At 71.4% G+C, this 56168-nt stretch carries 51 protein-coding genes and 1 tRNA gene (1 of these 52 cut by a window edge); 27 read left to right on the top strand and 25 right to left on the bottom strand.

The window, feature by feature from the left end:
• Window positions 1-2 precede the first annotated feature (2 nt).
• Together BMX97_RS07805 and BMX97_RS07810 are read right to left on the bottom strand one after the other, a co-directional pair.
• A tRNA-Ala gene (locus BMX97_RS07805) sits at window positions 3-78 on the bottom strand.
• Between the two features lie 224 nt (window positions 79-302).
• Window positions 303-689, bottom strand: coding sequence for a TIGR02300 family protein (locus tag BMX97_RS07810; protein ID WP_060849478.1), 387 nt, complete (start codon window positions 687-689; stop codon window positions 303-305).
• Between the two features lie 171 nt (window positions 690-860).
• Between BMX97_RS07810 and aroA the strand changes: the two genes are divergently transcribed.
• The 3 genes from aroA (at window position 861) to BMX97_RS07825 (ending at window position 4884) form a co-directional block, all read left to right on the top strand.
• Window positions 861-2210, top strand: coding sequence for a 3-phosphoshikimate 1-carboxyvinyltransferase (gene aroA / locus BMX97_RS07815; RefSeq protein ID WP_091747646.1), 1350 nt, complete (start codon window positions 861-863; stop codon window positions 2208-2210).
• 8 nt (window positions 2211-2218) lie between these two features.
• On the top strand, window positions 2219-2845 hold the full coding sequence (gene cmk, locus BMX97_RS07820) for a (d)CMP kinase (protein ID WP_091747650.1): 627 nt from the start codon (window positions 2219-2221) through the stop codon (window positions 2843-2845).
• A gap of 416 nt (window positions 2846-3261) precedes the next feature.
• Window positions 3262-4884, top strand: coding sequence for an ABC-F family ATP-binding cassette domain-containing protein (locus tag BMX97_RS07825; RefSeq protein ID WP_091747653.1), 1623 nt, complete (start codon window positions 3262-3264; stop codon window positions 4882-4884).
• An 84-nt stretch (window positions 4885-4968) separates the two neighbouring features.
• Here BMX97_RS07825 and BMX97_RS07830 read toward each other — a convergent pair whose 3' ends face one another.
• Together BMX97_RS07830 and hrpB are read right to left on the bottom strand one after the other, a co-directional pair.
• The gene (locus tag BMX97_RS07830) at window positions 4969-7413 is read right to left on the bottom strand and encodes a sensor domain-containing protein (RefSeq protein WP_177202144.1); all 2445 of its coding nucleotides are present in this window, start codon (window positions 7411-7413) and stop codon (window positions 4969-4971) included.
• A 94-nt stretch (window positions 7414-7507) separates the two neighbouring features.
• Window positions 7508-10003, bottom strand: coding sequence for an ATP-dependent helicase HrpB (gene hrpB, locus BMX97_RS07835; RefSeq protein ID WP_091747977.1), 2496 nt, complete (start codon window positions 10001-10003; stop codon window positions 7508-7510).
• Between the two features lie 221 nt (window positions 10004-10224).
• On the opposite strand from hrpB, the gene BMX97_RS07840 reads away from it, so the two are divergent.
• The 4 genes from BMX97_RS07840 to BMX97_RS07855 all read left to right on the top strand — a co-directional run bounded on the left by BMX97_RS07840 (window position 10225) and on the right by BMX97_RS07855 (window position 13124).
• A complete protein-coding gene (locus BMX97_RS07840) occupies window positions 10225-10521 on the top strand; it encodes a hypothetical protein (RefSeq protein WP_091747661.1) in 297 nt (98 codons plus the stop codon).
• Between the two features lie 220 nt (window positions 10522-10741).
• Entirely contained in the window at window positions 10742-11236 is a 495-nt protein-coding gene (locus tag BMX97_RS07845) for a YbaK/EbsC family protein (protein ID WP_091747664.1), read from the top strand.
• A 155-nt stretch (window positions 11237-11391) separates the two neighbouring features.
• Complete coding sequence (locus BMX97_RS07850; RefSeq protein ID WP_060847944.1) at window positions 11392-12387, top strand: magnesium transporter CorA family protein; 996 nt, start codon at window positions 11392-11394, stop codon at window positions 12385-12387.
• Window positions 12388-12398: 11 nt separating this feature from the next.
• Window positions 12399-13124, top strand: coding sequence for an SOS response-associated peptidase (locus tag BMX97_RS07855; protein ID WP_091747666.1), 726 nt, complete (start codon window positions 12399-12401; stop codon window positions 13122-13124).
• 251 nt (window positions 13125-13375) lie between these two features.
• On the opposite strand, the gene BMX97_RS07860 is transcribed toward BMX97_RS07855, so the two are convergent.
• The 3 genes from BMX97_RS07860 to BMX97_RS07870 all read right to left on the bottom strand — a co-directional run bounded on the left by BMX97_RS07860 (window position 13376) and on the right by BMX97_RS07870 (window position 16864).
• Window positions 13376-14758 (bottom strand): MFS transporter, encoded by a 1383-nt coding sequence (locus tag BMX97_RS07860; RefSeq protein WP_091747669.1) that lies wholly within the window; start codon window positions 14756-14758, stop codon window positions 13376-13378.
• A 199-nt stretch (window positions 14759-14957) separates the two neighbouring features.
• Window positions 14958-15815 carry a shikimate dehydrogenase gene (locus BMX97_RS07865; protein WP_091747672.1) on the bottom strand — a complete coding sequence of 286 codons (858 nt, stop codon included), beginning with the start codon at window positions 15813-15815 and terminating at the stop codon, window positions 14958-14960.
• A 110-nt stretch (window positions 15816-15925) separates the two neighbouring features.
• Entirely contained in the window at window positions 15926-16864 is a 939-nt protein-coding gene (locus BMX97_RS07870) for a LysR family transcriptional regulator (RefSeq protein WP_091747676.1), read from the bottom strand.
• Between the two features lie 147 nt (window positions 16865-17011).
• Between BMX97_RS07870 and BMX97_RS07875 the strand changes: the two genes are divergently transcribed.
• From BMX97_RS07875 to BMX97_RS07895, 5 genes are all read left to right on the top strand, one after another.
• The gene (locus BMX97_RS07875) at window positions 17012-18232 is read left to right on the top strand and encodes a glycosyltransferase family 4 protein (RefSeq protein WP_091747679.1); all 1221 of its coding nucleotides are present in this window, start codon (window positions 17012-17014) and stop codon (window positions 18230-18232) included.
• A gap of 121 nt (window positions 18233-18353) precedes the next feature.
• Window positions 18354-18854, top strand: a complete 501-nt coding sequence (locus BMX97_RS07880; protein ID WP_244538324.1) for a DUF1203 domain-containing protein — start codon at window positions 18354-18356, stop codon at window positions 18852-18854.
• A 97-nt stretch (window positions 18855-18951) separates the two neighbouring features.
• Window positions 18952-20340 carry an HD-GYP domain-containing protein gene (locus BMX97_RS07885; RefSeq protein WP_091747686.1) on the top strand — a complete coding sequence of 463 codons (1389 nt, stop codon included), beginning with the start codon at window positions 18952-18954 and terminating at the stop codon, window positions 20338-20340.
• 146 nt (window positions 20341-20486) lie between these two features.
• Window positions 20487-21650, top strand: coding sequence for a dimethylmenaquinone methyltransferase (locus BMX97_RS07890; RefSeq protein ID WP_091747689.1), 1164 nt, complete (start codon window positions 20487-20489; stop codon window positions 21648-21650).
• 58 nt (window positions 21651-21708) lie between these two features.
• The gene (locus tag BMX97_RS07895) at window positions 21709-22083 is read left to right on the top strand and encodes a VOC family protein (protein ID WP_091747692.1); all 375 of its coding nucleotides are present in this window, start codon (window positions 21709-21711) and stop codon (window positions 22081-22083) included.
• 8 nt (window positions 22084-22091) lie between these two features.
• Here the strand turns inward: BMX97_RS07895 and BMX97_RS07900 are convergent, their stop codons facing one another.
• From BMX97_RS07900 to BMX97_RS07915, 5 genes are all read right to left on the bottom strand, one after another.
• The gene (locus tag BMX97_RS07900) at window positions 22092-23018 is read right to left on the bottom strand and encodes an MBL fold metallo-hydrolase (protein ID WP_091747696.1); all 927 of its coding nucleotides are present in this window, start codon (window positions 23016-23018) and stop codon (window positions 22092-22094) included.
• Window positions 23019-23116: 98 nt separating this feature from the next.
• Window positions 23117-23281: a hypothetical protein gene (locus BMX97_RS32710; RefSeq protein WP_177202145.1), complete on the bottom strand. Its 165-nt coding sequence runs from the start codon at window positions 23279-23281 to the stop codon at window positions 23117-23119.
• Between the two features lie 105 nt (window positions 23282-23386).
• Window positions 23387-24430, bottom strand: a complete 1044-nt coding sequence (locus BMX97_RS07905; RefSeq protein ID WP_244538325.1) for a DUF2865 domain-containing protein — start codon at window positions 24428-24430, stop codon at window positions 23387-23389.
• A 145-nt stretch (window positions 24431-24575) separates the two neighbouring features.
• Complete coding sequence (locus BMX97_RS07910) at window positions 24576-25301, bottom strand: sigma-70 family RNA polymerase sigma factor (protein ID WP_091747699.1); 726 nt, start codon at window positions 25299-25301, stop codon at window positions 24576-24578.
• A gap of 373 nt (window positions 25302-25674) precedes the next feature.
• Window positions 25675-25956: a hypothetical protein gene (locus tag BMX97_RS07915; RefSeq protein WP_348273117.1), complete on the bottom strand. Its 282-nt coding sequence runs from the start codon at window positions 25954-25956 to the stop codon at window positions 25675-25677.
• Between the two features lie 323 nt (window positions 25957-26279).
• Here BMX97_RS07915 and pstS point away from each other — a divergent pair, with 323 nt between their 5' ends.
• The 6 genes from pstS to phoB all read left to right on the top strand — a co-directional run bounded on the left by pstS (window position 26280) and on the right by phoB (window position 31883).
• Window positions 26280-27317: a phosphate ABC transporter substrate-binding protein PstS gene (gene pstS, locus BMX97_RS07920; protein ID WP_091747703.1), complete on the top strand. Its 1038-nt coding sequence runs from the start codon at window positions 26280-26282 to the stop codon at window positions 27315-27317.
• A gap of 222 nt (window positions 27318-27539) precedes the next feature.
• The gene (gene pstC, locus BMX97_RS07925) at window positions 27540-28514 is read left to right on the top strand and encodes a phosphate ABC transporter permease subunit PstC (protein ID WP_060847931.1); all 975 of its coding nucleotides are present in this window, start codon (window positions 27540-27542) and stop codon (window positions 28512-28514) included.
• A 26-nt stretch (window positions 28515-28540) separates the two neighbouring features.
• Window positions 28541-29455, top strand: a complete 915-nt coding sequence (pstA, locus tag BMX97_RS07930; RefSeq protein WP_091747706.1) for a phosphate ABC transporter permease PstA — start codon at window positions 28541-28543, stop codon at window positions 29453-29455.
• A gap of 22 nt (window positions 29456-29477) precedes the next feature.
• Window positions 29478-30290 (top strand): phosphate ABC transporter ATP-binding protein PstB, encoded by an 813-nt coding sequence (pstB, locus tag BMX97_RS07935; RefSeq protein ID WP_091747710.1) that lies wholly within the window; start codon window positions 29478-29480, stop codon window positions 30288-30290.
• A gap of 86 nt (window positions 30291-30376) precedes the next feature.
• Window positions 30377-31114 carry a phosphate signaling complex protein PhoU gene (gene phoU, locus BMX97_RS07940; RefSeq protein ID WP_091747713.1) on the top strand — a complete coding sequence of 246 codons (738 nt, stop codon included), beginning with the start codon at window positions 30377-30379 and terminating at the stop codon, window positions 31112-31114.
• Window positions 31115-31181: 67 nt separating this feature from the next.
• Window positions 31182-31883, top strand: a complete 702-nt coding sequence (gene phoB, locus BMX97_RS07945; protein ID WP_091747716.1) for a phosphate regulon transcriptional regulator PhoB — start codon at window positions 31182-31184, stop codon at window positions 31881-31883.
• A 27-nt stretch (window positions 31884-31910) separates the two neighbouring features.
• Here phoB and BMX97_RS07950 read toward each other — a convergent pair whose 3' ends face one another.
• The gene (locus tag BMX97_RS07950) at window positions 31911-32822 is read right to left on the bottom strand and encodes a hypothetical protein (protein WP_244538326.1); all 912 of its coding nucleotides are present in this window, start codon (window positions 32820-32822) and stop codon (window positions 31911-31913) included.
• A gap of 547 nt (window positions 32823-33369) precedes the next feature.
• On the opposite strand from BMX97_RS07950, the gene BMX97_RS07955 reads away from it, so the two are divergent.
• Window positions 33370-33642 carry a hypothetical protein gene (locus BMX97_RS07955; RefSeq protein WP_091747723.1) on the top strand — a complete coding sequence of 91 codons (273 nt, stop codon included), beginning with the start codon at window positions 33370-33372 and terminating at the stop codon, window positions 33640-33642.
• Window positions 33643-34096: 454 nt separating this feature from the next.
• On the opposite strand, the gene lpdA is transcribed toward BMX97_RS07955, so the two are convergent.
• From lpdA to BMX97_RS07980, 5 genes are read right to left on the bottom strand one after another with little or no spacing between them, the layout of a single operon-like run.
• Entirely contained in the window at window positions 34097-35485 is a 1389-nt protein-coding gene (lpdA, locus tag BMX97_RS07960) for a dihydrolipoyl dehydrogenase (RefSeq protein WP_091747725.1), read from the bottom strand.
• A 3-nt stretch (window positions 35486-35488) separates the two neighbouring features.
• The gene (locus BMX97_RS07965) at window positions 35489-36877 is read right to left on the bottom strand and encodes a dihydrolipoamide acetyltransferase family protein (RefSeq protein ID WP_091747728.1); all 1389 of its coding nucleotides are present in this window, start codon (window positions 36875-36877) and stop codon (window positions 35489-35491) included.
• 3 nt (window positions 36878-36880) lie between these two features.
• Window positions 36881-37894 (bottom strand): alpha-ketoacid dehydrogenase subunit beta, encoded by a 1014-nt coding sequence (locus BMX97_RS07970; RefSeq protein ID WP_091747731.1) that lies wholly within the window; start codon window positions 37892-37894, stop codon window positions 36881-36883.
• Window position 37895: 1 nt separating this feature from the next.
• The gene (locus BMX97_RS07975) at window positions 37896-39158 is read right to left on the bottom strand and encodes a 3-methyl-2-oxobutanoate dehydrogenase (2-methylpropanoyl-transferring) subunit alpha (protein ID WP_091747734.1); all 1263 of its coding nucleotides are present in this window, start codon (window positions 39156-39158) and stop codon (window positions 37896-37898) included.
• A 48-nt stretch (window positions 39159-39206) separates the two neighbouring features.
• Window positions 39207-39455 (bottom strand): hypothetical protein, encoded by a 249-nt coding sequence (locus BMX97_RS07980; RefSeq protein ID WP_143074575.1) that lies wholly within the window; start codon window positions 39453-39455, stop codon window positions 39207-39209.
• A 138-nt stretch (window positions 39456-39593) separates the two neighbouring features.
• On the opposite strand from BMX97_RS07980, the gene BMX97_RS07985 reads away from it, so the two are divergent.
• A complete protein-coding gene (locus BMX97_RS07985) occupies window positions 39594-40112 on the top strand; it encodes an Lrp/AsnC family transcriptional regulator (protein ID WP_244538327.1) in 519 nt (172 codons plus the stop codon).
• Between the two features lie 272 nt (window positions 40113-40384).
• On the opposite strand, the gene BMX97_RS07990 is transcribed toward BMX97_RS07985, so the two are convergent.
• Both BMX97_RS07990 and BMX97_RS07995 read right to left on the bottom strand, forming a co-directional pair.
• Window positions 40385-41239, bottom strand: a complete 855-nt coding sequence (locus BMX97_RS07990; protein ID WP_060847919.1) for a prephenate dehydratase — start codon at window positions 41237-41239, stop codon at window positions 40385-40387.
• A 19-nt stretch (window positions 41240-41258) separates the two neighbouring features.
• Window positions 41259-42002: a 3-deoxy-manno-octulosonate cytidylyltransferase gene (locus BMX97_RS07995; RefSeq protein WP_091747743.1), complete on the bottom strand. Its 744-nt coding sequence runs from the start codon at window positions 42000-42002 to the stop codon at window positions 41259-41261.
• A 286-nt stretch (window positions 42003-42288) separates the two neighbouring features.
• Here BMX97_RS07995 and BMX97_RS08000 point away from each other — a divergent pair, with 286 nt between their 5' ends.
• The 4 genes from BMX97_RS08000 (at window position 42289) to BMX97_RS08015 (ending at window position 47881) form a co-directional block, all read left to right on the top strand.
• Window positions 42289-42825 (top strand): c-type cytochrome, encoded by a 537-nt coding sequence (locus tag BMX97_RS08000; protein WP_091747746.1) that lies wholly within the window; start codon window positions 42289-42291, stop codon window positions 42823-42825.
• A gap of 169 nt (window positions 42826-42994) precedes the next feature.
• Window positions 42995-44917 carry an extracellular solute-binding protein gene (locus tag BMX97_RS08005; protein ID WP_244538328.1) on the top strand — a complete coding sequence of 641 codons (1923 nt, stop codon included), beginning with the start codon at window positions 42995-42997 and terminating at the stop codon, window positions 44915-44917.
• On the top strand, window positions 44917-46770 hold the full coding sequence (locus BMX97_RS08010; protein ID WP_091747748.1) for an extracellular solute-binding protein: 1854 nt from the start codon (window positions 44917-44919) through the stop codon (window positions 46768-46770). Before BMX97_RS08005 ends, BMX97_RS08010 begins: the two co-directional genes overlap by 1 nt.
• 4 nt (window positions 46771-46774) lie before the next feature.
• Window positions 46775-47881, top strand: a complete 1107-nt coding sequence (locus BMX97_RS08015) for a microcin C ABC transporter permease YejB (protein ID WP_091747751.1) — start codon at window positions 46775-46777, stop codon at window positions 47879-47881.
• 455 nt (window positions 47882-48336) lie between these two features.
• Here the strand turns inward: BMX97_RS08015 and BMX97_RS08020 are convergent, their stop codons facing one another.
• Window positions 48337-48972 carry a TetR/AcrR family transcriptional regulator gene (locus BMX97_RS08020; RefSeq protein WP_091747754.1) on the bottom strand — a complete coding sequence of 212 codons (636 nt, stop codon included), beginning with the start codon at window positions 48970-48972 and terminating at the stop codon, window positions 48337-48339.
• 106 nt (window positions 48973-49078) lie between these two features.
• Window positions 49079-49276 (bottom strand): hypothetical protein, encoded by a 198-nt coding sequence (locus tag BMX97_RS08025; protein ID WP_060847913.1) that lies wholly within the window; start codon window positions 49274-49276, stop codon window positions 49079-49081.
• A 184-nt stretch (window positions 49277-49460) separates the two neighbouring features.
• On the opposite strand from BMX97_RS08025, the gene BMX97_RS08030 reads away from it, so the two are divergent.
• On the top strand, window positions 49461-50027 hold the full coding sequence (locus tag BMX97_RS08030; protein ID WP_091747757.1) for a glutathione peroxidase: 567 nt from the start codon (window positions 49461-49463) through the stop codon (window positions 50025-50027).
• Between the two features lie 247 nt (window positions 50028-50274).
• Here BMX97_RS08030 and BMX97_RS08035 read toward each other — a convergent pair whose 3' ends face one another.
• The 3 genes from BMX97_RS08035 to BMX97_RS08045 all read right to left on the bottom strand — a co-directional run bounded on the left by BMX97_RS08035 (window position 50275) and on the right by BMX97_RS08045 (window position 54581).
• Window positions 50275-52089, bottom strand: coding sequence for an NADPH-dependent assimilatory sulfite reductase hemoprotein subunit (locus tag BMX97_RS08035; RefSeq protein ID WP_091747761.1), 1815 nt, complete (start codon window positions 52087-52089; stop codon window positions 50275-50277).
• 116 nt (window positions 52090-52205) lie between these two features.
• Window positions 52206-53981, bottom strand: coding sequence for a diflavin oxidoreductase (locus BMX97_RS08040; protein ID WP_091747765.1), 1776 nt, complete (start codon window positions 53979-53981; stop codon window positions 52206-52208).
• A gap of 108 nt (window positions 53982-54089) precedes the next feature.
• Window positions 54090-54581, bottom strand: coding sequence for an Lrp/AsnC family transcriptional regulator (locus BMX97_RS08045; RefSeq protein ID WP_091747768.1), 492 nt, complete (start codon window positions 54579-54581; stop codon window positions 54090-54092).
• Window positions 54582-54804: 223 nt separating this feature from the next.
• On the opposite strand from BMX97_RS08045, the gene BMX97_RS08050 reads away from it, so the two are divergent.
• Both BMX97_RS08050 and cysD read left to right on the top strand, forming a co-directional pair.
• Window positions 54805-55638 carry a phosphoadenylyl-sulfate reductase gene (locus tag BMX97_RS08050; RefSeq protein WP_091747771.1) on the top strand — a complete coding sequence of 278 codons (834 nt, stop codon included), beginning with the start codon at window positions 54805-54807 and terminating at the stop codon, window positions 55636-55638.
• Window positions 55635-56168, top strand: partial view of a sulfate adenylyltransferase subunit CysD gene (gene cysD, locus BMX97_RS08055; protein ID WP_091747775.1) — the 5' portion only. It continues 402 nt past the right edge of the window; 534 of the gene's 936 nt are visible here — the first part of the coding sequence; the start codon lies at window positions 55635-55637; its stop codon lies beyond the right edge, outside the window. Before BMX97_RS08050 ends, cysD begins: the two co-directional genes overlap by 4 nt.

The following is a 56168-nucleotide window of genomic DNA, read 5'->3' on the forward strand; positions in this document are numbered from 1 at the left end:
TTTGGTGGAGCTTAGCGGGATCGAACCGCTGACCTCCTGCATGCCATGCAGGCGCTCTCCCAGCTGAGCTAAAGCCCCACGCTTCACAGGACGTTTGGGTCCGTCCAGGAACCGGCCCGCCGCCCCCAGGGAGGGCGCCGCCGCCGGTGAGCGGCTGTATATGAGGGTGCGGCGTTCGACACAAGCCCTCGGGGCGGGTCTTCGCGAAGTTTTCGTGACTGTCGCGAATTCCTGAGCACCACCAGGGAGTTGCGGGCAACGACCGCGGATCCCGCGCCCGTCGCCCGACCCTCCCGCGACGATCAGGATTCCTCGTCGCTCTCGATGTCGCTGTCGATGAGGTCGGAGACGTCGTCGCCGCTCTCCTCGTCCTCCTCCAGGAAGGTGTCGTCGTCGCCGCCGGCATCGGAGACGTCGGCATCGTCGTCGACCGAGACGTCGTCGCCGCCCTCGGCAGCCTCGACCTCGTCGAGGGAGACCATCTCGGGGGCGCCGGCCTCCTCCTCGGTCTCCTCCTCGCGCGGGGCGCGGTTGGCGATGGCCGGGGCGGGGACGCGGCTGGAGGTGAGGGCGGCGACCTGATAGACGGTGCCGCATTTCGGGCACACGGCAGGATCCCTGCTCAGGTCGTAGAATTTGGCGCCGCAGCTCATGCACTGGCGCTTCAAGCCGAGTTCCGGTCTGGCCACGGTGGTCACGTTCCTGTCGATGTCGGTAAGAGTGGGTTCGGTTAGTCGCGCCCGCCAGCGCTGTCAAATAGCCGTGTGTCCGGCGGATGACGGGGCGGCGCCCGCGTGGTAACGACCCCGCCGTTTTCCCCGCGCGTCCCTCGCGATTCTCGAGAACCAGGCCGTCTGCCCGTGTCGCACGATTCCCCTCCGTCCCCGATCACCGCCCAGGCCGGGACGGCCCTCAAGGGCCGGCTGCGGCCGCCCGGCGACAAGTCGATCTCGCACCGCGCGATCATCCTCGGCCTGCTCAGCCTCGGCGAGACCCGGATCGAGGGCCTGCTGGAGGGCGACGACGTGCTGCGCACCGCCGCCGCCGCCAGGGCGCTCGGCGCGGGCATCGACCGCGACGGGGACGGGCGCTGGCGGGTGCGCGGCGTCGGCGTCGGCGGCCTGTCCGATCCGGCCGGCGTGCTCGATTTCGGCAATGCCGGCACCGGCTCGCGGCTGATGATGGGCGTGGTCGGCGGCCACCCGGTCACCGCGACCTTCGACGGCGACGCCTCGCTGCGCAAGCGGCCGATGCGCCGGATCCTCGACCCCCTGGTCGAGATGGGCGTGAGCGTGGTGGAGCAGGCCGAGGGCGGCCGGGTGCCGCTCACCCTGCGCGGCCCCCGCGAGGCGGTGCCGATCACCTACGAGAGCCCGGTCGCCTCGGCGCAGGTGAAGTCGGCGGTGCTGCTCGCCGGTCTCAACGCGCCCGGCGTCACCACGGTGGTGGAGGCCGCCGCGACCCGCGACCACACCGAGCGGATGCTGCGTCTGTTCGGCGCCACCGTCGAGGTCGAGGCGATCGGCCCCGGCGGGCACGGCCGGCGTATCGCGCTCACCGGCCAGCCGACCCTCACCGCCACCGACGTGGTGGTGCCGGCCGATCCGTCCTCGGCCGCCTTCGCCATGGTGGCCGGCCTGATCGTCCCGGGCTCCGAGGTGGTGATCGAGGGGGTGATGATGAACCCGCTCCGCACCGGCCTCATGACCACGCTGATCGAGATGGGTGGCGACATCGAGCGCCTCAACGAGCGCGAGGAGGGCGGTGAGACCGTGGCCGACCTGCGGGTGCGCCACAGCCGCCTGAAGGGCGTCGCGGTGCCGCCCGAGCGGGCACCGGCGATGATCGACGAGTACCCGGTGCTCGCCGTGGCGGCGGCCTGTGCGGAGGGCACCACCCGGATGCAGGGCCTGCACGAGCTCAGGGTCAAGGAATCCGACCGCCTCGCCGCGGTGGCGGCGGGCTTGAAGGCCAACGGCGTCTCCCACGTGGTCGAGGGCGACGACCTGATCGTCCACGGCGACGGCGGCGCGCCGCAGGGCGGCGGCACGGTCGAGACCCATCTCGACCACCGCATCGCCATGGCGTTCCTGGTGCTGGGCATGGTCGCCCGCGCGCCGGTGACGGTCGACGACGGCGCGATGATCGCCACCAGCTACCCGGCCTTCCTCGCCGACATGCGGGCGCTCGGCGCCGGGCTCGCCGCGTGAGGCGCGCGATGGTGATCGCGATCGACGGCCCGGCGGCCTCCGGCAAGGGCACGCTGGCCAAGCGCCTGGCGGAGCATTACCGCCTGCCGCACCTCGATACCGGGCTGCTCTACCGGGCGGTGGCGCTGACGCTCCTCGACGCCGACCGCGACCTCGCCGACGCCGATGCGGCGGCCGCGGCCGCCCGGGGTCTCGACGCCGCCTTCCTGTCCGATCCGCGCCTGCGCGGCAGCGCCATGGGCGAGGCCGCCTCGATCGTCTCGGCGCAAGGGGCGGTGCGCGCCGCGCTCCTCGACTGGCAGCGTCGCTTCGCCGGCGCGGCCGAGGGCGCGGTGCTCGACGGGCGCGACATCGGCACCGTGGTCTGCCCGGACGCCACCGTGAAGCTGTTCGTCACCGCCTCGGCGGAGGAGCGCGCCCGGCGCCGCCACCGCGAGCTCGGCGGACGCGGCGAGACAGTGGCCTACGAGACGGTCCTCTCCGACATCCTGCGCCGCGACGCCCGCGACGCCGACCGGGCGGCCGCCCCCTTGCGGGTGGCCGAGGACGCGGTGGTGATCGACACCACGGCGCTCGACGCCGACGCCGCCTTCCGGGCCGCCACCGGCGTGGTCGACGGGCGGAGCCGGGCCTAGGGACTAAGCAGATTTCGCCGAAGTGGGTATCGGTTCGGCGCCGAAAATCTGCGACAAAACAAGACCCTAAGCGGGCGAAGCGTTGGCCTGCCAACGCAAGTCTGCTTAGGGGCCGAGCGCTCGGACGCGCCCATCCCGCCTGCGACCCCATCCCGAGGTGTCAGTCCATCATCGATGGACTGGCCTCGAAGGAGACCTCCGGAAAGCACCGCGATCCCCGGAGCCCTCCTTCGAGGTCAGCCGATCCTCGATCGGCTGACACCTCGGGATGGGGTCGGGGACGGGATGAAGCGTGACGACGGCATCGGCCGGTCGAGAATCCCGCCCGACACCACGCCGCCACGAATCCGTGGCATGCCTTTCCCACGACACCGCGCGCGATCCGTTGCGCCCTCCACTTCGGACCTCCGCTTCCCATGATCCGCCTCGACAAGATCGCCAAGCAGAACGGCAACCAGCTCCTCTTCATCGAGGCGTCCGCCGCGCTCCAGCGCGGCGAGAAGGTCGGGCTCGTCGGCCCCAACGGTGCCGGCAAGACCACCCTGTTCCGCATGATCACCGGCGAGGAGCAGCCCGACGAGGGCCAGGTCTCGTCCGATCGCGGCATCACCATCGGGTATTTCAGCCAGGATGTCGGCGAGATGGCGGGCCGCTCCGTCCTGTCCGAGGTGATGGACGGCGCAGGTCCCGTGAGCGCGATCGCCGCCGAGCTGCGCGAGATCGAGACCGCGCTCGCCGATCCCGACCGGGCCGACGAGATGGAGGCGCTCGTCGAGCGCTACGGCGAGGTGCAAGGGCGGTTCGAGGAGCTCGGCGGCTACGCGCTCGAGGGCCGCGCCCACGAGGTGCTGGCGGGCCTGAGCTTCTCGCCCGAGATGGTCGAGGGCGATGTCGGGGCCCTGTCGGGCGGCTGGAAGATGCGCGTCGCGCTCGCCCGCATCCTGCTCATGAACCCCGACGTGATGCTGCTCGACGAGCCGAGCAACCACCTCGACATCGAGAGCCTGATCTGGCTCGAGGAATTCCTCCGGGGCTTCGACGGCGCGCTGCTGATGACCTCGCACGACCGGGCCTTCATGAACCGGATCGTCGGCAAGATCATCGAGATCGACGCCGGCTCGCTCACCACGTATTCGGGCGACTACGCCTTCTACGAGCAGCAGCGGGCGCAGAACGAGGCGCAGCAGCAGGCGCAGTTCGAGCGCCAGCAGGCGATGCTGGCCAAGGAGATCAAGTTCATCGAGCGCTTCAAGGCGCGGGCCTCGCACGCCGCCCAGGTCCAGAGCCGGGTGAAGAAGCTCGACAAGATCGAGCGCGTCGAGCCGCCCCGGCGCCGCCAGAGCGTCGCCTTCGACTTCCCCGCCGCGCCCCGCTCCGGCGACGACGTGATCAGCCTGAAGGCGGTCTCCAAGAGCTACGGCAGCCGCACGATCTACGACGGGCTCGATTTCGGCATCCGCCGCAAGGAGCGCTGGTGCGTGATGGGCGTCAACGGCGTCGGCAAGTCGACGCTGCTCAAGCTCGCCACCGGCACCACGGAGCCGGATTCGGGCAGCGTGACCATCGGCGCCAGCGTCAAGCTCGGCTACTTCGCCCAGCACGCCATGGATACGCTGGTCGGCGAGCAGACGGTGTTCGAGTTCCTGGAGGAGGCGTTCCCGCAGGCGGGCCAGGGCTCGCTGCGCACGCTCGCCGGCTGCTTCGGCTTCTCGGGCGACGACGTCGAGAAGCGCTGCCGGGTGCTGTCGGGCGGCGAGAAGGCCCGGCTCGCCATGGCGAGGATGCTCTACGACCCGCCGAACTTCCTCGTCCTCGACGAGCCGACCAACCACCTCGACGTCGGCACCAAGGACATGCTGATCGCCGCGCTCGCCCAGTACGAGGGCACGATGCTGTTCGTCTCGCACGACCGGCACTTCCTCGCCGCCCTGTCGAACCGGGTGCTGGAGCTGACGCCCGAGGGCATCCACCTGTATGGCGGCGGGTACACGGAGTACGTGGAGAAGACCGGGCAGGAGGCGCCGGGCCTGCGGCACTGAGGCGAAGGCGCGTTCGCTTCCCATCCGCTCCGTCGGTCCCGGGCCGCGTCGCGGAGCCCGGGGCGACGGGCGAAAGGGCGCGGGTCAGGCGCGTCGCGGCCATCCGCAGACGACGTCGCTTCCCAACATCGGCGCCACCGCCTCCGCCGGCACCGGCCGGCTGATGAGGTAGCCCTGCACCTCGGTGCAGCCCGCCCCGCGCAGGTGGGCCAGCTGCTCCTCGGTCTCCACGCCCTCGGCGGTGGTGGTCATGCCCATGCTGTCGGCGAGCGTCGTCACCGCCCGCACGATGGCCAGCGCGTCGGGGCGCAGCGAGAGGTCGGCCACGAAGGCGCGGTCGATCTTGATCTTGTCGAACGGGAAGGCCCGCAGGTAGCCGAGCGACGAGTAGCCGGTGCCGAAATCGTCCATGGCGATGCGCACCCCGAGGCCCTTCAGCCGGTGCAGGATCGCCAGCGTCGAGGCGTTGTCCTGCAGGAGCACGCCCTCGGTGATCTCGAGCTCGAGCCGGTGCGGGTCGAGGCCGGCGTCGCGCAGGGCCGCGATCACGGTGGCGTCGATGTCGCCGCTGCGGAACTGCACCGGCGAGAGGTTGACCGAGACCCGGACTCCCGTCGGCCAGCGCGCCGCCTCGCGGCAGGCCTGGCGCAGGACCCACTCGCCGAGCGGCACGATCATGCCGGTCTCCTCGGCGATCGGCACGAAGGCGGCCGGGCTCACCACGCCGCGCACCGGATGGTGCCAGCGCACCAGCGCCTCGAACCCGGCGATCCGGTTGTCCGACAGGCCGAGGAAGGGCTGGAACGCCAGGGCGAATTGCCGCTCGGCCAGGGCGTTGCGCAGATCCAGCTCGACGGTACGGCGGGCCTGGATCTCCACGTCCATGGCGGGCTCGAAGAAGCGGTGCGTGCCCCGCCCCTCGGCCTTGGCGCGGTAGAGCGCCATGTCGGCGGCTCGCAGCAACCCTTCCGGGTCCCGTCCGTCCGCCGGCGCCAGGGCGATGCCGATGCTGAGCCCGACGCTGATCCGCGCGCCGTCGATGTCGTAGTCGCGCTCGACCGCCGCGATCAGCCGTCCGGCGAGGCGGCCGGCCCGGAAGCGCGAGGCCGGCCGCAGGACGAGGGCGAACTCGTCGCCGCCGAGCCGGGCCAGGATCGCGGGCCCGTCGCCCGCCTCGTCCCGGACCTCGGCGGCGAGCCGCGCGGTGACGAGGCGCAGGAGCTTGTCGCCGACGGCGTGGCCGAGGGTGTCGTTCACCGTCTTGAAGCGGTCGAGGTCGAGGCACAGGACCGCCAAGCCCCTGCCCTCGGCGACCCCGCCGCCGGCCGCCAGCGCCTCCGCCAGTCCCTCGTGCAGCAGGGCGCGGTTGGGCAGGCCGGTCAGCGCGTCGTGGCGCGCCATGTGGACGATCTGCGCCTCGGCGCGCTTGGCCGCCGTCACGTCCTCGTGCACCGTCACGAAGCCGCCCTCCGGGGTCGGCGCGTAGGTCACGGCGATGACCCGGCCGTCGAGCAGGGTCTGGTCGAGACGGTAGCGGGTGCGGGTGGCCAGCCGCTCTCGCACCTGCTCCCAGGCCTCCTCGGGCCGCAGGCCCGGGAAGTTGCCGGCCTCGGTGCGGCGGTGGATCAGCGCCTCGGCGGTGATGCCCGGATGCACCGTCTCGGGCGACAGGCCGTAGAGGTCGAGGAACTGCCGGTTGACGACGGTGATGCGGTGGTCGGCGTCGAACAGCACGAGCCCGTGCGACATGTGGGTCAGGGCGTGGTCGAGCCAGCGGTTCTGCTCGGCGAGCCGCCGGTCGGCCCGCGCCCGGTCGGTCGCGTCCTCGTGGATCACCATCGTGCCGCCGTCCGGCAGCGGGGTGATGGTGGTCTTCAGGAGAACGCCGTTCGGCAGGTGCCGCTCGCGCTGCAGCCGGACCCGCTGGGCGATGCGCTCGGAGACGAAGGCCCAGGCCTCGTCGGGACCGAGGCCCGGATAGTTGCCGGCGGCGGCGCTCGTGCGGATCATGCGCTTGAGCGGCGTGCCGAGGCGCAGCAACTCCTCGGGCAGCCCGAACAGGTCGCGCAGCCGGCCGTTGACGAGGATCAGCCGCAGGTCCGGATCGAAGACGCTGATCCCGACCGGCAGGCCCTCCAGCACGGTCTCGCAGCGGCGCACCCGGTCCTCCAGGCACGGCACCGTCCCGGGCGCCGCGGACGGGACCTCGGCACAGATCCCGCGCCAGCCCGCGACGCTCCCGTCCGGCACGGTCACCGGTGCCCCGCCGAACCGGAACCAGCGGGTCCGCCCGTCGGAGTGCCGATGCGGCAGGACCACGTCCCGGAACGGCCGCCGGTCGGACAGCAGCGCCGGATACCGCGATCCTTCGCCGACCCCGTCGCCGTCGAGGCCCGGCCAGGGCCGCCCCAGCGGGTCGTGAAGGCCCGTCAGCGCCGCGTAGCGCCCGCACACGGCCGTCAGCCGAAGCGCCGCATCGGTCTGCCACGACCAGTCCGCGGCGATGATGTCGAGGTCTTCAGGCGGCATGCAGCGGTCTTCTTCGCATGGTCGTTGGATCTCACAAAATAGCTGCGATTTCCTTTCCCACGTCGTCCGGACGACAACCGGAGCGCGCATTCTTTCACGTTCCCCGCGGCTTGGCCCGGCGGGTCGGGGGGGCGGTGGTCGGGTCCTCGGGCCAGGGGTGGCGGGGATACTGGCCGCGCATGTCGGCTCGCACGGCCGCCCAGGAGCCGCGCCAGAAGCCCGGCAGGTCGCGGGTGATCTGGATCGGGCGCTGGGCCGGGGAGAGCAGGTGGAGGACGAGCGGCACCCGGCCGCCGCCGATCGTCGGGTGGCGGGCGAGGCCGAACAGCTCCTGCACCCGCACGGCGAGCGCCGGGCCGCCCTCGGCGGCGTAGTCGACCGGGATGCGCGAACCGGTCGGCACCTCGAGATGCGTCGGTGCTTCGGCGTCGAGGCGCGCGCGCAGCGACCAGGGCACGAGGTCGTGCAGGGCCTCCGACAGGCGGTCGGCGCCGATCTCGTCGAGGCGGGTGAGGCCGGTCAGATGCGGCCCGAGCCAGTCGGGCAGGGTCTCGGCGAGATGGGCGTCCGAGAGGTCGGGCCAGGGCTCGCCCTCGGCACCACGGAGAAACATCACCCGCTCGCGCCATTGCTGGGCCGCCTTCGACCAGGGCAGGGCGGCGACGCCGAGGCCGGCGAGGCCGCGGGCGAGGATCGCGGCGCTGTCGGCGTCCGTCGGGACGGGCAGGATGCGCTCGGCGAGGGAGACCGCGCCGAGGCGCCGCTGCGCCCGGGCCCGCAGGGCGCGGGACTCGGGGTCGAACTCGACCCGGGTGCGGGCCTCGATCCGGTCGGAGAACAGCGCCTCGATGTCGGGGAGCGCGATCGGCGCGGCGGCCAGGATGCGGGCGGACGAGGCCTTGCCGACGATCTCGGCCACCGCCAGGAACGGCTCGCGGGCGAGCGCGGTGGCGGGGTCGAGGGCGCCGCCGCGGCCGTTCGCCAGGACGTACTCGCCGGCCTTGCCCCGGGCCCGGGCGATCCGGTCGGGATAGGCCAGCGCCAGGAGGGTGCCGGCCTCGGGCCGGTCGGCGGCACCGGGCGGGGCGGCATGCGCCGACGCGATCCTCGCCCAGCCGGCGGCGAGACGGCGCATGTCCTCGGCCCGGGCCGAGCGGTCGCGGCGGAAACGCTCGGCCCGCTCGGCGAGATCCACCGAATCGCCGCCGAGGCCGCGCTCGACCAGCACCGCCGCGAGGTCGGCGGCGTCCCGCGCCGCGTCCCGCCCGCGCGCGGCGGCGCTCACCACCATCCGGGCGAGGCGCGGCGGCAGGGGAAGCGCCCGCAGCGCCCGGCCGGCCGGGGTCAGGCGGCCGTCGCCGTCGAGGGCGTCGAGGCCGGTGAGCAGCGCCCGGGCCTCGGCCAGCGCCGGGGCCGGCGGCGGATCGAGGAAGGGCAGCGTGGTCGGGTCGGACACGCCCCAGGCGGCGCAGTCGAGCACCAGCCCGGCGAGGTCGGCGGCCAGGATCTCGGGCCGGGTGAACGGGTCGAGCGCGCCGGTGGCGGCCTCCGGCCACAGGCGGTAGCACACGCCGGCTTGCGTGCGCCCGGCGCGGCCCCGACGCTGGTCGACCGAGGCGCGCGAGGCGCGCTGGGTGACGAGCCGGGTGAGCCCGAGATCCGGCTCGTAGACCGGCACCCGGGCGAGGCCCGAATCGACCACCACCCGCACCCCCTCGATGGTGAGCGAGGTCTCGGCGATCGAGGTGGCGAGCACCACCTTGCGGCGCCCGGCCGGGCTCGGGCGCACCGCCCGGTCCTGCTCGGCCCGGTCGAGGGCGCCGTAGAGCGGGGCGAGGTCGACCTCGGGGAAATCCGAGAGGCGCTCCGCCAGGCGCTCGGCGGTGCGGCGGATCTCGGCCTGGCCCGGCAGGAAGGCGAGGACCGAGCCGGGCTCGGCCCGCAGCGCCCGCATCACCGCGTCGGTCACCGCATCCTCGATGCGCTCGCGCGGGTCGCGGTCGAGGTGGCGGGTCTCGACCGGGAAGGCCCGGCCCTCCGAGACGATCACCGGAGCCCCGCCCATCAGGGCGGCGACCCGGGCGCCGTCGATCGTCGCCGACATCGCCACGAGGCGCAGGTCCTCGCGCAACGCGCCTTGCGCGTCGAGCGCCAGGGCCAGGCCGAGATCGGCGTCGAGCGAGCGCTCGTGGAACTCGTCGAACAGCACCGCGGCGATGCCGCCGAGCTCGGGATCGTCCAGGATCATCCGGGCGAAGACGCCCTCGGTCACCACCTCGATCCGGGTGCGAGCCGAGACCTTGGAGCCGAGGCGGACCCGGAGGCCCACCGTTTCGCCGACCGGCTCGCCCAGGGTCGCGGCCATGCGCTCGGCGGCCGCCCGGGCGGCGAGGCGGCGGGGTTCCAGGAGGATGATGCGCCGGTCGCCGCGCCAGGGCGCCTCCAGCAGGACGAGGGGCACCCGGGTGGTCTTGCCGGCGCCGGGGGGGGCCACCAGCACGGCGTTGGGGCGGTCGCCCGACGGTTCGGCGAGGGCCGCCGCGAGGTCGCCGAGGACGGCATCGATCGGCAGGGAGGGGACGGAGCGCATGCGGGCCGGGATGGCGGAGCCGGTCCGGCCGCGCAAGCCCGCAAGGCAAACCCGCAAGCCGGATGGGGTCGGGCCCGCCGCCCCGCCGACCCGGTGTCGCGTCGGGCGAAACGTTGCGGAAGTTTTTCTTAACGATTTCCGCTGCCGTGGAGGAACCGGTTGCGCGCCAGAGGATTGACGCACGGGTTGGCCGAGGGGCCACCGGCTGGAGTTGCACCGCGATGAAGTCCCTGTCCCTGGCCCTGGCGGCGAGCGTGCTGCTGGGCGGTCTCGCCCTCACCCCGGCCTCGGCCGCCGTGACCGCCCCGGCCCCGGCCGTGGCCGGCGCGGAATCGACCGTCGAGCACGTCGCCATGCGGCGTCACTACCACTACCGTCACATGAAACGTCACGACCGTCACATGCGCCGTCACATGCGCCGCAACCACATGCGCGCCGGCGACCCGAACGCCCGCAACCCGTCGCGCCCGGGCTACCAGCAGCAGCTCGGCAACACCACGGGCGGCCCGCGCTACTGAGCCTCGAACCCGTGAGTTGAACGAGCGCGTGTCCCCTCCGCCAACCGGACGGGGGCACGCGCTTTTTGCCGTTCGACCGCCCCTGCGGATCATCGGGAGGGCGATCCGTGCCCGGGGCTTGCGCATGCGGCCCGGCCGGGCGAGGGGAGCCTGACCGGCATCCTTCGCATCCGAGAGCCCGCCCCGTGACCGCCTGTCCGTTTTCCCGCGAGGCCGCCCGATGAGCCTCGCCTCCGTCAAGGCCGACCTCGCCGCCCGCGCGCCCGATCTCACCGTGCTGGAGACCGAGGCGAGTTCCGCCACCGTGGCGCTGGCCGCCGCCGCGCACGGCGTCGAGCCGGCCCGCATCGCCAAGACCCTGTCGCTGCGCCTCGGCGAGCGGGTGGTGCTGCTGGTGGCGCGCGGCGACGCCCGCCTCGACAACCGCAAGGCCAAGGCCGCCTTCGGGGTCAAGCCCCGGATGCTCGGGGCGGAGGAGGTCGAGGCGATCACCGGCCATCCCGTCGGCGGGGTCTGCCCGTTCGGCCTCGCCACGCCGCTGCCGGTCTATTGCGACGTCAGCCTGAAGGCCTTCGAGGAGGTCGTGCCGGCGGCCGGCTCCCCCCACAGCGCCGTGCGGATCACGCCCGAGCGCATGGCGGCGCTGACCGGCGCGGAGTGGATCGACGTCTGCCAGCCGCCGGCCGGCGAAGGCGACGCCGATCCGGCGCCCTGACGCCGCGCGAGGACAATTTCAGGCGAAAACACCCGGCGGCTGTGGATCGGGCGGCATCGACAAGCGGGGCGTCCGTGACCTAGCTGTCACGGAGCCTTCAAGCGGCCGGGCCACAAGGCCCCTCCGTCGCGTCATCAGCCGTCCGAGACCCGCCCTTGATCTTCGTCCATCAGCCGAATGCCTGCGCCAGCACCGGGCAGCCGCTCCTCGAGCGCCGCCTGCTCGAGATGTCGGAGCCGATCCCGCCGGACGCGCTCTGGATCGACCTGATCGAGCCGACCCGCCAGGAGGACCACAAGGTCGAGGCGTTCCTCGGCATCTCGATCCCGACCCGGGAGGAGATGCAGGACATCGAGCCGTCCGAACTCCTCTATGTCGAGAACGGCGCCCGCTACATGACCGGGCGGCTGCTCTGCCGGGTCGATACGGACGACGCGCGGCTCACCGGCGTCACCTTCATCCTGCGCGACAACAAGCTCGCCACGGTGCGCTACGACGATCCGCAGGCGTTCCGGATGTTCGTCCACCGCGCCGCCCGGCCGGCGGGCGTGATGCTGACCGGCGAGGCGATCCTGGCCGGGCTGATCGAGACCGTGATCGACCGGGCCGCCGACGTGCTCCAGCTCCAGGGCGAGCGGATCGACCGGCTGTCGCGCCAGATCTTCGCCGAGCACACCGACCCGAGCGCCCGCAACGCCGAATTGCAAGACACCCTGCGGGCGCTCGGCCGCCACAACGAGCTCTTGTCGCAGCAGCGCGAGAGCCTGGTCTCGGTCGAGCGCATCCTGCTCTCGCTCTCGGCGAGCTACCGGGCCAGCAAGGCGCCGCGCGAGATCCGCGAGGAGGTCCGCTCCACCCTGCGCGATCTCCAGTCGCTCGAGGAGCATGCGAGCTTCCTGTCCGGCAAGATCCAGTTCCTGCTCGACGCGACGCTCGGCCTCGTCAACCTCGAGCAGAACAACATCATCAAGCTGTTCTCGGTCATGGCGGTGGTGTTCATGCCGCCGACCCTGATCGCCTCGATGTACGGCATGAACTTCAAGGTGATGCCGGAGCTCGACTGGGGCTTCGGCTACCCGATGGCGGTGGTGATGATGGTGGTGGCGGCGATCCTGCCCTACGCCTTCTTCCGCTGGAAGCGCTGGCTTTAGGAGCGCGGGCGATGTGCGGCCGGTTCTTCGTCACCTCCTCGCCCGAGACCTTCCGGGAGGCCTACGGCTACGACGACCGGCCGAACTTCCCGGCCCGCCACAACGTGGCGCCGACCCAGCCGGTCGCCGTGGTGACGTCCGAGCACGGCAGGCGGCGCTTCGTGCTGATGCGCTGGGGTTTCCTGCCGGCCTGGGTCAAGGACCCAGACGACTTCCCCCTCGTCATCAACGCCCGGATCGAGACCGCGGCCGAGAAGCCGAGCTTCCGCAACGCCCTGCGCTACCGGCGCTGCGTCTTCCTCGCCGACGGCTTCTACGAGTGGCGCCGCGGCGGCCCGCGCGGCCAGGCGCCCTACGCGGTCCGCCGGGCCGACGGCCGGCCGATGGCGCTGGCCGGCCTGTGGGAGACCTGGAGCAGCCGCGACGGCTCGGAGATCGACACCGCGGCGATCGTCACCTGCGGCGCCAATGGGTTGCTCGCCGCCATCCACGAGCGCATGCCGGCGATCCTATCGCCCGAGGCGGTGGATCAATGGCTCGACATGCGGGACGTCGATGCCGGACGGGCGAGCGCGCTATGCCGGCCGGCGCCGGAAGAGTGGCTGTCGCTCGCCCCGGCGAGCCGGCAGGTCAACGACGTGCGCCACGACGCGGCGGACCTGCTGCGCCCCGACGAGGACGCGCCGGCGCCCCCGCCGCCGGAGCGGCCGAGCGAGGCGCAGGGATCCCTGTTCTGAAGGGCCGTCGGTTCTAGGGGGGTGAGCGGACCGCGTTCCGCCACCTTCCCGGGTCGTTCGGGGCCGCGAGCGGGACGGAACGCCGTCCGCTCGCCCCGGGGGCCCGGATCGGGATGTCCCGGCGCGGCGGTACCCGCGCGCGAAAGGGTCGGGTTCGCCGTCGAAACGAAACGGGCCGGACGCCATCCCGCGCCCGGCCCGCTCCTTACGCGCGGATCCGGCCCGGGATCGCCCCGGGCCGTCTCGTTTCGTCAGGCCATCGCCTCGTTGCGCAGCCGGTCGTACTCGGCCTGCGGCATCGGCACCGCGCGGGGCTGGCCGAGATCCTTCATCGGGATGCGGTAGGTCTCCCGGGCGCTGAACGCCGCCACCGCCGAGATCGCCGTGACCGCCAGGGCGATCGAGCCGATGGTGAGCGGGATGTTGGCCGAGCCGGGGGGCGCCACGGTGGCGAACAGGGCCGGCAGCATCGCGGTGATCGCGGTGCCGACGTTCTGCGAGATCGCCATCGCGGAGACGCGGGTGCGGGTCGGGAACAGCTCGGGGTAGAAGCTCGGGAAGACCGCGTTGTAGCCCTGGTAGACGATGCCCCACATCAGCAGCGACATCACGATCGCCAGCGGCACGTTGGCGATGCTGATCGCGTAGAGATAGCCGAAGGACAGGAGGCCGGAGCCGAGCGCGCCGAGGATGATCGGCGGGCGGCGGCCGATCTTGTCCGACAGGTTGCCGACGATCGGGATCACCACCACCGCCAGGATGTTCCCGAGCACCGGGATCCAGAGATAGACGTCCTTGTGGAAGCCGATGCCGTAGGCGGCCTGGACCGCGTAGGCGGCACCGAAGATGGTGGTGACGACCGGGATGACGTTCATCAGCGCCATGCACACCACCCGCAGCATGTCGGGCCAGGAGGTGGTGAAGGCCTCGACGATCGGCGCGCGGGCGACCTCGCCCTGCTTCTCCTCGGCGGCGAAGGCCGGGGTCTCGTCGACCTCGCGGCGGATGATGTAGCCGACGATGATGACGATGAAGCTCAAGAGGAACGGGATGCGCCAGCCCCAGGAGTTGAACGCCTCGGTCGGCATGTAGGCGGCGAGCGGCAGGAACACCGCGGCGGCGAGGATCTGGCCGGCCTGCACGCCCTGCAGGGTGAAGCTGGCGAAGAAGCCGCGGCGGCCGAACGGCGCGTGCTCCATGGTCATCGAGCTCGCGCCCGAGATCTCGCCGGCGACGGCGAAGCCCTGGATCAGCCGCAGGATGACGAGCAGGATCGGGGCGAGGATGCCGACCTGGCTGTAGGTGGGCAGGAGCCCGACCGCGATGGTCGAGAAGCCCATCAGGAACATGCACAGGACGAGCACCTGCTTGCGGCCGTGGGTGTCGCCCCAATGGCCGAGTACGAAGGCGCCGATCGGCCGGCTGACGTAGCCGACGCCGTAGGTGGCGAGCGAGGCCACGATCGCCACGGTCGGGTTGTTGGACGGGAAGAACAGCTGCGGGAAGATCAGCGAGGCGGCCGTCGCGTAGATGAAGAAGTCGTAGTATTCCAGCGCCGAGCCGATCCAGGCGCTCGCGGCGGCCTTCTTCGACTGTTGCCGGTCGTGGGGATGTCCTGCCGTGGCGGCACTCATCGGGGTTTCCTCCTGTGGTTGGTGTGGCCGTTGCCGCTTCCACGATCCGGGCGGCATTGGGTCAGATTTGCTTATCTAAGAGTGTATCGGGGGCAATCGCGTAAAGTAAATCTCAATCAATTTTCATCGTGCGCAATTCCACATCCGCCACCGCAGCGCAAGGGCAGGGCGCGCGGGCGGTTGCGCTTGCCCACCGGCATCAGCCGGCGGGCGGGGCCACCGCGCGGTCGAAGGCCCGTGCCATCGCCTCGGCGGGCGCCTCGCGGCCGGTGAACAGCGCGAAGGCGTCGAGGGCCTGGTGGATGGCGAGTTCGCGCCCGGTCATGGTCCGGGCGCCGATCCGCGCGGCGTCGACGAGGAGCGGCGTCCGGAGCGGGGCATAGACCGCGTCGGCCACCCACATCCCGGGCCGCAGCAATTCCGCCGGGACCGGGGTGCCGCGGTCCGGCAGCATCCCGACGGGAGTGCCGTTGACGACGCCCCGCGCCCCGTCGAGCGCCGCCGCGACGCTCCCGCAGACCCGCACGGCGGCGTGGCCGGCCAGCGCGGCCGCCACCGCCTCGGCCTTGGCCGGGTCGGCATCGACGAGGCGGACCTCGATCCCCTCGAACTGCGCCAGCGCCACCGCGACCGCCTTGCCGACGCCGCCGGCGCCGACCAGCGCCACCGGACCCTCGGGCCGCGGCCCGAAGGCCTCGACCAGGGCGCGGGCGAAGCCCGTCGTGTCGGTGTTGTGGCCGGTGAGGCGGCCGTCGCGCACCACGATCGTGTTGACGGCGCCCACGGCGCGCGCGCCCGGCGACAGGGCGTCGAGGAAGGGCAGGACCCGTTCCTTGTACGGGAAGGTGACGTTGACGCCCGAGAATCCGATCGGCGCGAGGGCGGACAGCAGGGTGCGCAACTGCGCGTCGTCCGCCCCGGGCACGTCGATGAGCTGGTAATGGGCCTCGAGCCCCACCGCCTCGGCGGCGGCCTCGTGCATCGCCGGCGAGGCGGAATGGGCGATCGGCGATCCGATCAGGCCGAGCAGGCTGGGTCTGGCGTGTCCGTGAGCCATGGTGTGCGGCCCCTCGATGTTGCGCCCGCCCGTGGCGAGCTCTCCCTGGACTGCACGATATCTCCACCATGCCCGCATCCTGAGTACCAAGTTGCGTGCCGATCGTAACATCATGTTACGATCGGGCGCGGCGTGGCGGCACGCGGCCGGCCGTCGACCTGCCCCGGCCGCGCCATCTCCTCGCGCAGGAAGCGCACGAAGCTTTCCGCGAACATGCTGAGCGCCGTCCCGGCCTTCATGGCGATCCAGGTCTCGAAGACCGGCGCCTCGTCGATCGGCAGGACGCGGATGCCCGGGAAGGCGTCGTCCGCGATGGTGAACTGGTCGATCACCGCGATGCCGAGGCCCGCCCGCACCAATGAGCACACCGTCGAGCCGAACCGAGCCCGGATGGTGATCCCGTAGGACAGGCCGCGCGCGCGGAAGATGTCGGACATGATCCGCCCGTAGGGGTCGTTCGGGTCGATGCCGATCAGGGGATGGCGCACGATCTCCTCGGCCGAGATCGAGGTCCGGGCGGCGAGCGGATGGTCGAGCGGCACGATGCAGAACAGGCCGCCGCGGGCGAGCGGCTCGAAGGTGAGCGCGGGGTGGTCGAGGCGGTAGCTCATCGCCACCACCTCGCCCTTGCCGAGCAGCAGGTAGTCGATCGCCTCCTCGAGCTTGAGGATGTTGATGTCGATGACGAGGTGGGGATAGGCCGCCCGCACCCGCTCGATCGCGCGGGGCACCATCACGTGCGAGATCGACGGCACGGAGCCGATCAGCAGCTCCTGGCCCGCGCCGCCCTGCGTCCGTTCGAGGACGAAGCGCAGGTCCTCGACCTTGTCGAAGACCGCGTTGATCTGCGCGAAGACGTGGCGCGCCTGCTCGGACGGGACCAGGCGCCCGGCCCGCCGGTCGAACAGCCGGATGCCGAGCGAGGTCTCGGTGTACTTCATCAGCCGGCTGATGCCCGGCGCCGAGACGTTGAGGAGCCGGGCCGCGCCGGCGATCGTGCCCGTCACCATCACGGCGCGGGCGACCTCGATCTGGCGCAGCGTCAGCATCCGGCATCCCCCTGGTGGTCCGCGTCGCGCGAGGATGGCGGAAAGCGCGGCCGCGGCGCAAATGCCGCCGGTCGCGGCTGCGCCGGCATCCGGCCCGGTGCTACAGGCGGGGGACGTCCTTCACCGATCGGAGCGGCCCGGGATCCGATGCGCGCCCTCTTCGTCCACCAGAACTTTCCCGGCCAGTACCGGCACGTCGCCCCGGCGCTGGCGGCCCGGCCCGGCACCGAGGTGGTGGCGCTCGGCATCAACCCGGCGCCGGCCCTGCCGGGGGTGCGCCACGTCCGCTACGCCGTCGCCGGCCGCTCGACGCCCGGCATCCATCCCCTCGCGGCGAGCTTCGAGACCGCGACCCTGCGGGGCGAGGCGGCGGCGCGGGCGGCGCTCGCGCTCAGGGCCGAGGGGTTTTCTCCGGACGTGATCTGCGGCCATTCGGGCTGGGGCGAGACGCTCTTCCTCAAGGACGTCTGGCCGCGGGCCCGGCTCCTGACCTTCGCGGAGTTCTTCTACAGCGCCGTCGGCGCCGATTCCGGCTTCGACCCGGAATTTCCGGCGGCCGAGGGCGACGCCTTCCGCACCCGCGCCCGCAACGCCGCGCAGCTCCTCGCGTTCGAGGCCTCCGACCGGCTCGTCAGCCCCACCGCCTGGCAGGCGAGCCGCATCCCGGCCGCTTTCCGCGACCGGCTCTCCGTCATCCACGACGGCATCGATACCGACCTGCTGCGGCCGGACCCGCGGGCGCGGATCACGCTGGGCCGCGAGCAGCTGCCCTTGGGGGTCGGCGACGAGGTCGTGACCTTCGTCAACCGCAACCTCGAACCCTATCGCGGCTACCACAGCTTCATGCGCGCGCTGCCCGAGATCCTGCGCCGACGCCCGCGGGCCCGGACGGTGATCGTCGGCGGCAGCGACACCAGCTACGGCGCGAGACCGCCCGCCGGCCGGACCTGGCGCGACATCGTCCTCGACGAGGTCCGGGCCGATCTCGACCTGTCGCGGGTGCATTTCGTCGGAAAGATTCCCTACCGCGACTACGTCGACCTGCTGCGGGTCTCGGCCGCCCACGTCTACCTGACCTATCCGTTCGTGCTGTCCTGGTCGATGCTGGAGGCGATGGCGCTCGGGGCCTGCGTCGTCGGCTCGGCGACGCCGCCGGTCGAGGAGGTGATCCGGCATCGCGAGAACGGGCTCCTGGTCGATTTCTTCTCGCGCCGGGACATCGCCGAGGCGGTGGTGTCGGTCCTGGCCGATCCCGCGGCCGTCGCCCCGGTGCGGGCGGCGGCGCGGGAGACGGCGCTCGCCTACGACCTCGCGCGGGTCTGCCTGCCGGCGCATCTGCGCCTGATCGGGGAGGTCGCGGCCGCGTGAGGCGCGGATTCGACCGCAAGACGCGGGATGCGGCCGAGGGGCGGGGGCGCGTAGGCACGAGCCAGGAGGTGCCGCCATGACGCCCGTTCCCGATATGCCTTTTTCCGTGACGCCTTCATCCATGGCGCCTTCATCCATGGCGCCGTTCCGCTGCGAGGCGATCCCCACGGAGACGGCCGACCGCTTCCGCCGCACCGGCCGCGACGACCGGGGCAATGCCGTCCGGCGGATCGTCGCGACACCGGACGGCGGGTTTCCCTGCCGTCACTGCCTGCGCCCGGCCCGGGCCGGCGAGACCGTCCTGCTCGGCTCCTACGACCTGCCGGCGCCGCTCGGGATCTACTGGACGCCGAGCCCGATCTTCCTGCACGCCGCCGATTGCCCGCGAGCGGAGGCGGCGAACGCGGTCGCCCCGATCGTGCGGGCGAACCCCCTCGTCTCCATCCGGGCCTACGACGCGGCCGACCTCTGCCTGTACGATCTCGGCCACGTCTGCCCCGGCACCGAGGTCGATGCGCCCCTCGACCGGGCGCTGGCCGATCCCCGCACGGCCTTCGTGAACATCCACACCGCGCGGCCCGGCTGCCTGCTGACGCGGGTGGTCCGATGGACCGGCCGTTGAACCCCGGGCGATCCTCGTCTTTCCGCTGTGAATTGCTCAGCAATCCTTCATGTCCGGATGCGATCCCGGCGGCAACGAGAGGGAAGGGAGCAACCCGATGTCGCCGAGCCTGCATGCCGTCGGGGAGACGCCCGATGCCGGCATCCCGCTGTCCGAGTTGCTTGGGGCGCTCAGCCACGCCCTCGACCTCACCGAGGGCCAGCCGCCGGGCCACTGCGTCCGCGCCACCTGGATCGGCATGCATGTCGGCCGGGAGTTGGGGCTCGATCCCGACAGGCTGTGGGAACTCTACTACACGGTGATGCTGAAGGATCTCGGCTGCTCCAGCAACGCCGCGCGAATCTGCGAGCTCTACCTCTCCGACGACATCGGCTTCAAGCGCGACTTCAAGTCGGTGAGCGACAGCCTGCCCCAGGTGCTGGGTTTCGTCTTCTCCCATACGGGGCTCAAGGCCGGGCTCGCCGAGCGCTTCCGGGCCGTCCTCAACATCCTGCAGAACGGCGGCGAGATCGTCGACGACCTGATCCAGACCCGCTGCCAGCGCGGGGCCGAGATCGCCGCGCGGCTGCGCTTCCCGCCCGCCGTCAGCGAGGCGATCCACGCCCTCGACGAGCACTGGAACGGCAAGGGCCGGCCCGACCGCCGCGCCGGGGCGGAGATCCCGCTCTACGCCCGCATCGCGCTCCTGGCGCAGGTGGTCGACGTGTTCCACACCAGCGCCGGCCCGGCGGCGGCGCTCGCCGAGGCGCGGGCCCGGGCCGGCTCCTGGTTCGATCCCGACGCGGTGGCGGCCCTGGAGCGGGCCGCGCGGGGAGCGGGCTTCTGGGACGTGCTCGCCTCCGACGCGGTGGCGGATGCGGTCGCCGCCCTCGAGCCGGCCCGGGCCGGCCTCGTCGTCGACGAGGACTACCTCGACGACATCGCCCGGGCCTTCGCGCAGGTGATCGACGCCAAGAGCCCCTTCACCTCCGGCCATTCCGAGCGGGTCGCGGTCTATGCCGACCTGATCGCGGCCGAGCTCGGATACGCGCCCGACCGGCGACGCTGGCTGCGCCGGGCGGCGCTCCTGCACGATGTCGGCAAGCTCGGGGTGTCCAACGCCATCCTCGACAAGGCGGCCAAGCTCGACGACGCCGAGTGGCGCGACATGCGCAACCACGCCCTCTTGTCGGAGACGATCCTGGCCCGGGTCGCGGCCTTCCACGCCATCGCCCGGATCGGCGGCGCCCATCACGAGCGCCTCGACGGCAAGGGCTACCCACGGGGCCTGACGGGCGAGGCCATCGCGCCCGAAACCCGCATCGTCTCGGTGGCGGACGTGTTCGACGCGCTCACCGCGGACCGCCCCTACCGGGCCGCGATGCCGATCCCGAAGGCGCTGGGCATCATGCGCCAGGACGTCGGCACCGCCTTCGACCCGGCCTGCTTTTCGGCGCTCGAGCGGGTGATCGCCGGGCTCGACGGCGACCTGTCGCGGGCGGCCTGACCGGCGCGCGGCTCATGCCGCCCGGAACGGGCGCGGGTCCGAAGGCCCCTGCCGGGACGGCGCCGATGCCGCTATGCTGGCGGGATTCGCCAGGGCCGGTCCGCGACGGACCGACCCGACCTGAACCGACCGTTGGACCTCTTCCCGTGCGCCTGACCCAGATCACCCACCACGACCTCGACGGCTACGGCGCCGCGACCCTCGTCGCGGCCCATGCCGAGCCGGCGCGCATCGTGCACGTCCCGCGCTACGGCGATGTCGGGCCCGTGGTCGACGACGAGCTGAAGCGCCTGGCGAAGACCAAGGCGGCCGAGATGGTGCTGATCACCGATCTCGGCATCGAGGAGCCGACGATCGCGTTCCTGCGCCGCTTCGCCGCCATGAACCGCAAGCGCGAGGGCGACGCTCCCCACCGGCTGGTGGTGCTCGACCACCACACCTCCTCGATCGACCAGATGCGCCGCCAGGGGCTGGAGCCGAAGGCCGACGCCGACAACCCGCGCCTGTCGCGGTTCGACCTCGGCGATCCGGCGGTGACGGTGCTGATCGACGAGAATTCGAGCGCCACCCGGATGGTCGCGACCCATCACGCCCTGTTCGCCACGAAGGCGCCCGACCCGGCCCGGGCCGAGGACCTGGCCCTGCTCGTCGCCTCGGTCGACGCCCTCGACCTGTGGCGCAAGGAGGACCCGCACTTCCCCGGCGGCTTCGCCCTCGACGAGATCTTCTGGGACAACGTCGGCACCCTGGTGCCGGTCGGCCACCCGGCGCACGATCCCTTCGTGGCCCGCCTGCTCCTCGACGCCACGGCGACGCTGCGAGCCGGCGCCACGCCGGCCGAGCTGGAGCGGGCCGTGCCGGCGATCCGCGGCGCGATCGTCGACGACCTGATGCGCGAGGAGCCGAGCGACGATCCCCGCCTCACCACCCGGCAGCGGATGGCCCGGGCGCTCGCCCGCTCCGACGCGCTGTTCCACGCGCTGCCGGACGGCACGCTCCTGTCCTTCGCCCTCGATGCCGGCACCTTCCAGCGGGTCTCCGACCTTGTGATGGCGAGCGGGCGCGCCAAGCGCCTCGTCAACGTGCAGCGTACCGGCACCCTGTCGTTCCGCTCGATCGACGGCACCGCCCTCGACGGCGCCCGCCTGTTCCGTGGCGGCGGCCACCAGGACGCCGCCGGCGGCAAGCTGCCGAGCGGCACCGCCTTCTCGCTCTCCGACGCCGTCGCCCAGGTCGAGCCGGTGCTCAACCCGCCGAAATCGGCGGCTGCCGACAGCCCGTTCGCGGCCCTGAAGAACTGGAAGGGCTGAGGGGAGGCCCGGGGCCGTCCGGGGTCGGGCCCGGTCGGCTCCCGTCCGGAGGGGACGCATGTTCACGCACGTCATGATCGGCAGCAACGACCTCGCGCGGTCGCGGCTGTTCTACGACGCCACGTTCGCCGCCCTGGGCGGCGGGCCCGGCGCGACGGATGCCCGCGGCCGGCTGATCTATGCCCATGCGGGCGGCCGGCTGATGGTCACGACCCCGATCGACGGCAACCCGGCGACCGCGGCCAATGGCGGGACCATCGGCCTCGCCGCCGCGAGCCGCGACCAGGTTCTCGCCTGGCACCGGGCCGGCATCGCGCAGGGCGGGACCGCGATCGAGAGCCCGCCGACCGAACGACCGAACGGGGCCTTCGTCGCCTATCTGCGCGACCCGGACGGCAACAAGCTCACCGCCCGCACGGCCGCGACGCGGTAACGCCGCCGTCAGGCCGGCCGATACTCCGAATCGAGCGCCGGCGGGCCGTCGGTCGCGATCCGGCCGCGCTCCACCAGGTCTTCGAGATGGGCGAAGACCGAGAGGGCGGCGGCGGGCCGCAGCATCGGATCGAGGCCGGAATACAGGGCGGCGACGAGGCCCGGGATGGTGCGCTCGCCGGCCGACACGCGCTCCAGGATGCCGGCCTCGCGGGCACGGCGATGGCCGAGGAGCCCGCGCACGAAGCGCTGGGGATCGCGCACCGGGCCGCCATGGCCGGGCCAGTACACCGTCTCGGACCGGCCGCGCAGCTTCTCCAGCGAGGCCATGTAGGGGCCCATGGCGCCGTCGGGCGGTGCCACGATGCTGGTCGACCACGCCATGACGTGATCGCCGGAAAACAGCGCGTCCTCCTCCGCGAAGGCGAAGGCGAGGTGGTTCATGGTGTGGCCGGGGGTCGCGAGCGCCGTCAGGGTCCAGCCCGGCCCGGTCACGCTCTCACCCTCGGCGAACTCCCGGTCGGGCCGGTGCTCGGCGTCGCCCGCGGCGTCGAGGCGGCCCTGCTCGAGACCGCGCACGGCGCGGGCCGGGCGGTGCGGCCCGCAGCCGACGATCGGTGCGCCGGTCGCCGCCTGGAGCGGGCGGGCGCCGGGGGAGTGGTCGCGGTGGGTGTGGGTGACGAGGATCGCCGCGATGGTCTCGCCGCCGAGCGCCGCCAGCAGGGCCGCCCGGTGCTCCGGGTGGTCCGGGCCGGGATCGATCACGGCGACGCGGCCGTGCCCGACCACGTAGGTGCACGTGCCGCTCTGGGTGAAAGGCCCGGCATTGGGGCAGACGAGCCTGCGGATCAGCGGCGTCACCGCCTCGACCCGGCCGCTCGCCGGGGCCTCGCGCTGGAAGGCGGGCGCCGCCTCGGATGGCTCAGATTCGCTCACCGGACCGGCTCCTGACGCGGCGTGGACGGGGACGCGTCCGGGTTAGCCGGCGGGGCACCGCCCTGTCGAGGCCCGGCTCGGTCTTCGCCGCGCGCCCGTCAGCTCACCATCCAGGCCCAGCAGAGCAATCCTGCGAAGAACAGGCCCGAGCTCAAAAACACGGCCGCGACTTCGCGGTACTGCAGCAAACGATTCTCGAGCGCGGGCGACATGGCGGGCGACAGCATGTTGGGGGGAAACCGGAGCAGCCGGAACCGGAACATTGTCCTCCCGCGGGCCTGTGAATCGCAAGCGCCGCGAGAGGGTGGAGCCGCGGAAGACCGGCCCTGTCTCCGGGCCGCAACAGGCGGCCGGGCCGGCCTGCGCGCCTACCGGAACGGGGAGGGCGCCACGACCCGGACCGGCAGGAAGCCGGCATCGCTCACCACCTCGGCGAAGCCGACCGCGCGCGAGGCGTAGCGCAGGCGGCCGGCGTCTCCTTGACCCTGGCCCTTGGCGGCAGCCGCCAGGGTACGGCGGAACTCGGCCCGGGCGCGTTCCTGGCGCGTCACGTCGAGGGTGCGGTCGAGGTCGCGTCGCGCCGTGGCCGAGAGGGCTCCGGCGCGGCGGAACTCGACGAAGCGCGCCTCCCCGGCGCGGTCGCGGCCGGCGAAGATCTTCGCGCCGACGGCCCGGGGGCCGGGCCCGGCCGCCACCGCGTCGCCGGGCCGGAGGGTGGCGTCGCGCAGGAGCAGCCGGGCGTAGCCGCCCTCGCCGGGCCGGCAGGCGCAGCTCTGCACTTGGCGCGTCCGGTAGATGTAGGCCGCCGCGAGGCTGCGGTAGGGGCGGCCGTCGAGGCCGACCGCCCGGTCGAGCTCCTGGCCGGCGCGCAATGTGTAGAGGGCGGTCTCGGCGCCCGGGCAGGCGGCCTGGCAGGCCTCCTGATGCGCCGGCAGGGCGTCGCGCCCCTCGAGGTTGGCGAGCGGGAACATGTAGCCGTCGCAGGTGCGCACGCAGACGGTCCGGTCGTGGCTGCCGGCGAACCCGCCCGGCGCCTCGGTCCGTACGACCGCGAGGCGCGGGCGGGGACGCTGCGGGGCCTGCGGCGAGGCCGATCTCGGCAGGGACGCCTGCGGGCGGTGCACCGGGGTGACCCAGCGCGGCGCATCGACGGCGACGGTCGCCGGGCGGCCGGTCCAGCGGATCCGCCGCTCGCGCAACGCCGCCTGGGGCCGGGGCGCGCGCGCCGGCAGGCCGAGGCTGCGCGGCACCTCGCCGAGCAGGAAGTCGAGCACGCCGGCATCGTCCGCGGCCTGCACCAGGGTGCTGCCGGCCCCCACGCCGCCGAGGCCGAGCAGCAGGCCGAGGGCGAGGCTCCGCACGAGGGCGCGCGAGCGGCCGCCGCCGGGCTTCATCAGGTTGGGGACGGTCACGGGGGAGCCTCACCGAAGGTTAAGGCCAATTAACCCCTCGCCCCGGAACCCCGCAACTGCGGAGAACCGCTGAGATAACAGCTTCATGACTCTCGGGCGCGGGCGTCTCGACTCCGCCCGGCGCCCGGCCCGGGGGTGCGCCCGTTCAGACGCCCTCGCCCATGGCCGACTGCATCATGCGGTCGCCGGTGAGGTCGTCGTCACCGTAGCCGAGGAGCTCGGCGAGGCGGTTGCGGGCGCGGTTCACGCGGCTCTTGATCGTGCCGATCGCGACGCCGCAGATGCCCGCCACCTCCTCGTACGACAGCCCCTCGGCGCCCACCAGGATCAGCGCCTCGCGCTGGTCGGGCGGCAGCTTGGCGAGGCCGGCGCGCAGGTCCTGCACGTCGAGGCGGTGGCCCTGGTCGGGGGCGGTGAACAGACGCGCGGCGTAGGAACCGTCTTCGTCCTGGACCTCGCGCATCCGCTTGCGCTGCTCGGAGTAGAAGGCGTTGCGCAGGATGGTGAACAGCCAGGCGTTCAGGTTGGTGCCGGGTTGGAAGCGATGCTGGTTCTGCCAGGCGCGCAGGATCGTGTCCTGGACGAGGTCGTCGGCCCGGGCGGAGTTGTTGGTGAGCGAGAGCGCGAAGGCGCGCAGTGACGACAGGGCCGCCAGCATCCCCTCGCGGAAGGCCGGCTCGACCGACCGGCCCTGCTCGGCGAGCGCCGCCTCGAGCCGCTCGATCAGGGCGAGGAAGACCTCCGGGGTCGCCGCGGTCTCGATCGGCGCGTAAGCCGCGCGCAGCTGATGGCCGAGATGGCGCTGCACGGTCGGCGGCAGGCCGGGCTTCGACTCGGGCGTGGCCAGGATGGGATTGTCGGTGGACGCCATGCGACTCTCACGTTCTGAAGCGGGGAGGTGGGGCGGCGCGGGTCCGAGCCGCGCGTCATACCCCGCCGGAGCTTCCTTCAAGCGGGAAGGTGGGGCGCGGCGGCGCGCTGTCGACGGGTGCGCAACGCCGCGGGGCGGGTCAGCGGAGCGGCGGGCGGTGCCGTGTCCGGTCGCGCGCTCCGTCGCGCGGCGCATGCCTGGTCCGCCCTTCGCTCCACCGCATCGCCATCGCTCCGGCTCGCCGCGCGAGGGCGCGGCCGCGCCCGGGCCGGCGGCCCAGGTCGCCGGGGGCAACGGCCTCGTACGGCCCAGGTTCCCGCCGCCGTCGTCGCACCCGGGCGGGAGCGTCCCGGTCGGCCGCGCCCGGCGGGCCCTACCAGGTCCGCGCGCCGGGCTGGCTGCGGTATTCGGCGGCGCGGATGCGCGTCATGATGCGGTCGAGATCGGCCAGCAGGGCCGTCTCCTCGGCCTGCGCGGCCGCGACGGCGTCCGGGTCGGCGAGGTAGAGGCGCTCCTGCTCGGCGCGGGCGAGGCGCTGCTCCAGCGCCGCGCGCTCGGCGTGGAGGTCGAGCAGCGCCCGCCGCCCCGGCTCGTCCGGATGGCCGGTCGTCTCGCCGTCCCGGGCCGCGTCGGTCTTCGTGTCGAGGTCCTGCACGGGATCGCGTCCTGCTGTGGATGAGGGGCGAGGGATGATGGGCAGCCCCGTCCTGTTCTTCGCCGTGCCAACGCGCGAGGCGGCCGAAACGTCGCATCCGGGCGGGCGCTGTCATCCAACTGTCACCGGATCGTCATAGGGCCGGCGTGAGGCCGGGAGTATCCGTCGCGCCGCGACGACATACGACCTGGCAAGCATCAGGACGGGGTCCGGCGCAGCCCGGGGAGGCCGGTCGCGTCCTCACCGGCCGTCGACGGCAGGATATCGGGACGACGAATCGTCCCCGCATCGTGCCGGACCGATCCGAACACGGAGAGAACCCAGTGAAGCCTTTCTCCTACGCGCTCGTCATCGGGCTCGCGACTGCCCAGATCGCGACCTCGGCGCTCGCCCTCGACATCACCGGCGCCGGCGCCACCTTCCCGTTCCCGGTCTATTCCAAGTGGGCCGAGGCCTACCGCAAGGAGACCGGCAACGGCCTGAACTACCAGTCGATCGGCTCGGGCGGCGGCATCAAGCAGATCCAGGCCAAGACCGTCGATTTCGGCGCCACCGACGCGCCGCTGAAGGGCGAGACCCTGACCAAGGACGGCCTGGTCCAGTTCCCGACCGTCATGGGCGGCGTCGTCCCGGTGGTGAACATCGCCGGCATCAAGCCGGGCGAGGTCAAGCTGACCGGCGAGGTCCTGGCCGAGATCTACCAGGGCAAGATCAAGAAGTGGTCCGACCCGAAGATCGCCAAGCTCAATGACGGCGTGAAGCTGCCCGACGCCCCGATCACCCCGGTCTACCGGTCGGACGCGTCCGGCACCACCAACATCTTCACCACCTACCTGTCGGACGTGTCGCCGGCCTGGAAGTCCGAGCTCGGCGCCTCGACCACGGTCAGCTGGCCGGCCGGCCAGGGCGGCAAGGGCAACGAGGGCGTCACGGCCGTCGTCAAGCAGGTCCCGAACGCCATCGGCTACGTCGAGTACGCCTACGCCAAGCAGAACAACTTGCCGGTGGCGCTGATCCAGAACAAGGACGGCCAGTACCCGATGCCGGGCGACGAGGCGTTCCAGGCCGCCGCCGCCAACGCCGACTGGAAGGCCGCCCCGGGCTTCGGCATCTCGCTGACCAACCAGCCCGGCGCCAAGGCCTGGCCGATCACCGCCGCGACCTTCATCCTGGTCCACAAGAACCCGGCCGACGCGGCCCGCACCGCCGAGGTGCTGAAGTTCTTCCGCTGGGCCTACAAGAGCGGCGACAAGATGGCCTCCGACCTCGACTACGTGCCGCTGCCCGACAAGGTCGTCGGCCTGGTCGAGGACGAGTGGAAGTCGGTCGCCAAGGACGGCAAGCCGGTCCTCGGCCAGTAAGCCGCGCCGCGGCCGACAGATCCCGGGAGGGCGGCCCCCGCCCTCCCGTCCGCCGGCGCGGGGCGCCGGCCGGGCGCTCCGATCCCCGCGCGATGCCGGCAGGCATGCGCGGGGATCGGGCAAAGCCGAGATTCCGCCGCCCGCCGGGCCCTGGCGGATCGCGTCCGACTCGCCTCGATCCGCCGAGCGCGCTAGAGGCCGCTCACTCCAAGGGAAACCCGGATGGTCGCGTTGTCTGAGAACGTCGCAGTGGCGGCGAGGCGCGAAGTCGCCCGCCGCGCCCCCAGCCCGGTGGGCGATCGCATCTTCCGCGCCGCCGCCTTCGCGTCGGCGCTGCTCGTGCTGCTGGTGCTCGCCGGCATCCTGGCCTCGATCGCCTATGGCGGCTGGCCGGCCTTCCAGGCCTTCGGCCCCGGCTTCCTGGTCTCGAGCGCCTGGAACGTCGGGCGCGAGGAGTACGGTGCGCTCGTCGCCATCATCGGCACCCTGGTCTCGGCGCTGCTCGCCCTCGTCATCGGCGTGCCGATCTCGCTCGGCATCGCGATCTACCTGACCCAGCTCTGCCCCGGCTGGGCCCGCCGCCCGGTCGCGATGACGATCGAGCTCCTCGCCGCCGTGCCGAGCATCATCTACGGCATGTGGGGCCTGTTCATCTTCGCGCCGCTCTTCGCGCGCTTCGTGCAGATCCCGGTCTCGAACGTCGTCGAGGGGATGCCGATCGTCGGCACCCTGTTCTACGCCCAGGTGCCGTCCGGCGTCGGCGTGCTCACCGCCGGCATCATCCTGGCGATCATGATCGTGCCGTTCGTCGCCTCGATCACCCGCGACATGCTCGACCAGATCCCGACGGTTTTGCGCGAGAGCGCCTACGGCATCGGCTGCACCACCTGGGAGGTCGTGCGCCACGTCCTGATCCCGCAGGCCTCGGTCTCGATCATCGGCGCGGTGATGCTGGGCCTCGGCCGCGCGCTCGGCGAGACGATGGCGGTCACCTTCGTGATCGGCAACGCCAACCGGCTCTCGGCCTCGATCTTCGATCCGGGCTCGACCATCGCCTCGCGCATCGCCAACGAGTTCAACGAGGCCGACGGCCTCCAGCTCAACTCGCTGATGGCGCTCGGCTGCATCCTGTTCGTCGTCACCTTCATCGTGCTCATCATCGCCCGGCTGCTGGTGCGCCGCGCGAAGGTGGCCTGATCCCGCTCCCGCACGGACGTTTCCCGATGAGCGCCTCCCCCGCCGCGGTCTCAGGGTCCGCCCCCGCCGCCCCCGCCCGCCCCGCCCCGCCCGAATGGGGCCGGGTCCGCGCCGGCCGGCGCACCGCCGACAAGGCCCTGATCGTCGGCTGCACCCTCGCCACCGCCCTCGGCGCGATCGTGCTCGGCTCGATCCTGCTGATGCTGATCATCCAGGGCGTCCAGGGCTTCTCGCCGGCCCTGTTCACGAACGTCACGCCGGGGCCCGGCTCCGAGGGCGGCGGCATCGCCAACGCGATCCTCGGCAGCCTGGTGATGACGGCGCTCGGCATCGTCGTGGCGACGCCGATCGGCGTGCTCGCCGGCACCTACCTCGCCGAGTACGGCCGGACCTCGCACCTCGCCAACCTGATCCGCTTCCTCAACGACATCCTGCTCTCGGCGCCCTCGATCCTGATCGGCCTGTTCGTCTACACCCTGATGGTGCGGCCGATGGGCGGCTACTCGGGCTGGGCCGGCGCGGTCGCGCTCGCCATCATCGCCACCCCGGTGATCGTGCGCACCACCGAGGACATGCTGCGCCTGGTGCCCGGCACCCTGCGCGAGGCCGGCGCGGCGCTCGGCGCGCCGCTCTCGATCGTGATCCGCAGCGTCACCTGGCGGGCGGCGCAGTCGGGCATCGTCACCGGCGTGCTGCTGGCGCTCGCCCGCATCGCCGGCGAGACCGCGCCGCTGCTGTTCACCGCGCTCAACAACAATTCCTGGTTCAGCCCGAACCTGATGGGCGGCGTCGCCAACCTCCCGGTCATGATCTACCAGTTCGCGCTCTCGCCCTACGAGAACTGGCGCCAGCTGGCCTGGGCCGGTGCGCTCCTCATCACCGTCACCATCCTGGGCCTGTCGATCGTGGCCCGCCTCGTCCTGCGCGGCCCCCAGCGCTGACCCGCATCCTGGAGACACACCGATGAGCGCCACCGCCACCGCCGTGCCGGTCGTGGGCCAGAGCACGGCCGACGAATCCGCCGCGATCCGCCTCGCCGTGAAGGACCTCAACTTCTACTACGGCGACTTCAAGGGGTTGAAGAACATCAACCTCAACTTCCTCGACCGCCAGGTCACGGCGCTGATCGGGCCGTCGGGCTGCGGCAAGTCGACGTTGTTGCGCACCTTCAACCGCATCTACAGCCTCTACCCCGAGCAGCGCGCCGAGGGGCAGATCCTGCTCGACGGCCGCAACATCCTCGACCCCTCGATCGACCTCAACGAGCTGCGCGCCCGGGTCGGCATGGTCTTCCAGAAGCCGACCCCGTTCCCGATGTCGATCTACGACAACATCGCGTTCGGCATCCGGCTCTACGAGCGCCTCGGCAAGGCCGACCTCGACGTCCGCGTCGAGGAGGCCCTGCGCAAGGGCGCCCTGTGGGACGAGGTGAAGGACAAGCTCAAGCAATCCGGCATGGGCCTGTCGGGCGGCCAGCAGCAGCGCCTGTGCATCGCCCGCACGGTGGCGCAGCGCCCGGAGGTGATCCTGTTCGACGAGCCGACCTCGGCCCTCGACCCGATCTCGACCGGCCGCATCGAGGAGCTGATCGAGCAGCTGCGGGGCGAGTTCACCATCGCCATCGTCACCCACAACATGCAGCAGGCGGCGCGCATCTCGCAGTTCACCGCCTTCATGTATCTCGGCGAGCTGATCGAGTTCGGGCCGACCAACCGGCTGTTCATGAACCCGTCGAAGCGCCAGACCCAGGACTACATCACCGGCCGGTTCGGCTGAGGCGTCCCGCCCTCGTTCCGCCGGCCCGGGCCCTTGCCGGGCCGGCCCGATCCCACGCTCCACTTCATCGCGGGGAGTCTCACTCCATGTCGAACCACATCGTCACCTCCTACGATCAGGAGCTGCAGAACCTGCGGCGCAGCATCGCCGAGATGGGCGGCATCGCCGAGAAGATGGTGGCCGATTCCGGCCAGGCGCTCCTGCGCCGCGACGCCGCCCTCGCCCAGTCGGTGATCGCCGTCGACCAGCGCCTCGACGGGCTGCAGCGCGAGATCGAGGAGAAGGCGATCCTCCTGATCGCCAAGCGCCAGCCGATGGCGATCGACCTGCGCGAGACGATCTCGGCGATCCGCGTCTCGGGCGACCTCGAGCGCATCGGGGATCTCGCCAAGAACGTCGCCAAGCGCGTCGTCGCGATCGCCGACCAGGTCCAGCTGCAGAAGATCGTCGTCGGCGTGGAGCACATGAACGAGTTGGTCCAGGGCCAGCTCAAGGACGTGCTCGACGCCTACGCCACCCAGGACACCGTGGCGGCCCTCGACGTCTGGGCCCGCGACGGCGGCATCGACGCGCTCTATACCTCGCTGTTCCGCGAACTCCTGACCTACATGATGGAGGATCCGCGCAACATCACGTTCTGCACGCACCTCCTGTTCTGCGCCAAGAACGTCGAGCGCATCGGCGACCACACCACCAACATCGCCGAGACCATCCACTACCTCGCCACCGGCGAGACGCTGACGACCGACCGGCCGAAGAACGACGGGTCGAGCTTCGCCACCGTGGATCCCCAGTTCTCGCCCCAGTCCCCGCCCAAGGCCTGACCGGATGGCCTGCCCGGCCGCGAGGCCGAGCGGGCCGTCCCGGCGGCGACGACCCTGAAGTGCCCCGATGAGTACCCGCATCCTGATCGTCGAGGACGAGGAGGCCCTGACCCTCCTCCTGCGCTACAACCTCGAGGCCGAGGGCTTCGAGGTCGACGCCGTCGCCCGCGGCGACGAGGCGGATATCCGCCTGCGCGAGCAGGTCCCCGACCTCGTCCTCCTCGACTGGATGATGCCGGGCCTCTCCGGCATCGAATTGTGTCGGCGCATCCGCGCCCGCCGCGAGACCGAGCGGCTGCCGGTGATCATGCTGACCGCGCGCGGCGAGGAGGGCGACCGGGTGCGGGGGCTCGCCACCGGCGCCGACGACTACATCGTCAAGCCGTTCTCGGTGCCCGAGCTGCTGGCGCGGGTGCGCGCGCTCCTGCGGCGCGCGAAGCCCGCCCACGTCGCCGACCTGCTCGTCGCCGGCGACATCGAGCTCGACCGGGTCAGCCACCGCGTGCGCCGCGACGGCCGCGAGCTGCATCTCGGCCCGACCGAGTTCAAGCTGCTCGAGTTCCTGATGCAGAGCCCCGGCCGGGTCTTCTCCCGCGAGCAGCTCCTCGACGGCGTCTGGGGCCACGACGTCTACATCGACGAGCGCACGGTCGACGTGCATATCGGCCGCCTGCGCAAGGCGATCAACCGCGGCCGCGACTCGGACCCGATCCGCACCGTGCGCGGCTCCGGCTACTCCTTCGACGAGATGTTCGCGCCCGAGCCGTGACGCCGGACGGCCGTCTCCCGGTCCGGGTCAGAACTCCATCCCGAACTTCACCCGCAGGCTGTGCCGCTCGAACTGGTTCAGCCCGAGGGACCGGCCGGCCAGGGCCGGGTCGGTGTCGCGGCCCCAGACCTGCCCGGCATAGGCCACGGTCAGCCAGACCTTCTCGGTGAACCGGTGATGCAGCGCGGGCCCCAGGGTGAGCGCCTCGCTCTCGAGCCGGTTCAGGAAGGCCCCCTCGTAGCCGCGCAGGTAGCGGACCTCCGGGCCGAGATAGGTGCTGTCTCCGACGCGCCCCACGAGAGCGTTCGACCACAGGAAGGTCGAGGAGCGATAGCCCGGGCCGCCCCGCTCGCGCCCGGCCGCCGGTTCGACGCTGATGTTGCTGCCGTACCAGAGCTTGTCCGGCACCACCTGGACGTCGAGCTGGAGCAGGCTCTCGACGTCGAAGATGTCGGCGCCGCGGCCTTCGACCGGGAGGACGCGCGTGAAGCGAGGGCGCACCTCCAGGGCGAGACCGAAGGGCTGCTCCTTCGAGCCCTTCAGGAACTGGTACTTCACCTCGAGCGAGACGCCGTCGAAGGTGCCGTAGGACTTGTCGTCCAGATCGAGAACGTTGCGCTGCCGCCGCAGCGTGCCGAAGGCGCTGAGTTCGAGGCTCAGCCTGTCGATGGGGTTGAACTGGTAGGCGAGCCGCGTGTCGAGCACGCGGTAGGCCGACCGGCCGGGGCCGTCACGACGCTTGCCGATGCGCGAGACGGTGTCGACCACCGCTTCCTGCTCGCCCTTCTCGCCGGCATCGGCGCCTTCCGTGAAGCCGAACAGGTGCTCGGTATCGACGTCCTTCCCGTCGTCCGTCTTGCTGGACGTTCCGGCCGGACGGCCCTCGTCCTCGCCGGCCTCCCGCGCGCCGCCCAGGCCCGTCCCGGACCTGTCCTCCATCCCGGACCTGTCCTTTGTCCCGGACTCGCTGCGCGGCGCGGCCTGCGTGGATGCCGGGGTGGAGAGGACGAGCATCAGGACGCCCGCCGCGGCCGACAGGCATCGCATCGGCTCGGTGATTCCGGTCATGGTCGCGCGAGGGCCCCAGATGTGCCGTGCTCCAGCGCGTCTGCTTAGAAACGATGCCGGCCGGCCTGGCTGCCGCAAAAATGCAACGCCCGTAAGACCTTTGGACCGCGCGGGATTACGAGGGGCGTCCGACGCATCGGAGGCCTTCGCGCGGTCGGCAGGACCGGGGATGGGCTCCGGTCCGCACGACCCCGGGGCGCCTTGACGTTGGCTCCGTACAAGGCTTGGCCGACGGCTGCGCGCCCGCCCCGAGCACCGCGCCGAATCCTGGCGCCGATCCCGACATGCCCACCCGCACCGCCCCTTGCACGGATCCGTCCCTGGGTCAGGGGTGAAGGCGATCTGCGTATCGAACATTTATAGTTGTAGATCGCCGAGCATGACGTTAGGATTTTCAAGTCAAGCGGGGAATGTTTCCATGGAAAAACTCAGAAACATCGCGACGATCTTGGCTTTTCTGCTGGCCGGAGAGATGATCGCTTCCATGCTCGGACTTGCCGTGCAGCCGGCATCGGCGCAGTCGAGCGCCGAGCGCGAGAGATGCGCGGAATCGGTCGGGATCCAGACACGTCACAACGGCCGGAACAGCTGGATCAAGCGGAGAGTCTCCGGCAAGACCTACAACGCTTTTCTTCGGTGCACGGACGACATTGCCATGAAACGTGCCGACGCGAAGCCGGGCCGCCCCTGAGAGCTTGGTCGACCGATCGACACGCTCTATCCCACCAGCAACCTCATCCTGAGGTGTTGGTCGATCGAAGATCGACTAACCTCGAAGGAGGGCTCCAGAACTCTCCGAGGTTACTGGATCCCTCCTTCGAGGCTCAGCGATCCTCGATCGCCTCGCACCTCAGGATGAGGTAGAGTGCAGGATGGAAAATCCCCTCGCGATTGTGTCGTCGCAAGCCGAGCAGGCTCCGACACATCAAGATATTTTCGTGTATCTGATAAAAATTCTCTCACGACGTCGACCCCGTCAGTCAGTCAGGCCCTGACACTCCATCGGGGCGACCGGCAGCGATCGGTCGGGAGGCCGGCACCCGGCTCGCGAACCGACGGAACCCGCGCGATGCCCACCGTCTCGCGGTGGGCGCGCCGCCACGGGACGGGGCCCCGCCGGACGGTTCCGTCCGGCGGGGCCTCCTTCAGATGTGCAGCGCCTCGCCGAGCGCTCGCAGGTTCGCCTCGTGGAAGGCCTCGCCGAGGGTCGGGTGGGCGTGGATCGTGCCGGCGACGTCCTCCAGCCGGGCGCCCATCTCGAGCGCTAGGCCGAACCCCGCCGCCAGCTCCGAGACCCCGGCTCCCACCGCCTGGATGCCGAGGATGAGGTGGTTGTCGGCCCGCGCCGTCACCCGCACGAAGCCGTCCTCGGCGCCCAGCGTCATGGCGCGGCCGTTGGCGGCGAAGGGAAACAGGCCGGTGCGGATCTCGTGGCCGGCGGCGCGGGCCTCGTCCGGCGACAGGCCGGCCGAGACCACCTCCGGGTCGGTGAAGCAGACCGCGGGAATCGCCACCTTGTGGAAGGCGCGGCGGCGCCCCGCCACGAGGTCGGCCACCATCTCGCCCTGCGCCATGGCGCGGTGGGCCAGCATCGGCTCGCCGGTCACGTCGCCGACAGCCCAGACGTTGCGCATCGAGGTGGCGCAGCGCTTGTCGATGCGGATGAAAGGCCCGCTCATGTCGAGGTCGAGCCGCTCTAACCCGAGGTCGTGCGTGCGCGCCTTGCGGCCGACCGCGACCAGGATCACCTCGGCGGGGATCGTCCGGCGCTCGCCGCCGACCTCGACATCGAGCGCGTCGCCCGAGAGCCCGGTCGCCTTGGCGCCGAGCAGCACCTCGATCCCGAGCGCGCCGAGGCGCCGCGCCACCGGCCGGGTCAGCTCGGCGTCGTAGGCCGGCAGGATCCGCTCGGCCATCTCGACCACCGTGACCTTGGCGCCGAGCTTGGCGAAGGCGGTACCGAGCTCGAGCCCGATATAGCCCGCCCCCACCACCGCCAGGGTGGCGGGGACCTTCGGCAGCGACAGCGCCTCGGTCGAGGAGATCACCCGCCCGCCGAAGGGCAGGTGGGGGAGCGCCGCCGGGACCGAGCCGGTGGCCAGGATCACGTGCTCGGCCCGCACCCGCTCGGGGCCGGTATCGGTCTCGACGAGGCAGGTCTTGCCGTCGACCATCCGCCCGCGCCCGCGCAGGATCTTGACCCCGCCGCGCTTCAGGAGCGACGCGACCCCGGTGTTGAGCCGCCCGACGATGCCGTCCTTCCAGGCCACCGTGCGGGCAAAATCGAGGCTCGGGGGGCCGGCCGAGAGCCCGAAGGGCGAGGCGTCGCCGGCCTGCAGCACGGCGGCGTGATAGGCCTCGGCCGCGTGGATCATCGCCTTCGAGGGGATGCAGCCGACATTGAGGCAGGTGCCGCCTAAGCGATTCTCCTCGACCAGCACGGTGTCGATGCCGTGCTGGCCGGCGCGGATCGCCGCGACGTAGCCGCCCGGGCCGCCGCCGAGCACCAGGAGCTTGGTGGTGATCTCGCCCACGGGTCAGGCCTCCATGAACAGGGTCGCGGGCGTCTCGAGCAGGCCTTTCAGCGCCTGCACGAACAGGGCGGCGTCGTAGCCGTCGACCACCCGGTGGTCGAAGGACGCCGAGAGGTTCATCGTCAGGCGCGGCACGAAGGCGCCGTCGCGCCAGACCGGGCGCATCACCTGCTTGTTGACGCCGATGATCGCGACCTCCGGCCGGTTGATCACCGGCGTGGTCACGATGCCGCCGAGCGCGCCGAGCGAGGTGATGGTGATGGTCGAGCCCGAGAGCTCGTCGCGCGCCGCCAGGCCGTTGCGGGCGGCCTCCGCCAGGCGCCGCACCTCGGCGGCCGAATTCCACACGTCGCGGGTCTCGGCGTGGCGGAGCACCGGCACCATCAGGCCGGACGGCGTCTGGGTGGCGATGCCGACATGGATGCCGGCATGGCGGTGGATCACCTCCGCCTCGTCGTCGTAATGCGCGTTCATCTGCGGGAAGTCCGGCAGGGCGCGCACCAGGGCCTGGACCAGGAACGGGATCAGGGTGAGCTTCGGCCGGTTCGCGCCGTGGCGCTGGTTGAGGGCGGCGCGCAGCTCCTCCACCGCCGTCACGTCGACCTCCTCGACATAGGAGAAATGCGCGACGCGGCGCTTGGCATCGGCCATGCGCTGGGCGATGCGCCGGCGGAGCCCGATGACCTTGATCTCCTCCACGCCGGTGCGGGCGACGCGGCCGGCGGGCGCGGGCGCGGTCTCCTCGGGCGGAGCGTTCAGGAACCCGTCGAGGTCGTCGTGACCGATGCGGCCGGCCGGGCCGGTGCCGCGGACCTGGCGCAGGTCGATGCCGGCCTCCAGTGCGCGGCGGCGCACCGCCGGCGAGGCGACGGGCTTCTCGCCCGCCGGGCGTGGCGGGCCAGAGGAGGGAGCAGTCGCCGCGGGGCGCGGGGCGGGGGCTGCGGGCTTCGCCGGCGCAGGCTTCGGGGGCTCGACCGGCTTCGGCGCGGCGGCGGATCGGGGCGCGGGCGCGGGTTGCGCCGGCTCCAGGCCGTCCGCGGCCGGGACCAGGGCGGCGGCGGGCTGGCCTTCGGCCGCGTCCTGCGCCCTCGCGACCTCGGGCGCCACCGCGACGCCGGAGTCCGGGACCGAGGCGGGCGCGGCATCTCCGCCCTCGATCTCCAGCCGCACGAGTTCGGCGCCGACCGCCAGCATCTGGCCGGCCTCGGCGCCGAGCGCCGCCACGGTGCCGCTCACCGGGGAGGGGATCTCGACGGTGGCCTTGTCGGTCATCACGTCGGCGAGGGGCTGGTCCTCGCGGACCACGTCGCCGACCTTGACGTGCCAGGCCGAGACCTCGGCCTCGGCCACGCCCTCGCCGATGTCGGGGAGCTTGACGATGCGAAATCCCATGGGTCAGCCCTCCAGCGCGGCGCGAAGGGCCCGGCCGACGCGCTCGGGACCCGGGAAGTAGGCCCATTCCTGGGCGTGCGGGTAGGGCGTGTCCCAGCCCGCCACCCGGACGATCGGGGCCTCCAGGTGGTAGAAGCAGGTTTCCTGCACGAGCGCCGCCAGCTCGGCGCCGAAGCCCGAGGTCAGGGTCGCCTCGTGGGCGATGACGCAGCGCCCGGTCTTGCGCACCGAGGCCTCGATCGTCTCCATGTCGAGGGGGAGCAGCGTGCGCAGGTCGATGACCTCGGCGTCGATTCCCGTCTCGGCGGCCGCGGCTTCCGCCACGTGCACGATGGTGCCGTAGGCCAGCACCGTGACGGCGCTTCCTTCGCGCCGGATCGCCGCCTTGCCGAGCGGCACGGTGTAGTGCCCGTCCGGCACCTCGCCGAGGTCGTGGCGGGCCCACGGGGTCACCGGCCGGTCGTGGTGGCCGTCGAAGGGGCCGTTATAGAGGCGCTTGGGCTCCAGGAAGATCACCGGGTCGGGATCCTCGATCGCGGCGATCAGGAGACCCTTGGCGTCGTAGGGGTTCGACGGCACCACGGTCTTGAGGCCGGCGACGTGGGTGAACAGGGCCTCGGGGCTCTGGCTGTGGGTCTGGCCGCCGAAGATGCCCCCGCCGGTGGGCATCCGCACCACCATCGGGGCGGTGAACTGGCCGCCCGAGCGGTAGCGCAGGCGCGCGGCCTCGGACACGATCTGGTCGTAGGCCGGGTACATGTAGTCGGCGAACTGGATCTCGATGCAGGGCTTCAGACCGTAGGCCGCCATGCCGACGGCGGCGCCGACGATGCCGAGTTCGCTGATCGGCGCGTCGAAGCAGCGGCTCTTGCCGAAGCGGGCCTGGAGCCCTTGGGTGCAGCGGAAGACGCCGCCGAAATAGCCGACGTCCTCCCCGAACACGACCACGTCGTCGTCGCGCTCCATCGCCACGGCCATCGCGTCCCGGATGGCCTCGATCATCGTGCGGCGCGGCATGTCAGTACCCCGCCTGCTGGCGCTGGCGGCGCAGGTGGGGGGGCATCTCGGAAAAGACTCCTTCGAACATGTCGCGCGGGGACGGCTTGCCGCCGGCATGCAGCGTGCCGTGGGTCTCGGCCTCGCGCTGGGCGGCCACCACCTCGTCGAGGATCTCGGCCTCGCCCTGGCGGTGGCGTTCCTCCGACCAGGCGCCGCGGGCGATGAGGTGATCCTTGAGGCGCTTGACCGGATCGCCGAGCGGCCAGGCGTCGAACTCGGTCTTCGGCCGGTAGGCGGAGGGATCGTCGGAGGTCGAATGCGCGCCGGCGCGGTAGGTGACGTACTCGACGATGGTCGGCCCGAGGTTGCGCCGCGCCCGCTCGGTCGCCCATTTCGCCACCGCGTGGACGGCGAGGTAGTCGTTGCCGTCCACGCGCAGGGACGGGATCCCGAAGCCGTGGCCCCGCGCCGCGAAGGTCGAGGAGCCGCCCCGAGCAAAGCCCTGGAAGGTCGAGATCGCCCACTGGTTGTTGACGACGTTGAGCACCACCGGCGCCCGGTAGGTCGAGGCGAAGACCAGCGCCGCGTGGAAATCCGATTCCGCGGTCGAGCCGTCGCCGATCCAGGCGGCGGCGATCTTCGTGTCGTTCTTGATCGCCGAGGCCATCGCCCAGCCGACCGCCTGGACGTACTGCGTCGCGAGGTTGCCGGAGATCGAGAAGAAGCCGTGCTCCTTCGACGAGTACATCACCGGAAGCTGCCGGCCGTGCAGCGGATCGTTCTCGTTCGAGTAGATCTGGCACATCATGTCGACGAGCGGGTAGCCGCCGGCGATCAGCAGCCCGGCCTGCCGGTAGGTCGGGAAGTTCATGTCGCCGGGTTCGAGCGCCCGGCGGAAGGCGGTGCTCACCGCCTCCTCGCCGAGATGCTGCATGTAGAACGAGGTCTTGCCCTGGCGCTGCGCCATCAGCATCCGCGCATCGAAGGCGCGCAGCTTCATCATGTCGCGAAGGCCCGCGAGCAGCTCCTCGTCGGTGAGCGAGCCGGCCCAGGGACCGACCGCCTTGCCATCCGCGTCGAGCACCCGGATCAGCGTGTAGGCGAGGTCGCGGATGTCGGCCGCCGCCACGTCGACCTCGGGCCGGCGCACCGCACCGGCCTCCGGGATGTCGAGGTCCGAAAAACTCGGATTGCCGCCCGGGCGGACGGCCGGCTCGGGGACGTGGAGGCTCAAGGGGGCGTGGAGATTGGGCGCGTGGGGGCTCGGGGCGTCTGGCGGCATGGGGAGGCCCTTACGGGGAGGGTGTCGCGGACGATGCGGGATGGAGTGTCAGGACGGCGCGCCGACCTGCGCCTCGACCACCGTCGGATGGCGCGACAGGCGGGCGGCGAGGACGGACAGGTCCGTCCCGTCGGGGACCAGGATCGAGAGGGTGAGGGCGGAGGAGGTGGCGTCGAGCGCGAGGTGTCTCAGTCTGTCGCCGGCGCGTTCGACTTCGCCGAGCAGGCGCGTGACACCGTCGAAGACGTGGAGGATCCGAGCCCGGACCTCCACCGCATGCCCTTGTTCAAGAGCCATCTGCGCCCTCCCGCGACGCTTGATTTCCCCGACTGTAGACCGGTCCGGCCGGATGGTCCTCGCCGATTTTCGCGGCTAAAGCGGGTGACCGGAGAACGCAGCATGGCATTGAAGGGCGAAACGCCGAACAAGCGTTCCGTGCGATCGCAAGCGCAGCAGAAGGGCGCCGAGCCGCACCGGCTCGACGAGATCGACCGCAGGATCCTGGGCGCCCTGCGGACGGATGGCCGGCTGACGATCGCGGCGCTCGCCGAGCGGATCGGGCTGTCGCAGTCACCGTGCTGGACGCGGCTGCGCCGCCTGGAGGAGGCCGGGCTGATCCGCGACTACGTCGCCCTGCTCGACCACCGGGCGCTCGGCATCCCGGACGTGGTCTTCATCGAGGTGACCCTCGACAAGCACGACGACGCGGTGCTGGAGGCCTTCGGCACCGAGATCCTGCGCATCCCCGAGGTGCTGGAGGTGCACCTGGTGACGGGCGAGTACGATTACATGATCAAGGTCGCGGTCAGCGGCACCGCGCATTACGAGCGGTTCCTGCGCGAAAAGCTCTACCGCATCCGCGGCATCCGCCAGTCGCGCTCGGTCTTCGCCCTGCGGACCCTGAAGCAGGAGGTCTCGGTCGATCCGGTGGCGATCGCCCGGCAGGCGCCCTGACGCGGGTACGTGGGAATCGGTCGTCCCGGCGACGTCGTCACGGGGGCATTCCGGGGCCGCGTCGCGGACAGGGCGGGAACCGCGGCGCGGGGTGTCCCGGATATCGGCTCTCACGGGACGTTTCGGCAGGATCGAAGACCCCGAGCGCCGCCCCCCCTGCGAGGCGATCGGGCGATGCTCCGAGGACCGGCCGCCCGGATCCCGGGCTCCCCCTTCGCGGCCCCGGAGGGACGCGGACGGCGACCGGGCGGCGCCTCCGCGTCCCGGTCCCGTCACTCCGCCGGCGGCCGGGCGCTCTCGCGGAACGGGTGAGCCGGATAGGTCCCGATGATCCGGATCGCGCTCGAGAAGTAGGCGAGCTCGTCGAGCGCCCGGCGCAGGGACGGCTCCTCCGGGTGGCCGTCGACCTCGGCGTAGAACTGGGTCGCGGTGAACTGGCCCTCGACCATGTAGCTCTCGAGCTTGGTCATGTTGACGCCGTTCGTGGCGAAGCCGCCCAGCGCCTTGTAGAGCGCCGCCGGGATGTTGCGGACCCGGAACATGAAGCTCGTCACCGTCGGGCCGGCGCCCGCCGGGGGCACCACCGGTTCGCGGGAGAGCACCACGAAGCGGGTGGTGTTGTGCTCCTCGTCCTCGACGTTCTCGGCCAGGATCGACAGGCCGTAGATCTCGGCGGCGAGCCGGGGCGACAGCGAGGCGCGGGTGCGGTCGCCGGCCTCGGCGACCTGGCGGGCGGCGCCGGCGGTGTCGGGCGCGACCACCGCCTTGAGGCCGAGCCGCCGGATGATCTTGCGGCACTGGCCGAGCGCGTGGACGTGGCTGTGGACGGTGCGGATCTCGTCGAGCGCCACGCCCGGCAGGGCCATGAGCTGGAAGCGGATCGGCAGGAACTGCTCGCCGATGATGTGGAGGCCGGAGGCCGGCAGCATGTGGTGGATGTCGGCGACGCGGCCGGCGATCGAGTTCTCGATCGGGATCATGCCCAGCGCCGCCGAGCCGTCCTGCACCGCCGTCAGCGCGTCCTCGAAGGTGGCGCAGGGCAGGGGCGTCCAGTCCGGATAGGCCTCGTTGATGATGATGTGCGAGTTGGCGCCGGGCTCGCCCTGGTAGGAGATCGTCTGGTTCATCGCGCAAGCTCTTCGGGGATCAGTTCAGACGCCGGGCGGCCAGGACGGCGCGGGCGCGCTCGAGGTCGTGGGGGGTGTCGACGCCGAGCGGCACGTCGTCCACCACCACGGCGTCGATCCGCATCCCGGCCTCGAGCGCCCGCAGCTGCTCGAGCTTCTCGCGCAGCTCGAGCGGGCTCGGCGGCAGCGCCACGAAGCGGGCGAGGGCCCGGCGGCGATAGGCGTAGAGGCCGATATGGTGGAGGAGGGGGCCGTCGCCGTAGGGCGCGGTGGCGCGGGTGAAGTAGAGCGTCCGCAGCCGCCCCGGCGCGATCTCGGTACCGACGAGCTTGACGACGCTCGGCTCGGTCCGCTCCTCGGGCCGGGTGATGAAGGCGCACAGCGTCGCGATGTCCACCGCCCGGTCGGCCAGCGGCACCACCGAGGCGGCGATCGCCCTGGGGTCGATGGTCGGCAGGTCGCCCTGCACGTTCACCACCACGTCGTGGCGCCCCTCCGGGTCGATCACCTCCAGGGCCTCGGCGAGGCGGTCGGAGCCCGACGGGTGGTCGGGCCGGGTCATCACCGCCAGTCCCCCCACCGCCTCGACCGCCTGCACGATGGCGGGCGTGTCGGTGCAGACCACCACGGGCCCGAGGCCGGCCTCGATCGCGCGGCGCCAGACATGCACGATCATCGGCTCGCCGGCGATGTCGGCCAGCGGCTTCTCGGGCAGGCGGGTCGCGGCGAGGCGGGCGGGAATCAGGACGAGCGGGTCGGACATGCGGGGGCTTCGCATCCTGCGGGGCGTCGAGTGCCCGGCGAGCCGCGGCTCTTAGCAGTGCCGGCGGGGCTTGTCATGACGGCCGGCCTCGGCGGGGCCCGTGATCGCGGCGGACGCGAACCGTGGCGCCGTCCACACGCCGGCGCTCTGCGACGAACCGACGATGTTTAGAGCCATTGTCAACGGTGTCGCAGAACGGCTAAGCACCGGCGGACTATCACTGCGGCGTGGCGCCGGGCCGCGCCTCGAATCGCCCCTGCTCACCGGAGCATCGGAGCTGCCGAGAATGGATTCCTTCGAGCTTAACAAGGTCGCCGGCGCAGTGCTCGGCGCCCTTCTCCTCGCGATGGGGACGGGCTTCGTGGCCGAGCTGATCTACAAGCCGAAGCCGGCGGGTGATCGCGGCTACGCCCTGCCCGCCGTTGAGGAGAATGCCGCCGCCGCGCCCGCCGCCGCCAAGGAGGAGCCGCTGCCCGTGCGCCTCGCCAGCGCCGACGCCACCAAGGGCCAGGCCGCCGCCAAGAAGTGCATGGCCTGCCACAGCTTCGAGAAGGGTGGCCCGAACAAGGTCGGTCCCGACCTCTACGGCGTCGTCGAGCGGCCGAAGGGCAGCCACGAGGGCTTCGGCTACTCCGCCGCCATGAAGGCCAAGGGCGGCAACTGGACCTACGAGGACCTGGACCACTTCCTGCACGCCCCCAAGCAGTACGTGCAGGGCACCATCATGGCCTTCGCGGGCGTGCCCTCGGGCGCCGAGCGGGCCGACATCCTGGCCTACCTCAAGACCCTCTCCGACAAGCCGGTCGACTTCCCCAAGCCCTGACGGGCCGGACGACGGCATCGGCGAGACGACTTCGAGAAGACGAGGCCGGGCGAGAGCCCGGCCTTTCTCGTCCGGGGCCCCCTGCGCGGACGCGCCCGGGTTGGCGGAGCCGCACCCCGCGACCTAGAACGGGGGGTGAGACCCGTTTCCAGCCGGAGGATCGCCCCGCGTGATCGCACGCCCCCTTACCCGCCGCGCCGCCCTCGCCCTCCTGGGAGCCGCCGCCCTGCCGGCGCAGGCCCCGGCCCAGACGCCGGGGACCGCCCCGGCAGGCAGTGCGGCCCCGGCCGGGACAGCCCCCGCCGACGGGGGCTGGCGCCACGGCCTCTCGCTCCTCGGCGAGCCGAAATACCCGGCGGGCTTCACGCATTTCGACTACGCCAACCCCGACGCGCCGAAGGGCGGGCTGGTGCGGTTCGGCTCCCAGGGCTCGTTCGACAACTTCAACATGATCGTCGCCGGGGTGAAGGGCGACCTCGAGAGCCAGATCCCGCTGATCTACGACACCCTGCTGGCCCAGGCGCAGGACGAGGCCTCGACCTATTACGGCCTGCTCGCCGACGGGGTGCGCCCGGCCGAGGACCTCGGCAGCGTCGTCTACCGCCTGCGGCCGGAGGCGCGCTGGCACGACGGGAAGCCGGTGACGCCCGACGACGTGGTCTTCTCCTTCGAGGTGCTGAAGGAGAACAGCCCGCAATACGCCGCCTATTATCACAACGTGACGAAGGCCGAGGCGACCGGCCCGCACGAGGTCACCTTCACCTTCGCCGAGAAGGGCAACCGCGAATTGCCCCAGATCGTCGGCCAGCTGCCGGTGCTGCCCAAGCACTGGTGGCAGGGCAAGGACGCGACCGGCAAGACCCGCAACCCGACCGAGACGACGCTCGAGATCCCGCTCGGCTCCGGGCCCTACCGCCTCGCCCGGTTCGACGCCGGCCGCACCGCCACCTACGAGCGGGTGCCGGATTACTGGGGCCGCGACCTTCCGGTGAACCGCGGCTCCAACAACTTCGACACCCAGCGCGCCGAGTATTTTCGCGATGCGACGGTGATGATCGAGGCGTTCAAGGCCGACCAGTTCGACTGGCGCACCGAGAACATCGCCCGCAACTGGGCCACCGCCTATGACGGCTTCCCGGCCGTGCGCGAGGGGCGGATCCTCAAGGAGGAGTTTCCGCAGGCCGGCATGGGCATCATGCAGGCCTTCACCCTCAACCTGCGCCGCAAGAAGTTTTCCGACGAGCGGGTGCGCCGGGCCTTCAACCTCGCCTTCGACTTCGAGGAGATGAACCGCACCCTGTTCTACGGGCTCTACAAGCGTGTCGATTCGTTCTTCTTCGGCACCGAGCTGGCCTCGTCCGGCCTGCCCGAGGGCCGCGAGCGGGCGATCCTGGAGAGCGTCAAGGACAAGGTGCCGGCCTCGGTCTTCACCGCGCCCTACAAGAACCCGGTCAACGGCAGCGCGGAAGCCGTACGGGCGAACCTGCGCGAGGCCGTGCGCCTGTTCCAGGAGGCCGGGTACGAGATCCGCGGCAACCAGATGGTCGAGAAGGCGAGCGGCCAGCCCTTCACGGTCGAGTTCCTCGGCTACGACAACTCGGCCGAGCGGGTGGTGCTGCCCTACCGCGCCGCGCTCGAGCGCATCGGCCTCAAGGTGAGCCTGCGGGTCGTCGATCCGGCCCAGTACCAGAACCTGGTGCGCGGCTTCGACTTCGACGCGCTGGCCTTGAGCAACTGGGCCGAATCGCTCTCGCCCGGCAACGAGCAGCGCGACTTCTGGGGCTCGGCCGCCGCCGACCGGCCGGGCTCGCGCAATTACGCGGGCATCAAGGATCCGGGCGTCGACGCGCTCATCGACAAGGTGATCTACGCCGGCGACCGCGAGGAACTGGTGGCCGCGACCCGGGCGCTGGACCGGGTGCTGCTCGCCCACAATTACGTCGTGCCGCAATGGTCCTCGAACGTCTCGCGGACCCTGCGCTGGAACCGGTTCGCCCATCCGGCGGTGCTGCCGAAATACGGCGCCTCGGGCTTCCCGACGACCTGGTGGTACGACAAGGATCTCGCGGCCAAGACCGGGGCGGCGCGCTGATGCGGCGGCGCACCTTCCTCGCCGGGAGCGGGGCGGCCCTGCTCGCCGCCCGCGTGCCCGCCTCGGGCCCCGCCTTGGCGGCGGAGACCGAGCACCACGGCCTGTCTGGCTTCGGCGACCTGAAATACCCGGTCGACTTCCCGCGCTTCGCCTATGTCGACCCGATGGCGCCGAAGGGCGGGACGTTCTCGGCCACGCTCTCGACCACCACCGGCAACCAGGCCTTCGAGACCTTCAACACCCTCAACATCTACGTGCTGAAGGGCGACGGCGCCGGCGGCATGGACCTGACCTTCGACACCCTGATGGTCCGGGCCCTCGACGAGCCCGACGCCCTCTACGGCCTCGTCGCCCGCAGCGTGTCGGTGAGCGCGGACGGGCTGGCCTACCGCTTCCGCTTGCGCCCGCAGGCGCGCTTCCACGACGGCTCGCGGCTCACCGCCCGCGACGTCGCCTTCTCGATCCTGACGCTCAAGGAGAAGGGCCACCCGCAGATCGCCGCGGTCCTGCGCGACGTCGCCGGGGCGAGCGCGGACGGCGACGACGCCGTGGTGGTGCGCTTCGCCCCCGGCCGCAGCCGCGACCTGCCGCTCCTCGTCGCCGAGTTGCCGATCTTCTCGGAGGCCTATTACCGGAGCCGCGGCTTCGAGGCCTCGACGCTCGAGCCGCCGCTCGGCTCCGGCGCCTACCGGGTCGCGCGCTTCGAGGTCGGGCGCTTCATCGCCTTCGAGCGCGTCGCCGATTACTGGGGCGCCGACCTGCCGGTGACCGTCGGCCAGAACAACTTTTCCGAGATCCGCTACGAGTATTTCCGCGATCGCGACGTGGCGTTCGAGGCGTTCAAGGCCGGCACCTTCACCTGGCGCGAGGAGTTCACCGCCCGGGTCTGGGCCACCGGCTACGATTTTCCGGCCGTCCAGGAGGGCCGGGTCAAGCGCGAGACGGTGCCGGACCACACGCCCTCGGCCACGCAAGGGTGGTTCCTCAACACCCGCCGGCCGGTCTTCCGCGATCCGCGCATCCGCGAGGCGGTCGGGCTCGCCTTCGACTTCGAATGGTCGAACCAGAACCTGATGTACGGCGCCTACACGCGCACCGCCTCGTTCTTCGAAAAGTCCGACCTGAAGGCCGAGGGGATGCCGTCCCCCGAGGAACTGGCGCTGCTCGAGCCGTACCGCGGAAAGGTGCCCGACGAGGTCTTCGGCGAGCCGTGGTCGCCGCCGCGCTCGGACGGGTCGGGCCAGGACCGGGCGCTCCTGCGCCGGGCCGACGGGCTCCTGCGCCAGGCCGGCTGCACCCGCGACGGCGGGGTGATGAAGCTGCCGGACGGCCAGCCGCTCGCCTTCGAGTTCCTGGATTCCTCGCCGGTCTTCCAGCCGCTGCTGCAATCCTACATCAAGAACCTGGCCCTGCTCGGCATCCGGGCGAGCTCGCGCCTCGTCGACGCGGCGCAGTACCAGGCGCGGCTCAAGGATTTCGATTTCGACGTGATCTCGACGCGGTTCGGCGGCTCGCCGACGCCGGGCGCCGGCTTGCGCGAGGTCTACGGCAGCCGGGCCGCCAAGGTGCCGGGGTCGCAGAACCTCGCCGGCATCGAAAACCCGGCCGCCGACGCGATGCTCGACCGCATCGCCGACGCGACCTCGCGGGCGGACCTCACTACCGCCTGCCGGGCGCTCGACCGGGTGCTGCGGGCCGGCCGCTACTGGGTGCCGATGTGGTACTCGGGCACCCATCGCCTGGCGCTGTGGGACCTGTACGGCCGCCCGCGCGACCTGCCCCGCTACGGCCTCGGCGTGCCCGCCCTGTGGTGGCACGATGCCGACAAGGCCCGAAAGATCGGACGGACCTGACCTCATGGCCGCCTACATCCTGCGCCGGCTCCTCCTGATGATCCCGACGATCCTCGGGATCATGCTGATCTCCTTCGTCATCGTGCAGTTCGCCCCCGGCGGGCCGGTGGAACGGGTGCTGGCACAGCTCCAGGGCCAGAACACCGCGATGTCCCGGGTCACCGGCGGCGGCGGCGACCTCGCCGGGCGCGGCGGCACCTCTCAGGCCGGGGGAGGGGAATCGAATTCCCGCTACCGCGGCGCGCAAGGCCTCGACCCGGCCTTCATCAAGCGGCTGGAGCAGCAATTCGGCTTCGACAAGCCGGCGCCCGAGCGCTTCGCGAAGATGCTGTGGGACTATGCCCGCTTCGATTTCGGCAAGAGCTACTTTCGCGACGTCTCGGTGCTGCAGCTGATCCGCGAGAAGCTGCCGGTCTCGATCAGCCTCGGCCTGTGGATGACGCTGATCTCCTACGCGATCTCGATTCCGCTCGGCATCCGCAAGGCGGTACGGGACGGCTCGCCCTTCGACGTCTGGACGTCGGGCGTCGTCATCGTCGGCTACGCCATCCCCGGCTTCCTGTTCGCGATCCTGCTGATCGTGCTGTTTGCCGGCGGGTCGTTCTTCCAGGTCTTCCCGCTGCGCGGGCTCACCAGCGAGGGCTGGTCGCAATTCCCGCTCTGGCAGAAGGTGACGGACTACCTCTGGCACCTCACGCTGCCGATCGTCGCCATGGCGATCGGGGCCTTCGCCACCTCGACGCTTCTGACCAAGAACTCGTTCCTCGACGAGATCCGCAAGCAATACGTGCTGACCGCCCGGATGAAGGGATTGTCCGAGCGCCAGGTGCTCTACGGCCACGTCTTCCGCAACGCGATGCTGATCGTGGTGGCGGGGTTTCCCGGCGCGTTCATCTCGGCGTTCTTCGCCGGCTCGCTCCTGATCGAGACCATCTTCAGCCTCGACGGGCTCGGGCTGCTCTCGTTCGAATCGATCGTGAACCGCGACTACCCGGTGGTGTTCGCGAACCTCTACATCTTCTCGCTCCTGGGCCTGGTGGTGAACCTGATCTCCGACCTGACCTACAGCTGGATCGACCCGCGGATCGACTTCGAATCCCGGGCGGCGTGATACGGATTCCGCATCGCGAAGCGATCAACCGGACATCGCAGGAGCCGTCCCGGGACGTTTCAGAGACTGTTTGACCAGTCGACATACTCCATCCCACCAGCAACCTCATCCTGAGGTGTCAGTCCATCGCAGATGGACTGACCTCGAAGAAGGGCTCCAGAAGCCTCCGAGATCACTGGATCCCTCCTTCCGAGGTTCGACGATCTTCGATTGTCTGCGATCTATGATCGCCCGCGATCTATGATCGCCCGCGATCTATGATCGCCAGTACCTCAGGATGAGGTGGAGGGTAGGACAGAAACCCCCCTCGCGATTGTGTCGTCGCAAGTCAAACAGGCTTTCATACGGAAGATCCTGCCGGGTGCATCCGAGAGGGCGCAGGCGGGAGAGACGGCGAACGGCCGGCAGGCCGGACCCGCGCACCACCGGGGCCGGCCGAACCGCCTTGCGGGGGCTCAGTTCGCCGGTGTCGCCCGCCCGGCCTTCAGCGCGCCGATCAGGAACGCGATCATCGCGTCGAGGTCCGGAACGAAGTCGTCCGGGCACTGCACCACCAGCACCGGGTGGCAGTAGCGCACGATCGCCGCATGGACGCAGCGCGCCGCCACCGCGGGGTCCTCGACCGTGAACTCGCCCCGCGCCGCGCCGTCGGCGATGACGCGCTCCAGCACCGCGGTGATCCGGTCGACATGGTGGCGGCAGACATCCCAGCTCTCGGACATCGCCGCCTCGACCATCTCGTGCATCCGCGGATGGCCGGTGAAGCGGCCGACGGCGTCGCGGTGCAGAAAGACGATGACCTCGCGCAGGCGCGCCTCGGCGGTGAGCCCGGGCCGATCGGCGAGGGCGGCGATGCGCGCCTCGACCTCGCCGATGAGACGCGCCACCACCGCCTCGTTGATCGCCTTCTTCGAATCGAAGAACCGATAGACGTTGGCGGGGCTCATCCGAAGGGTCTTGGCGATGTCGGCCACCGTGGTCTTCTGGTAGCCGATCTCACGAAAGAAGCGTTCGGCCGTCGCCAGGATGCGGCAGCGGGTATCGGGCGGCGATTCCTCGACCGGCGAGGGGGCGGACAGGGCAGGGATCATCCACGAAGCCTATCGTGCCGGTCGCGTCGGGGTCAAAAGGCCCCGGCAACCTCGGAGCCGAGTGTGGCATCTGCGTCACCCGGCTCCGGCTGTCGGGGGCCGCGCGTCAGGACCCGAACTGCGAGCCGAGCCGTTCAAGGTACTCGGCGAGGTCGATCCCGCCGACTTTCTTGCCGTAGTCGAACCGCGCGCCGGGCCGGATCGCCACGCTCTCGCGGGCGGTGGTCAGGGTCACGGGCCGGGTGCAGACCCAGGCGCCGTCGCGGCGATGCTCGAAGTAATTCAGGATCTCGTGCCGGTCCACGTCTGACCTCCCGACCAATGTGGTCCGACAACGTGACAGTCGGCCGGAAGTTCATCGAGAGACGATCCGACCACGCGACCTTGCCGACCACACGACCTTGTGCAAGCGTAGCCGTATGTCGGCGCTTGCGCCGGCCGGGGCAGCGCGACACAGTCGGGCGAGGTCATCGAGGAGATGTTTCGCCATGCCGCTCGCCCGCCGCGAGGCCCTGGTCCTGATCGGAAGCGCGCTGATGCTGCCGGCCCGCGCCGCATCGCAGCAGAGCGCCGTCACCGCCTCGGCCTTCGGCTTCGCCAAGCCCGAGGGCGGCAGCCTCGCGCTGGCCGACCTCGCCGGCAAGCCGATTCTGGTCGTCAACACGGCGACCGCCTGCGGCTACGCCCCGCAATTCTCGGGGCTGCAGCAGCTCTGGACCCGGTTCGGCTCCCGCGGGCTGACGGTGATCGCGGTGCCCTCGCCCGATTTCGGCCGCCAGGAGCCCCTCGACGGGATGGCGATCGCCGAGGCCGCGCGCAAGAACCACGGCGTCACCTTCCCGGTGGTGGGCAAGACCAGCGTGACGGGGCCGCAGGCCCACCCGTTCTACCGCTGGGCCGCCGCCGAGAAGCCGGCCGAGCCCCCGCGCTGGAACTTCCACAAGTACCTGGTCGGCCGCGACGGCCACCTGGCGGCGGCCTTCGCCACGCCGGTCGAGCCGACGGACACGCGGGTGATCGCGGCGATCGTCAAGGAGCTGGATGCGGCGGGGTGAGGGATTCCGGTTCGCGAGAGGGATAAGCCGGAGCTATTGTCCATCCATCTCACCCACAACCTCATCCTGAGGCGTTAGCCGATTGAAAATCGGCTGACCTCGAAGGAGGCTCCAGAAGTCTCAGGGCGAACTGGAGTCCTCCTTCGAGGTCAGTCCATCATCGATGGACTGACACCTCAGGATGAGGTCGGCGGGTGGGAATGGCAGTGGGCTCGGTTGCCTGAAGCGCGAGCCCACTCCGAACCGCTCAGGCCACCGCCTTCTGCGCGCCGGTCTGGACGTGGAAGTCCGGCCCGTTGCCGGTCTTCGCCACGTAGCCGGCCCGGATCACGAAGTCGCCGAAGCGCTCGCCCTGGGTCCGGTCCTTGGCGTAGGCCGCGAAGAGCGGGTCGAGCTTGGGGCGGATGTCGGCGGCCGTGACGTCCTCGGCGTAGAGCTTGCTCAGCCGCGAGCCGTCGAAGGCGGCGCCGAGATAGAGGTTGTAGCGCTCGGGGCCGCGGCCGACGAGGCCGATCTCGGCGATGAACGGCCGGGCGCAGCCGTTCGGGCAGCCGGTCATCCGGATGGTGATGTCGTCCTCCGCGAGGCCGTGGGAGGCCAGACTCTCCTCCAGCTCGTCGATCAGGCTCGGCAGGTAGCGCTCGCTCTCGGCCAGCGCCAAGCCGCAGGTCGGCAGCGCCACGCAGGCGAGGCTGTTGCGGCGCAAGGCCCCCGCGCCGGTGGTGAGGCCGTATTCCTGCACCAGCGCGTCGATCTCCGCCTTCTTGTCCGCCGGGACGTTGGCGATGATGACGTTCTGGTTGCCGGTGAGGCGGAAATCGCCCTGGTGCACCTCGGCGATGCGGCGCAGGCCGGCCAGGAATTGCGGCCCGCCCTCGACGTCCTTGATCCTGCCCGACGGCACGTAGAGCGTCAGGTGGTGCTTGCCGTCGTCGCCCGCGACCCAGCCGTAGCGATCGCCGTTGCCCGTGAAGGTGAAGGGCTTCGGATCCTGGAAGGCGCGGCCGACGCGCTTCTCGACCTCGGCCCGGAAGGCCTTCAGGCCGTAGCGCTCGATCGTGTACTTCAGGCGGGCGTTCTTGCGGACGTTGCGGTTGCCCCAGTCGCGCTGGACGGTCATCACCGCCTCGGCGACCTTGAGGGCGTATTCCGGCTCGGAAAAGAGCATCACGTCGGCGGTGCGCGGGAAGGTGTCGGTCTCGCCGTGGGTCATGCCCATGCCACCGCCGACGGTCACGTTCCAGCCCGTCACCTTGCCCTCCTTGTCGAGGATCGCGATGAAGCCGAGGTCGTGGGCGTAGACATCGACCTCGTTAGAGGGCGGCACCGCCACGATGGTCTTGAACTTCCGTGGCAGGTAGGTCTTGCCGTAGACAGGCTCGACCTCGCCCGCATCCTCGCCCCCGACCACGCGCTCGCCGTCGAGCCAGATCTCGCGCCAGGCATTGGTCTTCGGCAGGAGGCTGTCGGAGATGTCCTTGGCCAGCGTGTAGGCCGCCTCGTGGGCGCCCTTCTGGGCCGGGTTCGTCGCCGCCATCACGTTGCGGTTGACGTCGCCGCAGGCCGCGATCGTGTCGAGCAAGGCCGCATCGATCGCCGCCATCGTGCGCTTGAGGTTCGACTTGATGACGCCGTGATACTGGAAGGTCTGGCGCGTCGTCGCCCGCAGGGTGCCGTTGGCGTAGGTGCGGGCGATCTCGTCGAGGATCAGCCACTGCTTCGGGGTCACGACGCCGCCGGCGATGCGCAGGCGGATCATGAAGGAATACGCCTTGTCGAGCTTCTTCCTGGTCCGCTCGGCGCGCAGGTCGCGGTCGTCCTGCAGGTACATCCCGTGGAACTTCACGAGCTGCCCGTCATCGTCGGAGATCGCGCCGGTGGCGTTCTTCAACAGCCCCTCGGCGAGGGTGCCGCGCAGGTAGCCGCTGGCGATCTTGATGTGCTCGTTGGCCGAGAGCTTGGCGGCGCGCGCCGCTTCCGCCTCGGTGATCGGGCGCTCGGTCGGCGGCGTCTCGTAGACGCGCTCGGCGGGGGAGAGGTCGGCGGTCTTGTGGTCGGCCATGGGGTGTGTCCGTTCGGGCGCCGGATGCGGCGCGTAATCTACCGGCATCTCCGGCGCGTGACAGCGCCGAATGAGACGCGGGAACCCCTCTCCCGTGTGGGAGAGGGGGGACAGTGCTAGTACACGTCCTGCTGGTAGCGGTGGCTGCGCTCCAGGCCGGCCACGGCAGCCTCGGCGGCAGCCGCATCCAGACCCTTCACATCCGCGAAAGCCTTCACCAACGCGGCCCGCACGTCCTTGGCCATCGCCTTGGCGTCGCCGCAGACGTAGAAATGGGCGCCGCCGTCGAGCCAGGACACCAGCTCGCGCCGCTGCTCCCAGATCCGGTCCTGGACGTAGACCTTCTCGGGCTGGTCGCGCGAGAAGGCGACGTCGATGCGCGCCAGCGACCCGTCCTCCAGGGCTTCCTGCCATTCGAGCTGGTACAGGAAGTCGTGGGTGAAATGGCGGTCGCCGAAGAACAGCCAGTTCTTGCCCGGCGCCTCGGTGGCGCGGCGCTCCTGCACGAAGGCGCGGAACGGCGCGACGCCGGTGCCGGGGCCGACCATGATGATGTCGGTGGCCGGGTTCGACGGCAGGCGGAAATGCTTGTTGGGCTTCACCCGCACCTTGAGCTTGGCGCCGTTGCGGATGCGGTCCGCGACATGGACCGAGGCGACGCCGGTGCGCGCCCGGTCGTGGGTGGTGTAGCGCACCGCCGCGATGGTCAGGTGGGCCTCGTCGCCGACCTCGGCCCGCGAGGAGGCGATCGAGTAGGCCCGCGGCGGCAGCGGCCGGGTGATGTCGGTGAGGTGTTGCGCGGAGAGCTTCGCCGGATAGGTCTCGATCAGGTCGATGAGGTGCCGGCCCTCGATCCAGGCCCGGACCTCGTTCGACTCGATCAGGCGGCGCGCCTCGTCGTGGCCGGTGGCCTTGACGAAGCGCTCGACGGTGGCGGCCGACAGGGTGGTGATGTCGCGCTCGGCCAATAGGGCCTGGCGCAGCACCGAATCGCCCTCGAGACCGGCGGCCTTGAGGATCTGGTCGACCAGAGTCGGGTCGTTCTCGGGGTAGAGTTCGAGGGAGTCGCCGGGCTCGTAGGCCGGGGCGCCATCCTCGAAGGCCAGCGCGAGGTGGATCGTCTCCTTGTCGGAGCGCGACGAGTTCAGGTTGACGTGCTCGATCACCTCGACGGTGACCGGCTCGCGGCTGACCTCGACCTCCTCGTCGGCGCCGGCGGCGCGGGCGAAGTCGACCGCCACGACGTTGCCGGCGGGCTCGGCCGGCGCGAGCGCCTTGAGGGCGTCCTTGATCCAGGCGGCGGCCGGCTTGTCGAAGTCGAGGTCGCAGTCGACCCGCGGCAGCACGCGCTTGGCGCCGAGCGCCTCGAAGCGCTCGTCGAGGCGCTTTCCGATGGCGCAGAACTCGGCATACGAGGTGTCGCCCAGCGCCAGCACGCCGAACTCGACCCCGTCGAGGCGCGGCGCGCCCTCGCCCATGATCTCGCCGTAGGTCCGCACGGCCCGGGCCGGCGGCTCGCCCTCGCCCCAGGTGGCGGCAATGACGACGACGCGCTTCTCCTTGGCCAGAGCCGCCACGTCGAGATCGGCGAAATCGACGACCTTCGGCTTGAAGCCGGACTTGCGCGCGAGCTTGGAGACGTCGCCGGCGAGCTTCTCGGAGTTGCCCGACTCGCTGGCGAACAGGATCGTCAGCGGCTCGGCGGCCCGGGGCGGCGCGACCGGGGCGGGCGCCTCGGCGGTGGCGGCGCCGCCAGCGGCGTCGAGCCCGGCGAGGAAGCCGGCGAGCCACGCCCGCTGCAGGGCGGTGGTGGAGCCGAGGGCGGCATCGAGATGGGCCCGCTCGGCGTCGCCGAAGGGAGCCGTGCGGGGAAGAAGCGCGGGGCGAGACATGCCCGCACAGATGTGCCCGCGCCGCCCCGGAGTCAACCGAAATGTTCTTTTTGAAGAACGCGTCCGCGGGAGATCGTCGTTATCGTCCGTGGGCGCCAAAAGAGAATATTATTTCCCGCCCGCCGCGACCGGCTGCACGTACGGCGCCGTCGGCAGCGGCAGGGCGGTGGTGCTCTTCACCTTCTCCATGGCGAACCGGGAGGTGACGTTCTTCAGGGGCAGCCCGGCGATGAGGCGCTTGTAGAAGGCGTCGTAGGCCTGCATGTCCGCTACCACGACGCGGAGCATGTAGTCCACGTCGCCGGCCATGCGGTAGAATTCCAGCACCTCGGGCATTCCCGCGACGGTGGCGGCGAAGCGCTCCAGCCACTCGCGCGAGTGGTCGCTGGTCTCGATCGAGACGAAGACCGTGAGGCCCAGGCCGAGCTTGACCGGGTCTAGCACCGCCACCCGGCGGTCGATCACCCCGTCCGCCTCGAGGCGCTGGATGCGCTTCCAGCACGGGGTCTGCGACAGGCCGACGCGCTCCCCGATCTGGGCGATCGACAGCGTCGCGTCGTTCTGGAGCAGGGCGAGGATCTTCAGATCGATGGCATCCACTGCGCGGCTCCGGTTTTGGAGAAGAATCTTTCAAGACTGACCCGAGGGAAGGGAACGGATTTTCCGCCGGGATCGTTGCCGAGGCTGCAATGTCGGCCGGATGCGGTGGTGAGGGATCGAAATTCCCCGAAAAACACCGGGACCGCATTCCAGCCATGCCTTGACAGTGTTCGGTATAGCGAACAGTTACCCCCTCACACAAGCAGCCAATCCCGGGCTCTCCATGACCCTCTCCCTCGACCACGCGGCGCAAAGCGCCCTGGCGGACGACCTGGCGGCGCGCCTGCGTCCCCTCGCCCTGTCGGAGCGCCTCGCGCTGATCGACGCGACAGTGGGCGGCCGCCTGGTCTTCACCACGAGCTTCGGCCTGGAGGACCAGGCGCTGACCCACGCCTTGCGCATGGCGAAGTCCCGCGCCGAGATCGTCACCCTCGATACCGGCCGGCTCTTCCCCGAGACCTACGACACCTGGGCTGAGACGGAGGCCGCCTACGGCTTCCGCATCCGCGCCTACGCGCCGGAGCGCGAGGCGGAGGAAAGCTTCGTCGCGGAATCCGGCATCAACGGCTTTCGCCACTCGGTCGCGGCGCGCCAGGCCTGCTGCGGCTTCCGCAAGGTCGAGCCGCTGGGCCGCGCGCTCGCCGGGGCCGCCGGCTGGCTCACCGGCCTGCGCGCCGGCCAGTCGGCCAACCGGGCCGAGACGCCGCTCGCCGAGGCCGACCCCGTCCGCGGCCTGATCAAGCTGAACCCGATCGCCGACTGGACCCGCGAGGCGCTGGCCGAGCTGATCCGGCAGAATTACGTGCCCTACAACGTGCTTCACGACCGCGGCTTCCCGTCGATCGGCTGCGCGCCCTGTACCCGCTCGGTGAAGGTCGGCGAGCCCGAGCGCGCCGGCCGCTGGTGGTGGGAGCAGGCGGGCAAGCAGGAATGCGGCCTCCACGTCGCGGGTGCGCCCGGCAGCGAGATCAAGCCCGGTCGAGAGCCCGCCGCCTTCGAGCCGGCACAGTCTTCAGAGACGTCTTCGAAAACATCCAACCCGGAGCTGGCCGCATGAGTGCCGCCCTCAAAGTCCGCACCGACGGGCTCGACCGCCTGACCCACCTCCAGCGCCTGGAGGCCGAGAGCATCCACATCATGCGGGAGACGGTCGCCGAGACCGAGAATCCGGTGATGCTGTACTCGATCGGCAAGGATTCCTCGGTCCTGCTGCACCTGGCGCTCAAGGCCTTCGCGCCCGGCCGCCTGTCGTTCCCGCTGCTGCACGTCGACACGACCTGGAAGTTCCGCGAGATGATCGCGTTCCGCGATCGTCGCGCCAAGGAGCTCGGCCTCGACCTCCTGGTCCACACCAACCCGGACGGGCTCGCCCGCGGCATCGGGCCGGTGAGCCACGGCTCCGAGGTCCATACCGACGTGATGAAGACCCAGGCCCTGCGCCAGGCCCTCGACAAGCACAAGTTCGACGCGGCCTTCGGCGGCGCGCGGCGCGACGAGGAGGCCTCGCGGGCCAAGGAGCGCATCGTGTCCTTGCGCACCGCGCAGCACCGCTGGGACCCCAAGCGCCAGCGCGCCGAGCCCTGGCAC

Origin of the sequence: Methylobacterium sp. ap11 (genome assembly GCF_900110515.1) — a bacterium.
GTDB classification, from domain to species: domain Bacteria; phylum Pseudomonadota; class Alphaproteobacteria; order Rhizobiales; family Beijerinckiaceae; genus Methylobacterium; species Methylobacterium ajmalii.

Coding starts and splice junctions, on each gene's coding strand:
- cmk (WP_091747650.1), top strand. CDS start 2,219: ATGGTGATCGCGATCGACGGCCCGGCGGCCTCCGGCAAGGGCACGCTG.
- BMX97_RS07825 (WP_091747653.1), top strand. CDS start 3,262: ATGATCCGCCTCGACAAGATCGCCAAGCAGAACGGCAACCAGCTCCTC.
- BMX97_RS07830 (WP_177202144.1), bottom strand. CDS start 7,413: ATGCCGCCTGAAGACCTCGACATCATCGCCGCGGACTGGTCGTGGCAG.
- hrpB (WP_091747977.1), bottom strand. CDS start 10,003: ATGCGCTCCGTCCCCTCCCTGCCGATCGATGCCGTCCTCGGCGACCTC.
- BMX97_RS07840 (WP_091747661.1), top strand. CDS start 10,225: ATGAAGTCCCTGTCCCTGGCCCTGGCGGCGAGCGTGCTGCTGGGCGGT.
- BMX97_RS07845 (WP_091747664.1), top strand. CDS start 10,742: ATGAGCCTCGCCTCCGTCAAGGCCGACCTCGCCGCCCGCGCGCCCGAT.
- BMX97_RS07855 (WP_091747666.1), top strand. CDS start 12,399: ATGTGCGGCCGGTTCTTCGTCACCTCCTCGCCCGAGACCTTCCGGGAG.
- BMX97_RS07860 (WP_091747669.1), bottom strand. CDS start 14,758: ATGAGTGCCGCCACGGCAGGACATCCCCACGACCGGCAACAGTCGAAG.
- BMX97_RS07865 (WP_091747672.1), bottom strand. CDS start 15,815: ATGGCTCACGGACACGCCAGACCCAGCCTGCTCGGCCTGATCGGATCG.
- BMX97_RS07870 (WP_091747676.1), bottom strand. CDS start 16,864: ATGCTGACGCTGCGCCAGATCGAGGTCGCCCGCGCCGTGATGGTGACG.
- BMX97_RS07875 (WP_091747679.1), top strand. CDS start 17,012: ATGCGCGCCCTCTTCGTCCACCAGAACTTTCCCGGCCAGTACCGGCAC.
- BMX97_RS07880 (WP_244538324.1), top strand. CDS start 18,354: ATGGCGCCTTCATCCATGGCGCCGTTCCGCTGCGAGGCGATCCCCACG.
- BMX97_RS07885 (WP_091747686.1), top strand. CDS start 18,952: ATGTCGCCGAGCCTGCATGCCGTCGGGGAGACGCCCGATGCCGGCATC.
- BMX97_RS07895 (WP_091747692.1), top strand. CDS start 21,709: ATGTTCACGCACGTCATGATCGGCAGCAACGACCTCGCGCGGTCGCGG.
- BMX97_RS32710 (WP_177202145.1), bottom strand. CDS start 23,281: ATGTTCCGGTTCCGGCTGCTCCGGTTTCCCCCCAACATGCTGTCGCCC.
- BMX97_RS07910 (WP_091747699.1), bottom strand. CDS start 25,301: ATGGCGTCCACCGACAATCCCATCCTGGCCACGCCCGAGTCGAAGCCC.
- pstC (WP_060847931.1), top strand. CDS start 27,540: ATGGTCGCGTTGTCTGAGAACGTCGCAGTGGCGGCGAGGCGCGAAGTC.
- pstA (WP_091747706.1), top strand. CDS start 28,541: ATGAGCGCCTCCCCCGCCGCGGTCTCAGGGTCCGCCCCCGCCGCCCCC.
- pstB (WP_091747710.1), top strand. CDS start 29,478: ATGAGCGCCACCGCCACCGCCGTGCCGGTCGTGGGCCAGAGCACGGCC.
- phoU (WP_091747713.1), top strand. CDS start 30,377: ATGTCGAACCACATCGTCACCTCCTACGATCAGGAGCTGCAGAACCTG.
- phoB (WP_091747716.1), top strand. CDS start 31,182: ATGAGTACCCGCATCCTGATCGTCGAGGACGAGGAGGCCCTGACCCTC.
- BMX97_RS07950 (WP_244538326.1), bottom strand. CDS start 32,822: ATGGAGGACAGGTCCGGGACGGGCCTGGGCGGCGCGCGGGAGGCCGGC.
- BMX97_RS07955 (WP_091747723.1), top strand. CDS start 33,370: ATGGAAAAACTCAGAAACATCGCGACGATCTTGGCTTTTCTGCTGGCC.
- BMX97_RS07965 (WP_091747728.1), bottom strand. CDS start 36,877: ATGGGATTTCGCATCGTCAAGCTCCCCGACATCGGCGAGGGCGTGGCC.
- BMX97_RS07970 (WP_091747731.1), bottom strand. CDS start 37,894: ATGCCGCGCCGCACGATGATCGAGGCCATCCGGGACGCGATGGCCGTG.
- BMX97_RS07975 (WP_091747734.1), bottom strand. CDS start 39,158: ATGCCGCCAGACGCCCCGAGCCCCCACGCGCCCAATCTCCACGCCCCC.
- BMX97_RS07980 (WP_143074575.1), bottom strand. CDS start 39,455: ATGGCTCTTGAACAAGGGCATGCGGTGGAGGTCCGGGCTCGGATCCTC.
- BMX97_RS07990 (WP_060847919.1), bottom strand. CDS start 41,239: ATGAACCAGACGATCTCCTACCAGGGCGAGCCCGGCGCCAACTCGCAC.
- BMX97_RS07995 (WP_091747743.1), bottom strand. CDS start 42,002: ATGTCCGACCCGCTCGTCCTGATTCCCGCCCGCCTCGCCGCGACCCGC.
- BMX97_RS08000 (WP_091747746.1), top strand. CDS start 42,289: ATGGATTCCTTCGAGCTTAACAAGGTCGCCGGCGCAGTGCTCGGCGCC.
- BMX97_RS08010 (WP_091747748.1), top strand. CDS start 44,917: ATGCGGCGGCGCACCTTCCTCGCCGGGAGCGGGGCGGCCCTGCTCGCC.
- BMX97_RS08015 (WP_091747751.1), top strand. CDS start 46,775: ATGGCCGCCTACATCCTGCGCCGGCTCCTCCTGATGATCCCGACGATC.
- BMX97_RS08020 (WP_091747754.1), bottom strand. CDS start 48,972: ATGATCCCTGCCCTGTCCGCCCCCTCGCCGGTCGAGGAATCGCCGCCC.
- BMX97_RS08030 (WP_091747757.1), top strand. CDS start 49,461: ATGCCGCTCGCCCGCCGCGAGGCCCTGGTCCTGATCGGAAGCGCGCTG.
- BMX97_RS08035 (WP_091747761.1), bottom strand. CDS start 52,089: ATGGCCGACCACAAGACCGCCGACCTCTCCCCCGCCGAGCGCGTCTAC.
- BMX97_RS08040 (WP_091747765.1), bottom strand. CDS start 53,981: ATGTCTCGCCCCGCGCTTCTTCCCCGCACGGCTCCCTTCGGCGACGCC.
- BMX97_RS08050 (WP_091747771.1), top strand. CDS start 54,805: ATGACCCTCTCCCTCGACCACGCGGCGCAAAGCGCCCTGGCGGACGAC.